The sequence below is a fragment of the Betaproteobacteria bacterium genome (assembly GCA_016194905.1).
Taxonomy (GTDB): domain Bacteria; phylum Pseudomonadota; class Gammaproteobacteria; order Burkholderiales; family JACQAP01; genus JACQAP01.
The window spans coordinates 114,926-160,294 of sequence record JACQAP010000012.1 but is presented as its reverse complement, the minus strand read 5'-3'; the positions used below and the strand labels follow the sequence as shown (position 1 = coordinate 160,294).

The window sequence follows — 45,369 nt, the reverse complement described above, 5'->3', positions numbered from 1 at the left end:
GTCCAAGCCGGTAAACATCACTATGTGGCCATCACTGCCTGCATGCGCAAAATGCTCGTCATCCTCAACGCCATGCTCAAGTTCAATCAACCTTGGAAGGCCCCTCACAATGCTTGACTTCTAACGCAGTTGCTCTGCGGTGAGCGCCTTTTTATCCGGATGAATCAATTAGGAGAAACGCCATGGGAATACTAAGCGGCAAACGCCCGACCGACCTGGGCGTCAAGAACGGAAATCTCAAAGCGCCGCCGTCTTCGCCGAACGCGGTCAGCAGCCAGGCGACCGGCGGTTACCATCAGATCGCTGCGCTTGCCTGCAAAGGCTCGCAGGAGCAGGCAATGAAAGCGCTCAAGGCGATCATCGAGAGCACGCCGAATATGCGCATTGTCGAGATGAAGCCGGACTATCTGTACGCCGAGTACACCAGCGCGCTGATCGGCTTTGTCGACGATGTCGAATTCTATTTTCCGCCGAATGGGAACATCATCCACGTGCGCTCGGCCTCGCGCCTGGGCTACAGCGATTTTGGTGTGAACCGCGAGCGCATCGAAGCCATCCGTGCAAAACTTGCCCAAGCCGGGGCCTGAACTGCCGGAGGAATCCGGCGCGACCATCGACCTGTCCGAAGAGATCCGGCCGTGGTGGCGGCGCTCGCCGCCGCTCGCGGCCGGCGCGGCACTGGCCATCGGTCTCGGTACGCTCTGGTTCGCCAACATGCTCGGCCGCGTGCCGCTCGACAGCCATGCGACATTCGGTTATCTGCTGATGCTGCCGCTGCTGCTGATTGTGCCGACCTTCTCCGCCGCGGGATTGCGGCTGTCGTGGCTGGCGCTGCGTGGCAGCCAGAACCTGTCGCGATGGATTATCGGAACGATCGTGCTGGCGGCAACGACGGCGAACATACTTGCGATTGCGGGCTTCGGAACCGCGTTGCTGCGCATCTTCGGCCATTGAAGCAACCGCTTCGACGCGCTGCCTGTGCAAATAAGAGGCAGCGCGTTATCGGAGAAACATTTTTACAAAGCCTAAGCGCCTGATCGCCACGTGCTTTTCCGGAGCGAACGGGGGTGTCAATAAACTGTCACATTCATGTAGAGACCGCGTGTTAGCGTGTTGCGGCCTTCATCACCCGGACCCTTCCACCCATGGACAAGATCGCACTCCCGCCGCCGATCGCCAACGCCGCCGACTACATCGACGCCCTGACCCGAGCGCGTACGCAGTCTGTGGTCAAGAAGAAAGTCATTCCAGGCCGCCGCATGCGGGATAAATTCCGCGAGGAAACGGTGGTCGTCGAGGTCGTCAAGAAACCGGGCTGAACCGGATACCCCTCCAATAAAAAAGACGCGGCTTGAGCCGCGTCTTTTTTTTGACACCGATCAGGGATTCTTGTCTACGCTGAGCGCCCCCGAGCCGTACACGACGAGGTAAAGCATGCCGCCCATGATCGCGAGATTCTTCATGAACTGGATCTGCTGCATCATCGCCTGCTCCGGCGGAGAAGCCCAGAACGCGTGAAAGAAAATCCCGGCCAAGAAAGCGAAGATGAACAAGGCCGCCGCAGCCCAGCGCGCCTTCCAGCCGATCACCAGCATAATGCCGCCGCCGAGTTCGACGATGATTGCGACGATCGCACCCAATTGCGCCGCGGGCAAGCCCGCGGACTGGATGTAGCCGACCGTCCCGTCGAAACCGACGATTTTCCCGAAACCGGAGATGATGAAAATCAGGGCTAACAGGATGCGCCCTACCAGCGGTCCGAACTTCTTCACAATATCCATGGCTTCTCCTCCGTTGTTGTTAAACGATAAGAACCACTTCAACTGCCACTGCTGCAATGCCGCCTGCGTAACAGGGCAAACGGCGACTGACGCATAATTCGGTTCGATAGTGTCTGCCAGTGCAGGCAAAGAATAAAGGCGTTCTTCGTATCAATCACCGTTCACCAAAGTTGTGCCGAGCGACGTTCTGATGCGCTGGTTTGGGCTGCGTCCGTCTCTCCCGGTCTTCGAATCGCCGCTCAACCCTACTGATTCTTCCGGCGGCACACGCTGTTCGGCCGTCGTAGCCAACCGGGCATGCTTCCTGCACTCGGTGAACACAGTTCAGCGATGAGCTCGGCCAAACCCGAATGACACGCAGACGGAGACAACAAGATGAACCTCACTCCCACCGAACTGGAAAGGTTGACCATCTTTACCGCAGCCGAACTGGCCCGCCGTTACCGCTCGCAGGGTATCCGGCTGAGCCATCCGGAAGCGGTGGCATTGATCTCCGACGAAGTCCTGACTGCGGCCCGCAAAGGCATGACGCACGCCGATCTCGTGGACTACGGCCGTTCGCTGCTCACGACCGACGATGTCGAACCCGGCGTCGAGCACATGATCCCCTTCCTGTGCGTGGAAGCCTGCATGGCGGAGGGCACCAAGCTGGTGACGGTATTCGATCCGATTAAACCCGGCCCGACTAAACCCGGCCGCACCGCGCAGGCCGCCGAACCGAGCCGCATTGAACCGATTCCTGGCGAAATTATCACGCAAGCGGGCGAGATCGAGATCAATGCGGGGCGTGAAAGCGTTTCCGTCGATGTGCTCAATACCGGGGATCGCGCGATCCAGGTGCGCAGCCATGCGCATTTCTTCGAGGTGAACCGTGCGCTCAAATTCGACCGCGCAGCATCCTTCGGCATGCGGCTCGATCGCCCTTCCGGAACCGGTATTCGTTTCGAACCCGGCGAAATTGTCCACGTGCACCTCGTGCGCATCGGCGGCACCGGCAACGTCCGCGGCTTCGGGCGGCTCACGGAAGGCTCGATCCATTCGGGCGAGGTGAAGCAGCGCGGCCTGAGGCTCGCAAAGGAACGCGGTTACCGGGGAGCCTGACCGTGGCAAAGCTCTCGCGTGCCGCTTACGCCAATCTGTACGGCCCGACCCGCGGCGACCTGGTGCGCCTCGCCGACACCTCGCTGCTCGCCGAGGTGGAGCACGACTTCGCGCACTACGGCGACGAACTGACCACCGGCGCGGGCAAGTGCATGCGCGACGGCGAAGGCTTCCAGCCCACGGGCACCTATGCCTCGGGCGCGCTGGACATGGTGGTGCAGAACGCCACGATCATCGACGCCGTGGCCGGAATCGTCAAAGGCGACATCGGCATCTGCGACGGCAAGATCGTCGGCATCGGCAAGGCCGGCAATCCCGACATGATGAACGGCGTGGACATGAGACTGCGCTGCGGGCCGAACACGACGGTCGTCCACGGCGACGGTTTCATCGTCACCGCCGGCGGCATCGAAGCCCACGCGCACTTCATCTCGCCGCAGCAATGCCATCACGCGCTGGCCGGCGGCACTACCACCATGATCGGCATGACGCCCGGGCCGCACTTCGACGTGAGCTGCTCGGGACCGAATGTGCTCGGGCAGTTGATCCGGGGCGCCGATGAGTTCCCGCTCAACTTCGGCTTCCTCGGACGCGGCTGCATGGATCCCGGCGCGGTGGAGGAATCGGTGGCGGGCGGCGCACTCGGCGTGAAGATCCACGAAGATTTCGGCGCGTCGCCGGCCATCCTCGACGGCTCGCTGGTCGCGGCCGATCGCAACGATTTCGCCGTGCACATCCACACCGACACCATCAACGAGTTCGGCTTCTGCGAAGACACGCTGGCGATGATCGGCGATCGCAGCGTGCACATGTATCACACGGAAGGCTCCGGCGGCGGCCACGCGCCCGACCTGATCCGGGTCAACGGCATGCCGAACGTGCTGCCCTCCTCCACCAACCCGACCAATCCTTTCACGCCGGCCGGGCTCGACGAGGGTGTGCCGATGACCATGCTCGCGCACTTCCTGAATTTCGGCGTGCCGGAAGACGTGGCCTTTGCGGAGATGCGCGTGCGGCCGCAAACCATGGCGGCGGAAGATGTGCTGCACGACATGGGCGCGATCTCGATGTTCGCCACCGATACGCAGGGCATGGGAAGGCTCGCCGAGAACATCGCGAAATGCTGGCAGCTCGCCAGCGTGATGAAGGATCGCCAGGGCCGCCTGCCGGAGGAAAAAACGGCGCGGGCGGACAACGAAAGGATCAAGCGTTACATCGCGAAGTACACGATCAATCCCGCGCGCGCCGCCGGCATCGACCGTTACGTCGGTTCGATCGAGCCGGGCAAGATGGCCGACCTCGTCATCTGGCCGCGCGCGAGCTTCGGCATCAAACCTTTCCTGGTGATCAAAGGCGGCTTCGTCACGTGGTCAGCGATGGGCGACGGCAACGGCAGCATCTTCATGACCGAACCGATGGTGCAGCGGCCGATGTGGGGCGCGCTGGGCCGCGCCAAGAATGCCCTGTCCGCCACATTCGTCAGCCAGCTCGCGATCGACAACGACGTGCAGCGCAAGCTCGACGTGCAGAAACCGATGCTGCCGATCACCAGCGTCCGCCGCCTCGGCAAGAAGGACATGCTGCATAACGACGCGCTGCCGGTCATCACGGTCGACGCGCAGACCTTCGACGTGCGTGCTGACGGCAAGCTGCTTCAGGTCGATCCGGTTACGCGCGTGCCTTTGTGCAGGAAATATTTGTTGCGCTGATCGCACATCGTAACGGTTGCGCCTTCACCAATTCGGTGCCGCGTGTTGCGGATTTGGTGCGAGCCCGGCTTCTTCACTGCCGGCAAAAAAGAACGGTTACATCCGCCATTCCCGCACCCGATTCATTGCTAATTCCGGACGTTAACGATTTCATCGTGGCGTGAATTCGAGCGGGCACGCTTCGTGCGAACGCGGATGCGGGCTTGGTTCGGTGGATCAATCTTGATGAGCAGTATTGTTGCTTTTTTCTTCGACGTGCTCGCCTACAGCTCGATATTCGTGCTGGTGGTGCTCGGCCTCGGCGTCATCGCCAGCATGATGGGCATCTTCAATTTCGCGCACGGCGAACTCGTGCTTCTCGGCGCCTACACCGTCTATGCATTCGAGAAGCTCGGCCTGCCCGCGTGGGCCGGCATGACCGCGGCTCCGTTTGTCGTCGCATTGATCGGCCTGATCCTGGAACGCGTTGCGATCCAGCGTTTTTACGCGACGCCGGTGATCGCCATGCTCGGCACCTACGCGATAGGAATGGCGTTGCGCGAAGCGGTGCGCGCCATGCTGGGCGGACAGTTCTATAGCGTAACGGCGCCGCTGGTCGGCTCATTCGCGTTCGGCGACATCTCGATATCGAAGTGGCGCACGGCGGTCATCATCATCACCGCGCTGGTGATGATCGGCTGCTGGTTCCTTCTCGCCCGTACCCGCTTCGGCCTGCGCGTGCGCGCCTCGCTGGAAAATCCGGCGCTTGCGCGCGCCTCCGGCATTTCCACGTCCCGCGTCTATGCGGCGACCTTCGCTTTCGGTTCGGCACTCGCCGGGCTGGCAGGCGGCCTCATGGTGCCGATCTATTCGGTCAGCGCCGACATGGGCGTGCCCTTTCTCATCAAGTCCTTCCTCGCCGTGATGCTGGGCGGGATGGGCAGCTTCGAAGGTTCGATTGCCGGTGCGGCGCTGGTGGGCGGCACGAGTGTGGCGCTGCCATGGGCGATCAAGCCGGTCGTCGCCGATGTTCTGGTTTTCATCATCGCCATCGCGATCGTGAAAGTTCGGCCGGGAGGCCTTTTATCTTCATGGGGGAAACGGTAATGACGCAGGACAAGCGAAATGGTCAGCTCGAATCCGAACAGCGCCGGCTGTTCCTGCAGCGCGCCAGTCTGCTGTCGGGAATGATCGCACTGGGTGGTGGAAGCTATCTTCTGAATCCCAGGGGCGCCTGGGCCGCCGATCCGATCAAGGTCGGCATCGCCACCGACCTGACCGGACCGATCGGCTACGCCGGCATTCCGAATTCGAACGTGGCGAAAATGGTGGTGGAAGACCTCAATGCGGCGGGCGGCCTGCTCGGGCGTCCCCTGCAGATGATCCTCGAGGATACGGCCAGCAATGAGGCGCTCGCCGTTACCAAGGTGCGCAAGCTGGTGCAGAAAGACAAAGTCGATGTCGTGCTCGGCGGCATCACGAGTTCGATGCGCAACGCCATCAAGGACACCATCGTCAACCGCGGCAAGACGCTCTACATCTATCCGCAGTTGTACGAAGGCAAGGAATGCACGCCTTATCTTTACTGCACCGGGCCGACACCGGCGCAGCAATGCGACACGTTCATTCCGTGGCTGATCAAGAATGGCGGCAAGAAATTCTATCTGCCTTCCGCCGACTATGTCTGGCCGCACGTGCTCAACGAGTACGCGAAGAAGACCATCATCAAGAACGGCGGTGAGGTGGTCGGCGAGGAATATTTCCCGGTCGACCACAACGAGTACAGCGCCACGGTCAACAAGATCATGTCGAGCGGCGTCAACGTCGTCTTCAACACGACGATTCCGCCCGGCGTCGCGGCTTTCTTCAAACAGTTGTACGAAGCCGGCTTCCAGAAGAAGGGCGGACGGCTCGCCTGCGTCTACTACGACGAGAACGCGCTCAACATCACGCCGGCCAACGAGATCGAGGGGCTGGCAACCTGCCTGGATTACTTCAAGGCGCTGAACGATCCGTTCGGCGACAAGCTGCAGGTGGAATACACGAAGCAGTTCGGCACCAAGAATCCGTTCACTGCGGGCAGCGCATCGACCGGCATGTATCGCGGCCTCAAGCTCTGGGAGATGGCCGTGAAGGAAGCCAAGAGCGTCAAGCGCGAGGACGTGGCCAAGGCGCTGGATCACGCCAAGGTGGCGGATGGCCCCGGCGGCGGCTTCGAGATCGTACCCGGCTCGCTGCACACCAAGATGAACATGTACATCGCGGTGGCAAAGAACGGGAAGTACGAAATCGTCGAGAAGAGCAACGGACCGGTCATGCCGGGCGAGTGCGGCTGATTTTTTCGACAAGCTGTTTCAGCGGAAGCGCCGGGCCTCGTGCCCGGCTTCCGTGAACCGATATCGACCGACATGTCTGCCCTGACTCCCGCTCCTGCAGCCGCCCTTCCGCGCCGCGTGATCCCTTACATCGAGGGCGTGCTGCTCATCTCGTTCCTGCTACTGCCGCTTGCAGTGGATGACTTCTGGGTGCTGTTCTTCACGCGCGTGTTCATCCTCGGGCTGCTGGCGTTGTCTTTCGATCTGGTGTGGGGTTACGCCGGCATTCTGTCGTTCGGCCAGGCGCTGTTCTTCGGCGTCGCCGGCTACAGTTGCGCGCTGCTCGCCACCAAGGCCGGCATCACTTCGATCCTGCTGTTGCTGCCGGTCGCAGCGCTGGTCGGACTGGCGGTGTCGGTGGCTCTCGCCTTCCTCGTCATCCTCGGCAAACGCGTGCCAACCAGCGTCTTCGTCGCGCTCGGCACTTTGACCGGCTCCTATGTGGTGGAACGCCTGGCACGCGGCTGGTCCTACGTCGGTGGACAGAACGGCATTCCGTCGCTGCCGCGACTCACCATGTTCGGTCACGAAATTGCGGAAGGACCGGTCTATTACTATTTCGCGCTGGCGATTCTCGCGCTGATCTATCTGGGTTTGCGCTGGCTGACCCGTTCCCAGTTCGGTCTGGTGCTCGCCGGCATTCGCGAACAGGAAACCCGCATCGCCTTCTTCGGCTATCACGTGCAGAACTACAAAGGCGTGGTATTCGCGATCGCCGGATTGATCGCGGGCTTGAGCGGCGGGCTGTACGCCTTCCACGAAGGCTACGTCGGCCCCGGCCAGCTCGGGCCCGTGCTGTCGACGCAAGTGGTGTTGTACGTGCTGTTCGGCGGCGTCGGCACGCTGATCGGCGGCATCATCGGCGTCGCCATGATCGACCTGTTCAGCTACTTCCTGTCGCAGCAATGGGAAACCGGCTGGCCGATCGTGCTCGGGCTCCTATTGCTGATCGTGGTGATGTTCAAGCCGACGGGATTGATCGGATTCCTGGTGACTGCGCGCGAACGCGTCGGGTCTTTCGGCAGGCGCGCGCCGAAGCCGAAGGGCAGAGAAAAACCTTCGACCGCGGCGGCAGAGGTCACATGAGTTCGCCCTCCGGATCCGCGAGCGTTCTCGAAGTGCGCGGCGTCAAAAAAATATACTCCACGCTCACCGCGCTCGGCGGGGTCGACCTCACCGTCACCGGGCGTTCGTTCCACGGACTGATCGGGCCGAACGGTTCGGGAAAAAGCACGTTGCTCAAATCGATCGCCGGCGCCGAAACGCCGACCGAGGGGTCGGTGAAATTCCTCGGCAACGACATCACCCATGCGACGCCGGCGGAGCGCTCGCGCGTAGGCATGAGCCTGAAATTCCAGATCACCAGCATCCTGCCGGCGCTCAGCGTCTACGACAATGTGCTGCTCGCGGTGCAGGCGCAGGATTCTATGCCGGCCCTGTTCCTGTCGCGCACGCGCGAGCCGCTGCATCGGCGCATCATGGACATGCTGGTGCAGTTCCGGCTCGACGGGCGTCCCGACGAACTCGCCGGCGCGCTGTCGCACGGCCAGCAACAATGGCTCGAGATTGCGATGGCGCTGGCACGCGAGCCGAAGCTGCTGCTGCTCGATGAGCCGACCGCCGGTATGAGCCCGCAGGAGCGGCGCGCCACCGGCGACCTGCTGGCTCCGATCAGGCAACGCTGCTCGCTGCTGATCGTCGAACACGACTTGGATTTCATACGCGACATCTGCGATACGCTGACGGTGCTCGACCAAGGGCACATCGTCGACAGCGGTCCCACGCAGGTCGTGCAGAACAGCGAAAAGGTCAAGGAGGCCTACCTCTCCCATGCCTGATATACCACTCGCCGCCGCTCCGCTGCTCGAAGCGGCGAGCCTGTGCACTTACTACGGCACCAGCCAGGCGCTGTTCGACGTTTCGCTCAGGGTCCCGTCGCGCGGCGGCGTGGCCATCCTCGGACGCAACGGCGCGGGCAAGACCACGCTGCTGAAGACGCTCTCGGGAGACCTGAAGCCGGCGCGCGGCACCATCCGCTTCGACAATGTCGACACCACCAGGTTGCGCACCGAGCAGCGCGTGCGCGCGGGAATAGGTTACGTTCCGCAGGAACACGGCGTGTTCGCGAAACTCACGGTGCGCGAGAACCTGCTTGTCGGCGCGATGGCGACCACCAACGGCGAACTGGGAATCGACGAAGTGGTGGCGCTGTTCCCCAAGCTCGGCCAGCGCATGTCGCAACAAGCCGGCACGCTATCCGGCGGAGAGCGCAAAATGCTGGCCATCAGCCGCGCGCTGCTGGCGCGCCCCTATCTGCTGATGCTGGACGAGCCGACGGAGGGCGTGTGGCACGGCGTCATCGACGAGATCGCCGAACGGCTCGAGCAACTGGCAAGGAAGATAGCCATTGTCATCGTCGAGCAGCACCTGAAGCTGGCGCTGGGAGTTTCGCAGTACTGTTATGTCATGGATCGCGGGCGCATTGCGCTTCGCGGCGAATCCGGGCAGGTTCGCGACGATCCGGAGCTAATCCGTCTGCTCGCACCCTGATTTCCAATCGGGGATTTTTCACAATAAACCAGAAGGAGGCCATCATGGTGCAGTATCCGACGCCGGAACAAATCTGGGACGCCGCTGAGGAAGTCGGCCTTGCCCTCACCGAGGACGATGTGAAGTCCTACCTCGGGCTGATCAAACCCAACATCGACGCCTACAATCTCGTCGATGCGATGCCGGACTATCTGCCGCCAGTGAAGTATCCGCGCACGCCGGGCTACTTCCCGGACCCTTCAGAGAATCCGCGCAATGCCTGGTACGTGAGGACCTCGATCAAGGGCGCGTCCTCGGGTCCGTTGAAGGGGAAAAAAGTCGCCGTGAAAGATAACGTCATGGTGGCCGGTGTGCCGATGATGAATGGCAATTCGATACTTGAAGGCTACGTGCCCGACATCGACGCGACCGTCGTCGCGCGCCTGCTCGACGCCGGCGCGGAAATTATCGGTAAGACACACTGCGAGTCCTATTGCATTTCCGGCGGCAGCCACACGGGCGCGAAGGGCCCGGTGCACAACCCGCACAAGATGGGCTACTCCGCCGGCGGTTCGTCGTCGGGCAGCGGTGTTGCGGTATCGCTCGGGGAAGCCGACCTCGCGCTCGGCGGCGACCAGGGCGGCTCCATCCGCATGCCGTCTTCCTGGTGCGGCATTTACGGCATGAAGCCCACGCACGGACTGGTGCCCTACACCGGCATCATGCCGATCGAGATCACCGTCGACCACACCGGGCCGATGACCGCGACGGTAGCCGACAATGCGTTGATGCTCGAAGTCATCGCCGGACCGGACGGCTACGATCCGCGCCAGTACGGCGGATCGAAGAAGGTCAAGTATTCGAAAATGCTCGACGGCGGTGTCAAGGACCTGAAGATCGGCGTGGTCAAGGAAGGTTTCGGCCGGCCGGAATCGGAAGCCGCTTCCGATGCCAAGGTCAGGAAAGCAACCGAGTTGTTCAAGAAGCTCGGCGCGAAAGTCGAGGAGATCTCCATCCCCGCGCATCTGATCGGGCCGGCGATCTGGACGCCCATCGGCGTGGAAGGCATCGCTCAGACCATGATGCTCGGCGACGGTTACGGACTTAGCCGCCAGGACTTGTACGTGACCAGCCTGATCGACAAGCTGCACGGCTGGCAGTTGCGCGCCAACGAATTGTCGGAAACGACCAAGGTACTGACGACGCTCGGCGTATACATCAAGAAGTATCACGGCAGCCACTACTACGGCAAGGCAATGAACGTCACGCGGCGGCTGATCGAAACCTACGAAGCCTCGCTGGCGCAGTACGACTTGCTGCTGATGCCAACCATGCCGATGAAGGCGCAGCCGCTGCCTGCGCCCGGATGTTCGCGCGAGGAATATTTCCAGCGCGCCCTGGAGATGATCGGCAACACCTGCCCCTTCGACATCACCCATCATCCGGCGTTGACCGTGCCCTGCGGCTTCGTGGACGGCCTGCCGATCGGGATGATGCTGATCGGCAAGCACTACGATGAAGCGACGATCTACCGAGCGGCTTACGCGTTCGAGCAGGCGGAGGATTGGAAGAAGATGTGACTGGTGACTGGTGACTGGTGCCCCGCAAGGGGGTACCGGCCTGCGGCCATAACTGGTGACTGCGATTAGATAGTTGCTTTTGAGTTGGTTCCCGGAAATTCTGCCTTTTCCAATTGCCAATCACTAATCACCAATCACCAATCACTGCGCAGCCGCGCCGCTTCGCGGCGCTACTGCGCCGTCCACCCTCCGTCGATCGAGTAGGCCGAGCCTGTGATCGACGCGGCGGCATCGCCGGCGAGAAACACCGCGAGTGCGGCGACTTCGTCGACCTTCACGAATTCCTTCGACGGCTGGCGCTCGAGGATGACTTTGTCGATCACTTCCTCGCGCGGAATCCTGTGCGCCTTGCTTTGATCGTCGATCTGCTTCTCGACCAGCGGCGTCAACGCATATCCGGGACAGATCGCATTGCAGGTGATTCCTTTGCCAGCGGTCTCGAGCGCCACGGACTTGGTCAGCCCGACCAGGCCGTGCTTGGCGGCGACATAAGCCGACTTGAACGGCGACGCCACCAGTCCATGTGCGGAGGCGATATTGATGATGCGACCCCAGTTGCGGGATTTCATGCCGGGCAGCGCGGTGCGGATGGCGTGAAATGCGGAGGACAGGTTGATCGCCAGGATCTGGTCCCATTTCTCCACCGGGAATTCCTCTACCGGCGCGACATGCTGGATGCCGGCGTTGTTGACCAGCACATCCACCGAGCCGAAACGCCTTGCCGTCTGATCCACCATCGCGGCAATTTCCGGCGATTTGGCCATGTCCGCGGACGAATACAGCACGGTGACCTTGTGCTCGGCGGCAATCGCGGCCCGCAGCTTCTCGATCTGCACCGCATCGCCGAAGCCGTTAAGCATGACGTTGCAGCCCTGCGCCGCGAACGCGCGCGCGATGCCAAGCCCGATGCCGCTGGTCGACCCGGTGACGATGACGGATTTACCTTTCAACATGTTCAACGAGATTCCTTCGAAGACAAAATTCAGTGTAGCAGACGTCTCAGTCCGGTTTGCCCAGCCTGCCGACAAAACCCGCGATCGCCGCGATGGTGGCGTCCTTCTGCGAGCTCTGGTGCGGCGAGTGGGCGCAGTCCGGCAGCATCAGCGTTTCGACCGGCCCCGAGACCTGGCGCGCAATTGCCTCGATCTGCGCCACGGTGCCATATTGATCGTCTTCGCCCTGGATCAGCAGCACCGGCACAGCGATCCCGGCCAGAACCTCCTCGATGTTCCAGCGCCGGAAGTCGGGATGCAGCCAGATGTCGTTCCAGCCGCGGAAGGTCGACACGGCATCATCGTGATAGCGTCCCAGCCTTTCGGCGAGATCAGTGTTCTGAAAAATCGTCTTCGCCTCGGCGATGCTCTGCACGGTGACGTCTTCCACGAAGACGTGCGGCGCCATCGCCACCACGCCGCTCACCGGACGCTTGCCGGAACCAGCATGAATCAACGCGATCGAAGCGCCGTCGCTGTGGCCGACGAGGATCGGTGTTTCGACGCCGAGCCGGTCCAGAAGTTCGGGCAACACATCGAGCGCTTCGCGATGCATGTAGTCCACGTTTCGCGCGGCGACGAGCCGGTCGGATTTTCCGTACCCGTAACGCGAATACACGATCGCCTGGCAGCCGGTCACCGCAACGACGCTCTGGGGAAAGCTTTTCCACATCCCCACCGATCCCAGTCCTTCGTGCAGAAAGACCAGTGCAGGTCGTCCAGCGGCTGCCGCTTCAGACGATCCGGCAGGACGGAGATGGTTGTATTCGAGGCGATGGCCGCCGGCAGAGACAAATTGCACGGATCAAGGGCGTGGGAACAGGACCCGCGATGTTAACCCAGCACGGCGGGGATGGCCTAGATGCCGAGGTGACGCTGCAACGCTTCCGGAACGCGCTTCAGATCGGCTGCACTGCCTTCGAGCACGACGCGGCCTTTGACCAGCACAATGTTCCGGTCGGTTATCGACGCGACCGCCGAGAAATTCTTGTCGACGATGATCGCCGACATGCCGCTCTCGCGCAGTTGCCTGAGAATGGCCCAGATTTCACGCGCGACCAGTGGCGCCAGTCCTTCCGTCGCTTCGTCCAGGATCAGCACGTCGGGATTGGTCATCAGCGCGCGGCCGATGGTCAGCATCTGCTGTTCGCCGCCGGACAGTTGCTGTCCGCCGTGCCGCAACCGCTCGGCAAGACGCGGGAATACGGACAACACCCGCTCGAAAGTCCAGTCGCGTTTGCCGCCGACTCCGGGCCGGGCCGCCATGACCAGATTCTCCTTGACGCTCAGGCCGGAGAAAATTCCGCGGCCCTCAGGAACGTAAGCGATGCCCGCGCGCGCGATGCGATGCGGCGCCGAGCGCATCATGTCCATGCCGCGCACTTTCACTTCGCCCGCGCGCGGCGGCAGCAATCCGAGGATGCTTCGCAGCAGCGTGGTCTTGCCCATGCCGTTGCGTCCCATCAATCCCACCGCCTCACCGCGATTGAGCACGAGATCGACGCCATGCAACACATGGCTCGCGCCGTAATACGCGTGAATGCCTCTGGCCTCTACTAGTACCTCAGGCACGGCAACACCCAACGCAGAGGCGCAGAGATCGCAGAGGACGCAGAGATAAAACGAAAATGAATTGGGGATGGGAGTTGATTTTCATTCTCGGGTCATTCGTGCCGTCCGGTGATGACCATTAACCCACAAGCGGTACGATGAAAAACCCATATCAAGATTTTCCTCCGCGCCCTCTGCGTTCTCTGCGCCTCTGCGTTGGGTGTAATCGTATGGGTGTAGGCACTAGTCAACCCCAAGATAAGCCTCCTGCACGGCGCGGCTGGAACGGATCTGTGAGGGTAGGCCGGATTCGAGAACGCGGCCGTTGACCATCACGGTGAGCGTGTTCGCGACGGCGAACACGACGTCCATGTCGTGCTCGACCAGCAGGATGGCGTGAGTTGCCGTCAGCTCGCGCAGCAAGGCGACAATGCGCACCGATTCCTCCGCGCCCATGCCGGCGAGCGGCTCGTCGAGCAGCAACACGCGCGGGCGCGTCGCCAGCGCCATCGCGATTTCGACCTGGCGTTGTTCGCCGTGCGACAGCGCCGACACCGCGACATCCCCGCGACCAGTGAGACCCGCCTGCACGAGCGCCCGACGCGCGGCCGCGTTGATGTCCTTCCGTGCGAGGGCCGGCCGGAAAAAATGCATCGAGCTCGGCAGGCGCGACTGCGCAGCAAGGCGGCAATTCTCGAACGCGGTGAACGGCAGGAAAAGATTGGTCTTCTGGTAGCTGCGTGCGACGCCCAGTTGCGAGATGCGGTCCGCGGCAAGCCCGGTGATGTCCCGGCCTTCGAACAGCACCTGGCCGGCGCTTGCGGGCAGATCGCCCGACAACAGATTGATGAGCGTGCTCTTGCCGGCGCCATTCGGACCGATGACAGCGTGCACCTGTCCCGTCTCGCAGGCCAGCGACACATCGCCGACGGCGGCCAGTCCGCCGAAATGGCGCGACAATCCACGCGTCTGCAGGATCGCCTCAGTCATCGGCCCTACCCCGTCGCAACAGGCGGGCGATGCCTTTCGGCAGATGCAACGCCACCAGCACGATGGCGATGCCCATCGGCAACTGCCAGTGCTTGCCAAGATTGACGTCGCCCGCCATCGGCAACGATTGCAAACCGAGTTCCAGCAGCAGCATCGCCGCCGCACCGATGACGGGGCCCGCCAGCGTGCCCATGCCGCCGAGGATCACCATCATCAACACGGCACCGGACAAATGCCAGCCGAGCATGTCGGGATTGACCACACCGAACTGCGCCGCCGCGAGATAACCCGCCAGGCCGGCCAGCATGCCGGCCAGGACAAAGCAGGCGAGCTTGTAGCGGAAGGTCGCGAACCCGAGCGAACGCATGCGCTGCTCGTTGACGCGAATGCCGGCGATGACGCGACCGAACAGCGACGCGCGCAACACGCCGATGAAGCCGAACACAATCAGGAAGAGCGCGAGCACGACAAAATAGAAATCGCCGAATTTCTCCAGGTCGAACGGACGCCAGCCGAAGAGGCCGGCATCGGGCCGGACATAGATATACATGCCGTCGGAACCGCCGGCGATGCCGGTGTCGTGCAACAGGAAATGGAGCATCTGCGCGAACGCCAGCGTGGCCATGATGAAATAGATACCGCCGGTGCGAAGTACCAGCACGCCGATGACCAGCGCCAGCGCACCGGCCGCCATCATCGCCAGCGGCAGGCTGGCCCAGAAATTTGCCGATTGATATTGCGGCGAGGACAGCGCCAGGCAATAGCCTGCGATGCCGAAGAATGCCGCATGGCCGAGGCTCACCAATCCGGCATGGCCGACCAGCAGATTGAGGCTCATGGCGAATATCGCCATGATCAGGATGCGGGTTGCGAACTGGACCGTGAACTTCTCCGCAACCAAAGGCAGCAAGGCGAGTGCTATGACAACGATGACGGTGGCCATTGCCAAAGAACGCGAGCGCGACATCACGATCTTTTTCCGAACAACCCGGCCGGGCGCCACAGCAATACGACCGCCATGAGCAGATAAACGCTCATGCCGGCCAGTTCCGGCAGCAATCGAAAGTCGCCGATCTTCAGCTCGACGACTTTGCCGAAGGTATCCACCAGGCCGATCAGCAACGCGCCGACCAGCGCGCCCTTTACCGATCCGATGCCGCCGATGACCACCACCACGAAGCAGACGATCAGAACCTGATTGCCCATTCCCGGAAATACCGAGGACACCGGTGCGGCAATCATGCCGGCCAATGCGGCCAGGGCCACGCCGAGCGCGAACACGAAGCGGTACAGCAGATCGATGTCGATGCCGAGCGATTGCACCATCTCGCGATTGGTTGCGCCGGCGCGGATCATCATCCCCAGGCGCGTACGCTGGATCAGAAAGTAGAGGAGCAACGAAAACACGACGCAGACGGCGGAGATCCACAAGCGGTAGACGGGATAGGAAAGCGTATCGGTCAACGGAATCGATGCGGAAAGCAGCTCCGGCATCGGCACGCCATGGACTTCGTCGCCCCAGACGATACTGCGCAATTCCTCGACGATGAGGATCAGTCCGTAGGTCAGCAGGACTTGCTGCAGGTGCCCGAGTCGATAAAGCCGCCGGATCAGCAACCATTCAAGCAACAATCCCAGAATCACCGACAGCACGATGCCGGCGGGAATGGCGAGCCAGAGGCTGCCGAAGTGCATGGACAGCGACCACGCCAGATACGCCCCGACCATGTAGAAGCTGCCATGGGCGAGATTGATGATGCCCATGATGCCGAAGATCAGCGTCAGGCCGCCCGCGATCAGGAACAGCAAAAGGCCGTACTGGACGGCATTGAGCAACTGAATCAGGAAAGTCGCGAAATCCATTTAAGGCGGTACACCCAACGCAGAGGCGCAGAGAGCGCAAAGGACGCAGAGAAAATCAAAAGAGAGTGTATGTCAGATTGGCTGGCCAGATTCTACCTGCATGGACGCATGCCAACGCCCCAATTCATGTTTCCTGCTCTTCCTCTGCGTTCTCCTTTTTCTCTGCGCCTCTGCGTTGGGTTTTCGCTGTTGACCTATCCCAGCTTGCAGCCGCGGGCGGGATCTTCTAGCGCTTTCCAGGCGACGCCGATGACCTTGTTGTCGCCCTTTTCCACGCGGCGCAGATAGATGTCCTGGATCGGATTGTGCGCCTTCGACATTTTCCACTGGCCGCGCGGACTGTCGATGACCGCGCCTTCCATCGCGGCGATTACCGCTTTCTGATTGCCGATGTCGCCTTTCACTTTCTCCAGCGCCTGCGCGAGCAAGAGGCCGGTATCGAAGCCCTGCACCGAATACACATCGGGTTCGGTCTTGTACACTTTGCCATAGGCGGCGCGAAACGCCTTGTTGCGCGAATTATCCAGCGAGTCGGCGTAGTGCAGCGTGGTGAGCAGGCCGTCGGCGGCCTCCCCCTGCGCGGCCAGCACGCCTTCGGTGAGGAAGCCCGAACCGTACAGCGGGATCTTGTCCTTCAGGCCCGCCGCCGCGTAGTCCTTCACGAACTTGACGGCACCGCCGCCGGCAAAGAAGCAGGCAACGGCATCGGGTTTGATCGCGGCGATCTCGGTCAACAGCGCCTGGAACTCGACGTTCGGAAACGGCACGAACAACTCTTTCACCACCGTTCCGCCCGCCGCAGTGAAGCCTTCCTTGAACGACGCCAGCGATTCCTCGCCCGCGGCGTATTTCCAGGTGATGAATACCGCTTTCCTGTGGCCTTTGTCGAACATGACCTTGCCGAGCGGATGCACCGGTTGCCAGTTCGAGAATGACGTACGGAACACATTCGGCGTGCAGAGCGCGCCGGTCGCGGCGTCGGCTCCCGCATTCGGAATGAGCATCAGGGTGCCGGTTTCCTTCGCTACCTTGAGCATGCCCATCGCGACACCCGAGTGCACCGAGCCGACGAGAACATCGACCTTGTCGCGAGTGATCAGCCGGTTGGCATTGTCCGTCGCCTTGGAAGGTTCCGACTCGTCGTCCACTTTGAAGAATTCGACTTCGCGGCCGCCGAACTTCCCGCCCGACTGCTCCAGCGATAGCTTCAACCCATTTTCGATGGCGGCGCCGAGCTGTGCATACGTGCCTGTGTAAGGCAGCATGAGCCCGAGGCGAAGCTTTGCCGATTGCGCAAGCGCGATCGACGGCAGCAGCGATGCACTCGCGAGGGCACCTGCACCGATCAGAAACTCACGCCTGCCCTGCTGGTAAGGTTTGTTGTCGTTCATAGCCGGTTTCCTCTGGAATCCCTTGTGGAACCGTGTGGGCACGCCTTCCCATACTTACCCCTGCCGGTTCCTCAACTTGAAGCGCTGGATCTTGCCGGTTGCCGTCTTTGGCAGTTCGGGAATGAACTCGACCCAGCGCGGATATTTGTAAGGCGCGAGCCGGTCCTTCACGTGGCTCTTGAGCGTGTCGGCCAGCGCCGGCGCCGCGGCGACGCCCACCTTGGTGACGACGAATGCTTTCGGTTTGATCAGATTCTGGTCGTCCGGCACGCCGATCACCGCGGCTTCGAGCACATCCGGATGCGTCATCAGCGCCGCTTCGACTTCGAACGGCGACACATACATGCCGCTGACCTTCAACATGTCGTCCGAGCGCCCGCAGTAGGTGTAATAACCTTCTGTATCCTGCGTGTACTTGTCGCCTGCGCGTGTCCATGGTCCGACGAATGTCGCCAGCGTCTTCGCGCGATTACCCCAGTACTGGATTGCGCTGGTCGGGCCGTTGATCTGCAGTTCGCCGATCTCGCCAATCGCAACGTCTCTTCCCTGTTCGTCCGCGAGTCGAATCCGGTAGCCGGGTACCGGCTTGCCGGTGGTGCCGTAGCGCACTTGGCCCGGCTGGTTGGAGAGGAATATGTGCAGCATCTCGGTGGAGCCGATGCCGTCGAGGATTTCCACACCGAAGTGTTCGGTCCAGCGACGGCCGAGATCTGCCGGCAGCGCCTCGCCTGCCGACGTACACACACGCAACGCAATTTCTTGCCTGCGCGGTAGATCCGGACTGGCGAGGAGCGCTCCGTAGAGCGTCGGCACGCCGTAGAAAATCGTCGGACGATGTTCCTTGAGGCGCTTGAATACCGCCGCGGGCGTCGGCCGCTCCGCCATTAATATCGCGGTGGCGCCGACGGCAAGCGGGAACGTCAGCGCATTGCCCAGTCCGTAGGCAAAGAACAGCTTGGCCGCAGAGAACACGATATCGCTTTCACGAATGCCGAGTATCGGTTTTGCATAGAGTTCTGCCGTCTGGATCAGGCTCGAATGAATGTGCACGGTGCCTTTCGGCGCTCCTGTGGAGCCCGAGGAATAAAGCCAGAAGCAGGCGTCGTCCGCGGCAGTAGGCGCCGGAGCGAATGTCGTTGCTGCACTTGCCATGAGTTGCTGCAGATGAGGGTGGCCGTGAGCATCTTTGCCCGAAACGATGACGTGCTTGAGGAAAGGCGGCTTTTCAAGCAACGGTGCGAACGCCGGCAGCAGCGCCTCCGAGACGATCAGTGCGCGAACGCGGCTGTCCTCGAGCATGAACTTGTAATCGGCGGTGGTCAGCAGCGTGTTGGCGCTCACCGGTACGATGCCGGCCTTGATCGCACCGAGGAATACGCTGGGGAAATCGATCGTGTCCAGGTGCGCCAGCATGACCCGGTTTTCCATCTCCAGGCCGAGTCCGGTCAACGCATTGGCGGCGCGATTGACGCGCTCGGCCAGCTCAGCGTACGTGTAGCGCCCCTGGTCGTCGACGTAAACCGTCTTGCCGCCTCGTCCGGCGACGAGATTACGCTCGACGAGATCGTGCGCCGCGTTGTAATCGCGTGGAACCTCGATCAACGGCGGGCTGACGCTGTGATCAGCCTGGCTCAATCCTGTCACGCCCCTCCTCCCTCTTTTGGTTCCCGTCAGGGCAGAGACCGCCCTCCGGTTCCTGGACGGAATATACCAGCCGCTCTGCTTCTAGAGCGAATTCAACTTCAAATTCTCAACGCAGAGGCGCAGAGGACGTAGAGATCGCAGAGAAATGCCAGAAAAGATGAGATTGCGTCGGTTCATGTTGAGCAACTAGATGCCTGGAAGGAACATGACCCACCATGAACGTGATTCCTGATGCGACATCGGGACCCGCGTCCACCCCGCAAAGAAACAGTTCTTGCCAAGTTTTCTTTTCCTCTGCGACCTTTGCGTCCTCTGCGCCTCTGCGTTGAAGATCTTGATCTTGTGTACTAAGCCGATGCGGCCACGCCGAACTCGTCGCGGCACAATGCGATCCAGCCCTCGATCCACTCCGCCGCCTCGTCTTCCGGTAGGGTGCCCGCGCTGGCGTCGTGCAGCATGATGTCGCCGATGCGCCGCGCGCCGAGTTCCGCAAGGATGCGGTCGAAGCGCCTGCCGCCATTGCAGAAAGTTTCGGCATAGGTCATGTCGCCCAGCGCGATGACGCCGTAGCAAACGCCGGCCAGGTCGGGGCGGACGGTCTGCAGGGACTCGTAGAGTTGTTTCGCGTTGTCCGGCACGTCTCCCTGGCCGTAAGTCGAGGTGCAGATCAGGAACAATCCGCCCGGCTCGAACACGCGGACGTCGAGTTCGTCCATGAGCTTCGTATCGATGCGCACCCCCTCGCCGTCCAACCGCAACTCGATCTCCTGCGCCACCAGATGGGCAATGCCGGTCATGGTGCCGACCAGGATCGTCAATTCAAGCGCCATCGCCTTGGTCCTGTTTCAGGTAATGGTTGAAATTCTACCAGTATGCATTATCATGCAATAAAGCAGTGTTGTCGGCAATATAATGCATATACGATAGAGGCTTCGGTTTGGGCGCACGCGATCCGGCGGCATCGGGCAGGGAATCAGCAAGTTCGGCGGCGAAAGAGGCCGCCTTTCTGAACCGGCTGGGCGAGCGCGTGCGCGATGCGCGCGCGCGGCGCGGACTGACGCGCAAGGATCTGGCGCGCGACTCCCGGGTATCGGAACGTTATCTGGCGCAACTGGAAGCGGGCCACGGCAATATTTCCATATTGCTGCTGCGCCAGATCGCCGCGGCGCTGGGCCTGGCGCTGAGCGATCTGCTCGAGGACGAAGAGCAATCGGTCGAACTGACGCTGATCCATCAACTCCTGCAGCGGCTTCCGAAACAACGCCTGGCGCGCATTCGCGCGCGCCTGCAAAGCGAATTCGGCAGCCCGGCAGCCGAGCGCAGCCGGCGCATCGCGCTGATCGGATTGCGCGGCGCCGGCAAGTCCACACTCGGCGCCGCGCTGGCACGCAAACTGGGCGCGGCCTTCATCGAACTCGACCGGGAAATCGAACGCGAAGCAGGGACGGGGCTTTCCGAGATTTTCCTGCTGTACGGCCAGCAGGGCTACCGCCGCTACGAGCGCCGTTGCCTGGAGAAAGCCCTGGAAGCCCACGAGCGTTGTGTCATCGCGACCGGCGGCAGCATCGTCTCCGAGCCGGGCACTTACGATCTGCTGTTGTCGACCTGCTTCACGGTCTGGCTCAAGGCCGAACCCGAAGAGCACATGGCCAGAGTCGTTGCGCAAGGCGACACGCGCCCGATGGCCGGCAACGCACAGGCAATGGAAGATCTGCGCCGCATCCTGCAGGGACGCGGCATGCTTTACGCACAAGCCGATGCCGTCGTGGACACGGCCGGGAGCACCGTCGAACAAAGTCTGCGGACGCTGAAAAAATCGCTGCCGTCCGCGGCGTGAGAGAGGAAGCCATCATGAGCGCAGTCATGGAAAGCGCGACGTCCGGCTCGCAGCCGCGCGTCGACTACGAAACGCGTCCCGGGCAGTATCGCCACTGGAAGCTGGGTTTCGACGGACATACCGCCACGCTGGCAATGGACGTAAGCGAAGACAAAGGCATCAAGCCCGGCTACAAGCTCAAGCTCAATTCCTACGACCTCGGCGTCGATATCGAGCTCTACGATGCGCTCAACCGCATCCGCTTCGAGCACCCCGAGGTGAAGTGCGTCGTAATTACCAGCGCCAAAGAGCGCATGTTCTGCTCCGGCGCGAACATCTACATGCTCGGACTGTCGACACATGCCTGGAAAGTCAATTTTTGTAAATTTACCAACGAAACGCGCAACGGCATCGAGGATTCCAGCCGCGCCGGCGGGCTGAAATTCCTCGCCGCGGTGAACGGCACGGTAGCCGGCGGTGGCTACGAGCTGGCGCTCGCCTGCGACGAGATCCTGATGATCGACGATCGTTCCTCGACTGTGAGCCTGCCGGAAGTGCCGCTGCTCGGCGTGCTGCCCGGAACCGGCGGACTGACGCGGCTGACCGACAAGAGAAAGGTGCGTCGCGACCTGGCCGACGTATTCTGCTCGACATCCGAGGGCGTACGCGCCGATCGCGCGAAACAATGGAAACTGGTGGATCACATCGCGCGACCGCAGCAATTCATCGATGCAGTAAAGGGACGTTCAACCGCACTGGCCGCGCAGAGCCGCCGGCCAGGCACCGGTCAGGGTATCGCGCTGGTGTCGCTGGCGCGCACCATCGACGACGCGGGATATCACTACGGCCATGTCGATGTCGCGATCGACCGCAAGGCGCGCACGGCAACCATCACCGTGTCGGCATCTGCACAACAGCAGCCGCGGGATCTTGCCGGCATCCATGCCGCCGGTGCGCGATGGTGGCCGCTGGAAATGGCTCGGGAACTGGACGATGCCATCCTGATGCTTCGCACCAACGATCTGGAAATCGGCACCTGGATACTGAAGACGCGCGGCTCCGCGGACGCGGTACTGGAATGCGATGCGGCGTTGATGAAGCTTCGGGACGACTGGTTCGTGAGCGAAACGTCCGCTTTCCTGCGCAGGACGCTCGCGCGTCTGGATGTGTCGTCGCGCACGCTGTTCGCCATCGTCGATCAGGGCTCCTGCTTCGCCGGCACGCTGGCCGAACTCGCCTTCGCCGCGGATCGCAGCTACATGCTTCAGCTATCCGAGGGGGGAGTCGACGCCCCGTCCATCGTTCTGTCGGAGATCAATTTCGGTCCGGTGCAGATGGTGAACGGACTCGGCCGCCTCGCCAATCGCTTCTGCGGCGACTCGCAGCCAGTCGATGCCGCGCGCGCGCAGATCGGCAGACGGCTGGATGCCGCCGCCGCAACGAGACTCGGCCTGGTCACCTATGCACCGGACGACATTGACTGGGACGAGGAAGTCCGCATTGCGATCGAAGAACGCACCAGCCTGTCGCCCGACGCGCTGACCGGCATGGAAGCGAATTTACGCTTCACCGGGGTGGAAACGATGGAGACACGCATTTTCGGGAGGCTGACCGCTTGGCAGAACTGGATTTTCAATCGCCCCAATGCGGTCGGCGAACAGGGTGCGCTGAAAGTGTTTGGAACCGGCAGCAAGGCGAAGTTCAACTGGGAACGTATTTAAGGCAACTTCTCAACGCAGAGGCGCAGAGAAAACCAGGAGGACGCAGAGGAAAGACAGAACGAAATTTTCGTTGAGGGGTGGCCACTAGGTTGCATTCAAGTGTGCGAACTGACTTGATCACCATCGACCAAATCTTCCTTTGCTTTTCTCTGCGTTCTCCGCGTCCTCTGCGCCTCTGCGTTGGGTGTAAATGAGGTGAAGCATGAGTGTTAATTATTCGGAACGGATTCCCAACAACGTCGACCTCGCGAACGACCGCACGCTGCAGCGCGCGCTCGAACACTGGCAGCCGAAATTCCTCGACTGGTGGCGGGAGATGGGGCCGCACGACTCCGCGTCGGTCGATGTGTATCTGCGTACGGCGATCGGCGTGGATGCACAAGGCTGGGCGAGTTACGGCTCGGTGAAAATGCCGGACTACCGCTGGGGAATTTTTCTCGCGGACCGGACGCCGGAGCGCACCATCGGATTCGGCGACCACTTCGGCGAACCCGTCTGGCAGCAAGTCCCGGGTGAACTGCGTTCGCAGTTTCGCCGCATCATCGTCACGCAGGGCGACACCGAACCGGCATCGGTGGAGCAGCAGCATCGGCTCGGTCTCACCTGCCCGTCGCTGTACGACCTGCGTAACTTGTTTCAGGTCAACGTCGAGGAAGGCCGGCATCTCTGGGCGATGGTCTATCTGCTGCACGCCCACTTCGGCCGCGACGGCCGCGAGGAGGCGGAAGAACTGCTGTCGCGGCATTCGGGCGACGTCGACAAACCGCGCATCCTCGGTACGTTCAACGAACCGATCAGCGACTGGCTGTCGTTCTTCATGTTCACCTACTTCACCGACCGCGACGGCAAGTTCCAGTTGAAGAGCCTGGCCGAGTCTGGGTTCGATCCGCTGGCACGCACCTGCCGCTTCATGCTCACCGAGGAAGCGCATCACATGTTCGTCGGCGAGTCCGGCGTGGGCCGCGTGGTGAAGCGCTCGCTGGAAGCGATGAAGGAGCTCGGCAGCGACGACCCGCAGGCAGTTCGCAATCACGGCGCGATCGATCTGCCGACCATCCAGCGCTACATGAATTTCTGGTTCACATCCTCGCTCGACTTGTTCGGCTCCGAAGTCTCATCCAACGCCGCGAGTTCGTTCGCCAGCGGCATCAAGGGCCGGCCGGATGAAACGCGATACGAGGACCACGTTTGCAGCGATTCGACGCTCACGCTGGAGACACCGCAAGGCCAGGAGGCTGTCAGCCTGCGCAACGCCATGAACGAAGTGATGCGCCAGTCCTACATCAAGGATTGCGAGATCGGCATCAAGCGCTGGAACATGCAGATCCAGCGCGCAGGCCACGATTTCCGCCTTTCGCTGCCGAGCCCGCGCTTTCGTCGTTCCATCGGTGCCTGGGCCAGTGTGCCGACCGACCCGCAAGGCAAACCGATCGGGCGCGAGGAATACGAGCAGCGCATGCTGGAATGGATTCCCGGGGAATCCGACCGCGCCTTCGTGCACAGCCTGATGAAGCGCGTCGTCGAACCGGGAAAAATGGCGCGCTGGATCGCGCCGCCGGATCGGGGCATCAACAATCTGGCGGTCGACTACGAGTACGTCAGACTGAACTGATCCTGCCCAAGGTCAGGCGGGACGATGAGTGCGCCGGTAATGGCCCTGCTCGATCTCCTGAAGGATAGTTGCGCCTTTCGGCTGCCAGCCGAGTTCGGCACGCGAGCGCTTCCCCCTCACGCGGCTGTTCGATCCGAAGGATGAATGCGCCTTCGGGCCGAGCCCGGTTTCTGCGTCCTGCGGAGACCATTCCCTGGTTTTTCCGCCAAAGCCGAGCATGCGGCTGATGGAGGCCGCCACGTTCTTCAGCGCTTCCTCGCCGTTCTCCGCGTAGTACAGCGCGCCTGCAGGCGCTTTCTGCAGCGCGAGCAGATAGAGTTCGACGACATCGTCGATGTGCACGTTGGCCCATATATTCTCGCCCTTGCCGATGTGCAGGCCGATGCCAGCCTTCTTCGCGTTCTCGATCAATGCCGGCACCTGTGCACTTTCCTTGCGCGCGCCGCGGCCTTCGCCATAGATCATGGTGGGACGTATCACCACCGAACGCACGCCCTGCTTCGCCGCATCGAACACGACCTGGTCGATCGCGGCCCGCTGCTGCATGCGCGGTATGGTCGGAGTAAAGCTGGAGTATTCGTCGTAGATCGAGTCGCTGCGCTCGCCGTTCGTCACGGTGGCAACGATTCCCGACCCGCTGGTATGTAGGAACGGTTTTCCGGAACCGCGCAGGGCTGAGGCGATGGCTTCGACAACCTCGGCGTGATTCGCTTCGGCCGTGTCGATGACGGCGTCCGCCTCCCGCGAGGCACGTGCAATCAGGTCGGCGTCATCAAGACTGCCGAGCACGGCGCGCATGCCACGGGCCTGGAGTTCCTTGGCGCCGGTTTCGGTGCGGACAAGGCCGCTGATGACGTGGCCCTCCCGCAGCAGGCACTCCGCGACCGATCCGCCGATGTAGCCCGTCGCACCCGTCATGAAAATCTTCATCGCCGTCCCTTCAAACAATCGACGCCGCGATTCTACAACTGGCTGAGAATCACGGCGCCGGAACAGCTGCTCATGTCAACCTGTCAGGAACGCTCTTCGAGTACGCCCATGCGGCCGGAGAGATAGTCGTCACGCGCCTGGATGATTTCCTCGCGGGTGCTCATCACGAACGGACCCCAGGATACCACCGGCTCGTCGATGGGCTCGCCGGCCAGCAGCAGGATGTCGAGGGCTTCCGTTGTCGTCACCTGCACACTGCCGCCGTCACCGCGATACTCGACCAACTGGTTGGTCGTGAAGTTCACGCCCGAGGAGCGGCCGCTGCCGCGAACGGCATAGACGTAGGCGTTGAAATTCGCAGGGATCGCCAGCTCCACGCTGGCGCCTGCCTCGAGCTTCACATGCGCCACGATGATCGGCGTGTAGGTGCGCGCCGGACCGCGGAGCAGGGGCCCCGCTTGCGGGGATGCGACCGGGGAGGCGCGCGTCGCCCGCACGTTCTGGCTCGACGACGAACCCCCTTCCTCTGCGTGCGGGCGCGCCGGACCGCGCACGCCGAGGAGTTCGCCCGCCACCACGCGCGCTTCGCCGCCGGCAAATTTCGCGACAGCGAACTTTTCCGCAGGCAGATCCTGGTAGTGCGGCGCTTCCATCTTGAACTTGAGCGGCAGGTTGACCCACAGCTGCACGCCCTCCAGCACACCGCCGGTTCGCGCGAATTCCTTTTCGCGATACTCCGCGTGGACGATGCCGGAACCGGCTGTCATCCACTGCACGCCGCCCGCGCGCAACAGGCCGTGCCCGCCGGACGAATCATGGTGCTCCATCGCGCCTTGGAACAGGAAAGTCACGGTTTCGAAACCACGGTGCGGGTGCGGATTCAACCCGCCTGCCTCGCCGGGGCGAATGCGATCGGGTCCGAAGTGGTCGAGCATCAGGAAAGGGCTCGCGTAGTCGAGCTGCGGGCCCGGAAAGGGACGCAGCACATCCAGACCCGGCGCCGGCTGCGCATGATGGCTGTCCACCACGCGCAGCGCTGTCCTGGGTCGGGTTCGCGTCCGGGTTGCAACCATCGTATCCATGATCTGTTCCTCTCGCTTTAATTCAGGTCGAACAACAACACTTCGGCCTTGTCACCGTTATCGATGACGATTTCGGATTCGCCCTCGATCTTGAGCGCATCTCCCGACCCGAGCGGCTGACCATTTACCTTCACACTGCCGCGTGCAACGTGCACGTAGGCTTTGCGATCCCGGGCAAGCCGATGCGTCACTTGCTCATCGCCGTCCACAAGCGTGGCATAAAGTTGCGCATCCTGATGAATCTTGACGGATCCGTCGCGGCCATCCGGCGAGGCGAGCAAACGCAACCTGCCGCGCTTTTCCTCGGGACCGAAGAATTTTTGCTCGTAGCCGGGCTTGATACCGAGCTCATCCGGTTCGATCCAGATCTGCAGGAAGTGCACGCTGTTCTTCGGCGAGGGGTTGTACTCGCTGTGGAATACGCCGGTACCCGCGCTCATGCGCTGCACGTCGCCGGGACGGATCACCGAGCCGGTGCCCATGCTGTCCTTGTGCTCCAACTCGCCGTCGAGCACGTAGCTGATGATCTCCATGTCGCGATGCGGATGCTTGCCAAAACCCTGGCCCGGCGCGACGCGATCTTCGTTGATCACGCGCAGTGGCCCGAACCCCATGTTCTTCGGGTCGTAGTAACCCGCGAAGGAAAACGTATGGAAGCTTTTCAGCCAACCGTGGTCGGCAAATCCGCGCTCGCTGCCTTTTCTCAAGGCGTTCATTTGAATCTCCCGTTGGGTCCATGCCACCACCGGCAAGGCCTTTTTCAGATGCAACCAATATAGGGGCGGCAGGGCGACATTGTTAGCGGGAGTATTCGAACCATTGTGTCGAAATTTTCGAATGGCCGGTCCGGCGCACTCCCTCGCAGCCGGAGATCGCCGCAGTTAACCGAAATTGAGCCAGCCTTCCGAAATCAACACGGAACTGCCGCCGACTCGCACGGCTGTGATCCGTCCGGCGGTAACGTCGGCCTCGAGTTCGAGCAGAGACGGCCGGCCCATCTCGAAGCCTTGTTCGACAAGCCAGCGACGGGAACCGTCGCGCGGTTCCTGGTCGTGCAGAAAACCGGCGAGTGCGGAGGCTGCGCTGCCGGTGGCGGGGTCTTCCGCGACGCCCATCGCCGGCGCGAACATGCGTGCATGGATCTGAGCGTCCTTCGATTTCGTATCGGTCGTAAACGGAAAAACGCTCCTGGCCCACCAGCCGGACAACAGTTTTTCCCAGAGGTCGGTGCGCAGCCTGGCGCGCGCGATGGCCTCACGATTGCGCACCGGCAGGAACAGGAACGGTACGCCACAGGACCAGGCGGCATGGCCCGGCAGCAGGTCCGCCTCGGGTAGCGACAGCATGGCCGCGAGATCTGCGCGCGACGGCGGCTCGGGACCGCGCTCCGGCATCTTCGGAACCGACATCTGCGTGGAACGCGGTCCGTCATTTCCGGACCGCACCTTGACCGGCACATCACCGACGCCTTCTTCCAGCACCATGACCATTTCCGCCGGATTCATTTCGACGAGATCCAGCCTGGCGAGCAGATAGCTGGTGCCCACAGTCGGATGCCCGGCAAAAGGCAATTCGACCTGAGGTGTGAAAATGCGCAGCTTCCTGCGATTGCCGCCGGCCTTCGCCGGCTTGAGAACGAACACGGTTTCGGACAGATTGAATTCGGCCGCGATGGTCTGCATGCGTTCGCCACTCAGCGTATCCGCATCGAGCACGACCGCGAGCGGATTGCCCCCGAAGGCGGTGTCTGTGAAGACGTCGAGGGTGTGGAAGTGGTAGCAAGACACGATGGTGAAGGCGTGAAGGGGGAAGGGTGAAGGATCAATAGCCAATAGCCAAGAGCCAAGAGCGTTTACCCTTCCCCCTTCACGCCTTCGGCCTTTACGACCTCACCCTTCACGCGCAGCAACCGCCTCGATCTCGACCAATATCTCCGGCTTCACGAGTCCGGGGACTACCAGCAGCATCGAGGCCGGACGCGCTTCGCCAAGGTAGCGTGCACGCACGGCAACGTAGTCCTTGATGTCTTCTTCGCGCACCAGATAGTGAGTGACCTTCACCAGGTCTTTCACGCCCATGCCCGCTTCCGCGAGAATCGCCAGCACGTTTTTCCACGCCTGTTCCGCCTGCGCGGTGATCCCTTGCGGATAGGTGCCATCCGGCATCAAGCCGGGTGTGCCCGCAGTGAAAACCCATTTCGCCGATGCAGGGGCTTCGACGCCGTCGCTGTAAGTACCGATCTTGTGCGCCACACCGATGTTGAGCAGCTTGTTCATTCGGCTTCCTCCCGGGTTTTGATTTGTCCGCGGACTATAGCTAAAAAAAACGGCAAGGGCCTTCGCACTTGCCGCCTTCAATCCGAACGCGATGATGCGGTGCTTACAGTTCCTTATGCGGCGCAGTGATCGGACCGCTGCCACCGGCTGTCAGAGGCACGCCTGTTTCATCCGCCTCGGCCATGTGCACCTTGCGCATCAAGACAGTGTAGACGGTCGGGATCACGAACAACGTCAGCAACGTACCGACGACCAGTCCGCCGACAATGACCCAGCCGATGGCCTGGCGGGATTCGGCACCGGCACCATGCGCCAGGGCGAGCGGAATAGCGCCGAGCACCATGGCGCCCGTGGTCATCAGAATCGGGCGCATACGTAAAGTCGCAGCTTCCACGACCGCCTCGAACTTCTCCATGCCTCTACTGCGCAGTTGGTTGGCGAACTCGACAATCAGAATGCCATGCTTGGTAATCAGGCCGACCAGCATCACCAGGCCGATCTCGCTGTACACGTTCAGCGTGCCGCCGTGACCCATCAGCGTATTGATCCACATTGCCAGCAGTGCACCGATTCCCGCCAGCGGCACCGTGAACATGATGACCAAGGGTCCGACGAAGCTTTCGAATTGCGCCGACAGCACCAGATAGATGAACACCAGCGCCAGCGCGAAGGTCAGCAGCAGCTGGCCGCCGGCTTCGCGGAATTCGCGGGCCTGCCCGTCGAGGTCGGTCAAGGTCCCCGCGGGCAATTCCTGCTTGACCGTCGCGTCGATGGTTTCGAGCGCCTGACCGAGGGTATAGCCCGAAGCCACGTTGCCGTTGATGACGGCGGCACGAAGCTTGTTGAAGTGGTTGAGTTCCTTCGGCGCAACGGCCTCACTGATCTTGACCAGGTTGGAAAGCTGCATGAGCTGGTCGTCGCGGCCGCGCACGTAGATGGAAGTCAGGTCGGTCGGCTGCATGCGCTTGCTGTCTTCCAGCTGGACCACGACGTCGTATTGCTTGCCCTCGTGCTTGTAACGGGTCACGTCGCGGCTGCCGAGCAGCGTCTGCAGCGTATGGCCGATGACGTCCATCGACACGCCCAGGTCCGACGCCTTGTCGCGGTCGATGTTCACCGCCAGCTGCGGCTTGTTGAGTTTCAGGTCGGTATCCAGCGCGGTGATGCCCGGATACTCGCGCAACTTGGCCATGACCAGGTTCACCTTCCCCTGCAATTCCTCGAAACTGTTGCCATAGATGACGTACTCGATCTGCTTGGTCAGCAGGCCTTGTCCCAGCGACGGCGGATTCAGGGCGAACGAGAGCGCGCCGGGCAAGCCACCGTAGAGCTTCGGCCCGAGTTCCTTCGTAATGTCCAACTGGCTGCGTGTGCGTTGGCTCCATGGCTTCAATACCGCAAAGGCGACGCCGAGATTGACCGGGTTCGGCCGATCCAGCCCGGGCGCAACCACGGCAAACATGGTGGTGATTTCCGGGATCTTGCTGGTGATGCCTTCGACGACGTGCATATAGCCGTCGGTGTAGGACATGGTCGAGCCTTCCGGAGCAACCACGAAGGCGAGGAACAGGCCGCGATCTTCCACCGGCGAAAGTTCTGATTTCAGTTGCATGAACAGAAACACGATGCCGCCGAGAACGGCGATGAACGCCACGCCGATCACCCAGCGATGCCGCAGCGTTGCGCGCAGGATCGCGCGGTAGCCGTTGTTCATGCCTTCGAAGAAGCCCTCGGTGTAGGTGTAGACCCTGCCATGTCCGGGCTTCAGCAGCTTCGAGCACATCATCGGCGTGAGCGTCAGTGCGACGAAGCCGGAAACGATCACCGACGTCGCCACCGTCAGCGCGAACTCGGTGAAGAGTTTCCCGGTATTGCCCGTCATCAACGAAAGCGGCGTGAACACCGCGGCCAGCGTGATGGTCATGGCAATGACGGCGAAGCCGATTTCCTTGCTGCCCTGGAAGGCCGCTTTCCTCGGTGCCATGCCTTCCTCGATGTGGCGGTGGATGTTCTCCAGTACCACGATGGCGTCGTCCACCACCAGGCCGATCGACAGCACCACGCCGAGCAGCGTCAGCGTGTTGATCGAAAAGCCCATCGCCTTGAGGAAGGTGAAGTGGCCGATCACGGAAACCGGGATGGCAACAGCGGGGATCAGGGTCGCGCGCGCGCTGCGCAGGAAGATGAAAATCACCAGCACCACCAGGATCAGCGCCTCGACCATGGTCTCGAAGACCGCCTTGATCGATTCTTCGATGAAGATCGAGGTATCCACCGCGATCCACGCCTTCATCCCGGGGGGCAGCGTGGCCTGCAGCCGCGGCAGCACCGCTTTGACCCCGCGCGCCACTTCCAGCGTGTTGGCGGTCGATTGCTTGACGACACCGAGGCCGATCGCTTCGTTGCCGCCGACGCGCACGATCTTGCGGTTCTCGTAAGGCCCCGGGACGGCGTGGCCGACGTCCTTCAGACGAATCGGGTAGCCGTTCGTCGAGATGATCATATTGTTGAAATCTTCCGGCGACCGCAGGTCGGTGCGCGGCTGGACGGTGAATTCGCGCTGCGTGCTCTCGATGCGCCCGCCAGGAGATTCGACGTTCTGGTTAATGAGCGCGTTCTCGACGTCCTGAACAGTCAATCCTTGCGCCGCGAGCCGCTCCCGGTCGAGCCAGACCCGCATCGAGTACTTGCGCTCGCCGCCGATGATGACCGACGACACGCCGGGCAGGGCCTTGAGCGGGTCCGTCAGGTAGCGGTCGGCGAAATCGGTGATCTCCATCGGCGACTGCCGATCACTGCTGACCGCAATCCAGATGATGGCTTGCGCGTCCGCTTCGATCTTGGAGACTACCGGTTCGTCGATGGTCGCCGGCAACTGCTTACGGATGCGGGAGACGCGGTCGCGAACGTCGGCTGCTGCAGCATCGACTTCGCGGCTGGTCAGGAAGGTGATCGTGATCTGGCTGACTTCCTCCCGGCTGTTGGACTTGATGGTCTTGATGCCTTCGATACCGGAGAGGGAATCTTCCAGCGGCTGCGTGACCGCGCTTTCGATCACCTGCGCCGTCGCCCCCTTGTACACTGTGCGCACCGAAACCACCGGTGGGTCGATGTTCGGATATTCGCGCACGGCCATGCGCGAATAGGACAGGAAGCCCATGAGCACGATGACCAGGCTCATCACCGTGGCCAGAACCGGCCGCTTGATCGAAATTTCGGAGAGAATCATCGTCCCGCCCCTGAATGGATTGACGTCGCGTTCAGCTCTTGGCCGCCGGAGCGGCCGGCACAGCCGGCGGTGCTTCTATCACGCTTACCGGCGCACCGTCCTTGAGCTTCATCTGTCCGTCGGTGATGACCATGTCGTTCGCCGCCAACCCTTTCAGTATTTCCACCGTGCCCGGCGCGCGGTTGCCGATATCGACTTTGGTCAGCGCAGCCTTGCCGTCCACCACGCGGAATACAAAACTATCCTTGCCCTGCGGCCAGATGGCCTGCTCGGGAATGACCACCGCATTGGGACGGCTCTCCAGCGTAATCACCACGCGAACGAACATTCCGGGCTTGAGCTTGAACCCCTTGTTCGGGATGCGGGCCCGCATCGCGATGGTACGGGTGCGCTCGTCGACCACCGGTTCCACGGCATAGACACGCCCTTTGAATTCTTCGCCGGGATAAGCATCCAGCCGCACCGAGATTTCCTGGCTGGGGCGGATCTTCGACAGATAATTTTCCGGGATGCGGAAGTCGACCTTGATGGAGCTGACATTTTCCAGCCGGACGATGTCGCTGCCGGCTTTGACATAGGCACCGGGACTGACCTGACGCAGGCCGAGGATGCCGGAGAAAGGCGCGCGGATCACCGTCTTCGCCACTCGGGATTCGGCTTCATCGACATGGGCCTTGAGGCGCGCTACGTTGCCCACTTGGACGTCCAGCGCATCCTTGCTGATGAAGTGCTGTTCGTACAGTTCCTTGGTACGGACCAGGCGTTGCTCTTCGGTCTTCAGATCCGCGCGCTGGGCTGCCGTTTGCGCTTCGTATTCGGTGCTGTCGATCGTCACCAGCCGCGTGCCGGCGCTGACCGCCTGGCCTTCCTGGAAATGCAGTCCGACGATGCGGCCATCGATTTCGGGACGGATGATCACCGACTCTTCGGCAAGCAAGGAGCCGACTGCGGAGACATCGTCAGATATCCGGGAAATCCTCACCGCCTCTGCCTTGACCGGCAATCCGGGTTTGGCCGCGGCGGCGGTCGCCGGTGTGGCAGGTTTGCCCGCATCGGCCGCTTTTGCCGCATCGGTCTTGGGCGCGTCGGTCTTCTGCGCGGCGGCAGTCGCGTCGCTCTTCGAGCCGCAGCCGGAGATCAATGCCGCGGTGACCAGCGCCGTCAGAATCGTTACATTACGAGTGGTCGGCGTATGCACAACGTATCCCTGAATGGTCCAGTCGATGGCCGGTTGCAGCCGCGTCGACCAGTTAAAAAATTATTGCCAGCGATAAAAAATCCTCGCTGGCAGCGGGCCGTCGGAGATGTTGTTGGATGCGAGACTATCCCGGCGGCGTTTTTTGCTGACTGATTAGTCAGTTATTTATGAATAATAGCCGAGTTTTTCGGTGGCCACCATGAGAATTTCGCTGGATGCACTGCTGGTTTTGGATTCCATCTCCCGTAACGGCAGCTTCGCTGCGGCAGGAGAGGAATTGCACCGCGTCCCCTCGGCCATCACCTACACCATCCAGAAGCTCGAGCAGGACCTCGATGTCAGGCTGTTCGACCGCAGCGGCCACCGTGCGCGCCTGACCGAAGCCGGCGAGGCGCTGCTGCGCGAAGGACGCCATCTGCTGCGTGCCGCGACCGACCTGGAATGTCGCGTCAAGCGCGTCGCGACCGGCTGGGAGAGCGAACTGCGCATCGCGATCGACGACCTGGTGCCGACGGAGCGCCTGTTTCCGCTGCTGAAGGATTTCTATCGCGAAGCGTCCGGCACGCGCCTGCGCTTGACGATGGAAGTGCTGGGCGGCTGCTGGGATGCCCTCATGAGCGGACGGGCCGACATGGTCATCGGGGCGCCTGGCGATGCGCCGCCGGAAGGACTGCTGGCCGTCGAAGCGATGGGAAGTTTCGAATTCGTCTTCGTCGTCTCGCCCGACCATCCGCTCGCCGCGCTGGACGAGCCGTTGTCTGCACAGGACATCCTGCAGCATCGCGCCGTGTCGGCTGCCGACACATCCCGCAATCTGCCGCCGCGCACGTCGGGATTGCTCGACGGACAGGACGCCCTGACCGTACCTACGATGCGTGCCAAGGTCGCCGCGCAGATCGCCGGGCTGGGCGCGGGTTACCTTCCTCTGCCTTGGGCGGCGCCCCACATCGCAGCGGGGCGGCTGGTGAAAAAAGAAGTCGAGGGATCGAAATCGATGACCAACGTCTACCTGGCGTGGCATCCGCGCCAGGCCGGCAAGGCACTCAAGTGGTTTCTCGATCGCTTGCGCGACAAGGCGATCCAGCAATACGTTCTCGGCGAATCGGGGACTTATCCCTCGGCCGACGGCTGACGTTTTATTCCAACTTGCCGCGCCTCGTCGCCGGACAGACGCGGTGCACGGCCAGCGATTCCCGCGCCGATCTTTCCTGTTCGATCTCCACCCGCACACGTTCCATGTTCAGCGCGGCGATGCCATCGAGCAACCGCGCCAACTGGTCGGCAGCCGGCAGGCCCGGCTCGAGATACATCCCGACGCGCCCGCGGAAGATCGCCGTGGCGGTCCCGCTCAGTCCGAACATGTCGAACAGCCCGCGGCTGTTGCCATGGACCCGCGCGATAGCAACGCCGGGATGCTTTTTAAGGACATCGCTGGCAAGCGCGGAAAATGTTGCCGCGTCGCCATCCCCTTCGACAAAGCCGATCACCGCCGTGTCGTTGTCGGACACGAAACGATCGAAACCAGTTTCGTCGAGGACGGTCGGCGCCATGAACGTCAGGAAGGCGCGCCGGCTTCCGCGGCTTCCTGCGCCGCGATATCGCGATGCACTTCCGCCATGTCGATCTCCTGCACTTTCTTGATCACGGCTTCCAGCCCCGACGCCGGCAATGCCCCCGGCTGGGAAAACAGGATCACTTTCTGGCGGAACACCATCAGGGTCGGGATCGAGCGGATCTCGAAGTGTCCGGCCAGCTCGGGCTCCTCCTCGGTGTTCACCTTGGCGAACACCACGCCCTCGTGCTTTTCGGAAGTCGCTTCGAATACCGGCGCGAAACTGCGGCAGGGGCCGCACCACGGCGCCCAGAAATCCACGATGACCGTATCGTTGCCGGTCACCACCTGCTCAAAGTTATCCTTGGTCAATGCAATCGTCGACATAACCGGGCTCTCCTTGGCAGCCCTTCGATTCTGTAGGTATTCACACTATGTAATGGCTTGGTCGTGAAGATCAACCCCGCCTTACATCGTCGGCGGGCGCGAACCGGCCGAAATGCAGCAGGATCGCCGGCAGCACCAGCAGATTGAGCAGGGTCGAGGTGGCCAGTCCCCCGACAATGATGGTGGCCATCGGCCCTTCGATCTCCCGTCCGGGCTCGCCGCTGCCGAGCGCGAGCGGCATCAGCCCCAGCGCGGTAACCAGTGCCGTCATCAATATCGATGGCAGGCGCTCGGCGGCGCCACGCAGTGCGGTATCCGCATTCCACGGCAGCCGCTCCACTTCCACCAGGTGCTGGTAGTGCGATACCAGCATGATCGAGTTGCGCAGCGTGATGCCGAACAGCGTGACGAAGCCGACCAGCGAGCCGAGCGACATCCACCCGCCGCTGGCGAATACCGCGATCACGCCGCCGATCAACGCGAACGGCAGGTTCACAAAGGTGATCAGCAGATTGCGCAGATTGTTGAAGGCGATATAGAGCAGCAGGAAGATGCCGATGCCCGCAAGCGCCGAATGCAGCAGCAGATCGGACCGCGCCTGCGCCTGGGCCTGCGCCGTGCCGGCATAGGCGACGTAATTGCCCTCCGACAGCTTCACTTGCGCGACGATACGGGCGCGGGCGGTGCGCTCGAATTGCTCGATGTCACGACCCTCCGCGCTGGCCGTCACGGTCTGGATGCGACGCCCGCCGGCATGCAATATCTTGTAGCGCCCGCCGGTCATCTCAATGTCCGCAATGTCGCCCAGCCTGATGAGCCGGCCGTCGGGATTGCGCAACGGCAGCGCGGACACTTCGTTGATGCGGTTGCGGTGCGACGGTTCCAGCACGACCACCAGATCGATGACCTGGTTGCCGCGGAAGATCTGCGCCGCCTGCACACCTTCATAAGCCGTCTGTACCGCTTCCAGCACGGCCAACGGTTGCAGGCCGAGTGCGGCGACGCGCTCATGGCGCAGGCGAATGGACAACTGCGGCGCGCCAGGCTGTGCCTGAATCTGTATGTCGCGCGCCCCCGGTACCTCGGCGAGTTCCGAGGCAATCGCCAACGCGTCGCGGTCCAGCAGGTCGAGCGATGATCCATAGAGATTCACCACGAACGGCGCGGCATAGCCGGTGATGGTTTCCTCGATGCGCTCGGTGAGGAAGGTGTTGACCGCGAAGGTCACGCCTGGAAAGGCGCCACCGCGTTGCCCCGAGAGCGTTTCCCGGATCTCCTGCAGGATGCGCGCCTGTTCGTTGCCCGGCAGCGCGCCAATCTCGACTTCGAATTCGCTGTAGTGCGTGCCAAACGTGTCGGCGCCGTTCTTCGAACGGCCGACCCATTGCGCCACCGACTGGACGCCTTTGATCGAACCGATTGCCTTTGACACTTTCTGGCCGATGCGCAGGGATTCCGCTTCCGACGTGCCCGGCACCGACGACATATGCATGATGTAGTGGCCCTCGCGCAGCGCCGGAATGAATTGCCCGGCGAACAGCGGCAACAAACCGATGCCGATCGCGATGACGATGCCAGTCACGCTGATCACGCGTCCCGGATAACGCTCGATGCGGCCGAGTACCGATAAATATTTCGGTTTCAGCCAGCGCACGAATGGCGGATCCTCGGTCTTGAGCTTCGCACGCGCCAGCAGCAGGTAACACAATGCAGGCGTCAGCGTCACCGCGATCAGCAGTGACGCGAGGATGGCGAAGATGTAGGCAAGCCCGAGCGGAGCAAACAGCTTGCCGGCAACGCCGCCCAGCGTCAGCAGCGGCACGAACACCAGCGCCACGATGAACGTGGCGTACACCACCGAGCTGCGTACTTCCACCGAGGCAGCCAGCACGACTTCCCAAACCGGTTGCGGCTGCAGCGAAGCGCGGTTCAGCCGCAGGCGCCGGAAAATGTTCTCGGTGTCGATGATCGCGTCGTCCACGACTTCACCCAGTGCGATCGCCAGCCCGCCCATCACCATGATGTTCAGCGTTACATTGAAATAATCCAGGACCAGAACCGCGGCCAAAAGCGAGACCGGTATCGCCGTGGCACAGATGAATGCAGTGCGTGTGTTGAACAGGAACAGGAACAGCACGACGACCACGAGCAGCGAACCGATGAGGATGTCGCGCTGGACATTACGCACGGCGGTTTCGATGAAATTCGCCGGACGGAACAGCTGCGGATGCAGTTTGACACCTTCCGTCTCCAGCAGCGGCTTGAGTTCGGCCGCGGCCTTTTCCAGATCCTGCGTGACCGCATGCGTATTCGACCCAAGCTGGCCCTGCACCATCATGAACACGCCGGGCGTGCCGTCGATGGCGGCGGCACCGATCGACGGCGCGGCGCCCTCGACGACTTTCGCAAGATCGCCGATGCGCACCGCACGGCCTTCCCGGTAGGCGAGCACGGAACGCGCGACGTCGGCGACCGCGTCCGGTTGCACATCGACCTGCAGCAGGATGTGCTGGTTCGGCGTTTTCACAAAACCGGCGCCGGCCACACCGGTCGCCCGACTTGCCGCGCCGACCACGTCCTCCAGCGCCATGCCGTAGCGATGCAGTTTTTCCGGGTCGACCTGGATCTGCCATTGGCGCACGTCTCCGCCGAACACGTTGACCTCCGCCACACCGCGCACCGCCAGCAGGTGCGGACGAATCACCCAGTCCACCAGCGTGCGCAATTCCATGAGGCTGCGATTCTCGGAAGTGATGCCGATACCGAGGACGGTGCTGGCCGATGAAGTGAGCGGAGTCATCGCAGGCACGATGCCCTTTGGCAGTTGCGTCGGCAGAGCGGCCAGACGCTCGCTCACCACTTGCCGGTTGCGGTAGCTGTCCGATCCATCCTGAAAGAACACGTGGACGACGGACAAACCGGGAATCGACTGCGAGCGCAGGCTCTCGAGTCCGGACACGCCGGACAGCGCGTTCTCGATCGGCTGGGAAACCTGGGTCTCGACCCGTTCCGCGGACAGTCCCGGCGCCTCGGTCTGAATCACGACCTGGCTGGGCGAAAACTCCGGGAACACGTCCAGGTGCGCCCGGGACAACGTGAACAGTCCGTAAACGACGATCGTGAGCGCCAGCGCGACGATCACACCGGGATAGCGGATGGACTGGCGGACTATGTACGAGATCAAGATTTAAGGAAATTCAAAGGCGTTGAGGTCCTCAATCTTCGTTTTCATTGCGTATCTGATACTTGAGTTCCTCGGAGAGCAGCAACTGCGCGCCGCTGACGACGACTTCGTCAGCTTCGTCGAAGCCCGTCGTGTTGAACCAGCCGCCTTCCATTTCGTCCGTGGTGGAAACCCCGAAGCGGGCAAAGGTCTGCTCGTCGTCCTTCACGTAGGCCCAGGCTTTGCCGGCATGCCAGACCACCGCAGCCGATGGCACGATCACGCCGCTCACCGGAGCGCCGCCCATCCTGATGCGCGCCGCGACCCGCATACCGGCGCGGAAGCCGCCGCCGTTCACCAGATAGAAATAGGTCTCGCCGGGAAACGCCGGATCGATCTGCGGCGAATCGGCGACAAAGCTGGCCGGATGCGGATTCTCGCGTGCCATCGCCGGCGCGACTGCAACCTTTGCGTGCGCGGTTGCGCGAGGAAGGTCGTACGGAAACACGAGTTGCACCAGAAATGCCGATTGTTGCAACAGCGACCGGATCGTCTGCGAATCGGGATTGGTGGCCCAGCCGGTTATGCTTGCACCCCACGAGCCGCGAATCGCATCGCGGATGCTTTCCGCAGCCTGGTCTGCAGCCGCCTGCCGCGCCAGCTCGGCACGATAGCGCCCTTCAGCAGACTTCAGCGCCTGCTCCGACACGTTGCGGTCGTCGCGAAACAGCGTTTCCATGCGCCGATACTCGGATTCTGCCGCGGCAAGCGTTGCTCGCGAGGCCTTCGACTCGGCAGTCGCGGCAAGGTAACGGCCGCGCAATTCCACGAGCGGCTGCAGGTTCGCCACGATGCCGTAAACCTCGAAGGCGGCTTCCCGCTTGGCGGACTTCAAGGCTTGCACGGCTATACCGGCGGCTTTCTGGCTTTGCGCCGGAATGCGCACGACCGAGCGCCCGTCTTCGACCCCCGCCGTCGAGATGGCCTTGATCTGGTCTTCGTGTTTTTCGGCCTGCATACCCAACTCGTCGCGCGAGTAGTAAATCAGAGCCCACGACAACAGCGTGATGACCACTGCCATCACCGCGATGGCGGCTTGAGCGGGGCGCAACTTCATGAATTCGACGCCCGGATCATGGTCTGGACACCTGCTTGGGCATAGTGGCGGAACGCGAACCCTCCACGTTCGGACCCACCTCGAAATCGCCAAGCAGCGGAAGCTGCACGGCATCTTCCAGATGCGCCACAGCCTGGCGCGCTTCGACGAGCGCCGCCTGAAGCATCGTTTCCGATGCGAGCGTGTCGATACGTGCGGCGACAAGCTGCATCCGGTCCGCGGCACCCGCATCGAACTGCCGGTTCATCCGGGATTCCTGCTCCTGCTGCACTTGCAACCTATGCTCGGCAGCCGCTATGCGATCGCGTGCCAGCCGGAATTGCGCGCCGGCGCGCTCGGCGAGCGTGATGACATCAGCCTGGGTAGCCGCGAATTGTTCCGCTGCCAGTTCGCGCCGCGCCTGTGCCTCCCGGATCGAAGCACGCGTCCGCGCTGCCGGCGGCAGCGACATGCCGACTGCAAGCGACCAGACGTTGTCGCCCTGATCCCAGGCGTAGCCCGGTCCCAGGGCAATGTCGGGATTCTGCGCGGCCACCGCTGCTTTGACCTCGGCATCGGCTGCGCCGAATTCCAGCAGCTTGCGATGAACGTCGAGACGATTGCGCAACGCCATGCGGCGCAGTGCGCCGACATCCATGTCGGTGCGTGGTGACACGCCCGCATCGAATCGCAGCCTCATGCGTTCGAGCACTTCCAGAGACAGGCCGAGTGCCGCAGCAAGTTCGCCCTGCGCACGCTGCTGCCTCGCCAGTTCCTGGCTGCGCAACAGTTCAAGCTGGGAATAGGCGACACGCTCGACCCCGAGATCGCGAGCCGACAACATGCCCGCTTCCACACGACGATTGACCAGGCCGAGCATGTCCTTGCGCGCCATAAGCTGTGCGTCCAGCGATTGCAGTGCGTCGCGGCTCGCTTGCAGTTCCAGGTAACGGTCGCGCACGCGACCGCGCACCATCCACGCTGCATTGGCGACGTCGAGATCGGCGGCATCGGCCAGGAATGCGCTGCGTTCGGCACGCGCGGCGCGCCTGCCTTGCGCAACCAGCGGGATTTCCAGTTCCAGCCCGAGAGTCCAGGGTCCGTTGTTATCGGGAAGGGTCCGGCTGTGATATTCGGGTTTCAACCTTCCTGACCAGGACTGCGGCTGCGCTGCGGAGCCCAACTCCGCGTGTGCGACTTCGGCGCGCGCACGTGCAGTGCGAATGTCCGCATGGAAATATAAGGCGACCAGGGTCAGTTCCTTCAGGCCCCATTGCTCCGGCGGCCAGGCGTTCGGCGCATAGCCGTTCGCCGTCACAAACTGTTTCAGACCATCGACATCGCCGGAGCGGGCGATGAATTCGGCAGCCGTCGCTTCCGCTTCGAGCGGTCTGGGTGAATAAGGAACGGTCGAACAGGCTGCAATCGCAATTGCTGCTGCCAGGCCGGGAAGAAATGTCAGGCAACCGCGCGACATCGCACCGCTCAGTGCAGTTTGATGTGAGGCCCGGTGCGCCGCGTGATGATGCGCGCCAGCGTATCGAGGAAGACTTTGGTGAAACCGTGCAGCGCGAGCTCGTGCATCTTGTACAGCGACAGATACATGATCTTCGCGAAAAAACCTTCGATCATGACGCTGCCGCGCGTGATGGCGCCCATCAGGCTGCCGATGGTGCTGAATTTTCCCAGCGAGATCAGCGATCCGAAATCGCGATACGCGTACGGGCGCAACGGTTCGCCGTGCAAGTGGCGCGGCAGCATCCTGGTCAGATGTGAAGCCTGCTGATGCGCGGACTGGGCACGCGGCGGCACCGCGATTTTCTTTTCCGGCCAGGGGCAGCTTGCGCAGTCGCCGAACGCAAAGATGTTTACGTCGCGCGTGGTCTGCAGGGCTTGCGTGACCACAAGCTGGTTGATGCGGTTGGTCTCCAGTGCGCCGATGTCCTTGAGGAAATCGGGCGCCTTGATGCCTGCCGCCCACACCACCAGTTCCGCCGGAATCTCCCGGCCGGTCGCGGTTTTCACGCCACGGGGCGACACCTCGGTGACGCGCTCGCCGGTGAGCACTTCGACGTTCAGTTTCTTCAGGAGGCCGAGTACCGCATTCGACAAACGCTCGGAAAGCGCCGGCAGGATTTTAGGCGCAGCTTCGACGATGGTGATCTTGATGTCCCGCTCGGGGTTGATACGGTCCAGTCCGAAGGACAGAAATTCGCGGATGGTATTGTGCAGTTCCGCCGCAAGTTCTACGCCGGTGGCCCCGGCGCCGATGATGGCGATATGCAGTTGCCCGGACTCGATCCGGCCCTGTTGCGCGTTCGCACGCAGGCAGGCATTGAGCAATCGCGAATGAAACAAGGCCGCCTGCTGCGGATTGTCCAGCGAGATCGCATGTTCCGTCGCGCCCGGCGTGCCGAAGTCGTTGGTGGTACTGCCAACGGCAAGGACCAGGGTGTCGTATGCAATCCCGCGGGCGGGCAGGACTTCACGACCGGCCTCGTCGAACGTTGGCGCAAGATGGATTTCTTTAGTGGCACGATCGAGCCCATCCATTCGGCCGAGGCGGAACTGGAAATGATGCCAGCGCGCCTGATACAGATAGTCGAGCTCGTGATCGTTCAGGTCCATGCTGCCGGCGGCCACCTGGTGCAGCAACGGTTTCCACAGATGGGTACGCGATCGATCGACCAGCGTGATCAACGCCCTCCTGCGCCTGCCCAGCGTTCTTCCGAGCTGCGTGGCCAGTTCGAGTCCACCGGCTCCGCCGCCGACGATGACGATCTTATGCAGTTCGCGGGTTGATTTTTGTTCGCTCGCCATCGGAATGGACGGCCAATGCGGCCGGAATATCGGGAATAAGCAACGGATGAAGCTGGGAGTTTATCTTGTTGCCGGAAACACTGCCCGTAGCAAAAAAGCCCGCTACGAGAGCGGGCTTCGTTGGCAAATGCCGTGTATCAACGCTGCGGTTTCAGTCGCTCGAAACCGAATACCGGCCGCTATTGCGAACCAATCAGGCGGCGGCAATGCGCTGTGCCGGCTCGCGCACTGTGATCAACCCTTTAAGGGCGGCGCGATTCACCGCCGAGAGCACCGCCCGCAGCGTCGCCGTAACGATGTTGCCGTGCATCCCGGCACCATACAGAGTCTGGTCGCGGCCGATGCGGATCTGCACATACGCCACCGCGGTCGCATCCTCGCCGCTGCCCACGGCATGCTCGTGGTAGTTCATGACGTGCACATCGACGCCGCAACCTTCGCATAACGCCCGCACGAAGGCGTCCACCGGGCCGTTGCCCTTGCCGGCGATGGCAATCTCGCGCCCGTTGAATTTCAGCCGCGCGGAAACATTTTCGACTTCGCCGTGGCCGGCTTCATGCGTGATGCGGTGTTCGATGTAGGCAAGAGGCCGCTCGTTCTCCAGATATTCGCGATCGAAGGCAGCCTTGATCGCGATCGACGAAAGCTCCTTGCCGCTCGCGTCCGTGATGACCTGGATCACCTGGCTGAACTCGATCTGCAGCAGGCGCGGCAGGGACAACCCGAAATCGCGTTCGAGCAGATAGGCGATACCGCCTTTGCCCGACTGGCTGTTGACGCGAATGACCGCGTCGTAGGCGCGACCGAGGTCGGCCGGATCGATCGGCAAATACGGCACTTCCCAGAGATCAGTCGCCTTGCGCGCGGCGAGACCCTTCTTGATCGCATCCTGATGCGAACCGGAAAAAGCCGTGAACACCAGTTCACCGCCGTAGGGATGGCGCGGGTGTACCGGCAACTGGTTGCTGTGCTCGACCGCGCGGATCACGGCATTGATGTCGGAGAAATCGAGTCCGGGATCGACGCCCTGCGTATAGAGATTGAGCGCCAGCGTAACGAGGTCCACGTTGCCGGTGCGCTCGCCGTTGCCGAACAGGCAGCCTTCGATGCGGTCGGCGCCGGCCATGACAGCGAGCTCTGCGGCGGCCACCGCGCAGCCGCGGTCGTTATGCGGATGCACCGACAACACGGCGCTGTCGCGATTGGCGATGTGGCGGCCGAACCACTCGATCTGGTCGGCGTAAACGTTGGGTGTGGCCATCTCCACCGTGGCCGGCAGATTCAGAATGGCCGGCCGACGCGGCGTCGGCTGCCAGACCGCGTTGACCGCGTCGCAGATCTCGACGGCGAAATCCAGTTCGGTTCCGGTAAAGCTTTCCGGAGAGTACTGGAATACCCAGTCGGTTTCCGGCTGCTCGCGGGCACAGTCGCGAACAACGCGCGCGCCATCGACGGCAATGGCGACGATGCCCGGCTTGTCCAGGCCGAACACCACGCGGCGCTGCACCGTCGAAGTGGAGTTGTACAAATGCATGATGGCGCGCTTCACGCCGCGCAGGGATTCGAAAGTGCGACGGATCAGCGGTTCGCGCGCCTGGGTCAGCACCTGCACCGTGACGTCGTCAGGGATCAGTTTTTCCTCGATCAGCTTGCGCACAAAATCGAAATCGGTCTGTGAAGCGGCAGGGAAACCGATCTCGATTTCCTTGAATCCGGTTTTCAGCAGCAGCATGAACATGCGCAATTTGCGCTCCGCATCCATCGGCTCGATCAGCGCCTGGTTGCCGTCGCGCAGGTCGACGCTGCACCAGACCGGCGGCCGGGTGATGACTTGATTCGGCCAGGTCCTGTCGGGCAAGGCGACCGGGGCAAACGGACGGTATTTCTGTGAAGGGTTTCGGTTCATGTCATGGTCTCGCATATTGTTGATAAGCCACCACCGCCGGGCTTTGCCTGGTTGGGCTTTGTCTGGCGGGCTTGGGTACTGCGAGGTTGGAGTTAGTTTATGTGCGCGCGGGGCGCAGCAGCAGGCCGGTCAGCAGATTGCTGACAAGGAAAAGACCGGATTGGCCGTGCTGTTGGGAAACCATGTGCCCGACTATAAGCAGATTTTTCGGGCTTCGCAAGCCCCAGTCTCTGCCCTATGGCCCGGAGGGCGGGGTAGGAGGCTTCCTGCGCAGCCGTTCCCAGGCCCACATTGCGTAGCCCGAAGCGGCATAAATCGCAAACAGGCTGAACAGGAGTTCCGGCAGATTGTTGGCGACCTGCATCAGCGCCACCACGCTGAGCGCAATCATCACCACCATGCGAAACGGCACGCTCTTGCGCAGGTTGATGTCCTTGCCGCTGTAGAAGCGCACACTGCTGACCATCGTGATGCCGGCGAACAGCGTCAGTCCCCAGGCCAGCAGGGGAACGTCGGCGCGGGCCACGTCGTAGGATTCCATGGCCCATACCAGCCCGGCGATCAGTCCGGCCGCGGCCGGGCTCGGCAGGCCCTGGAAGTAGCGCTTGTCGACCACGTCGATATTGGTGTTGAAGCGCGCCAGGCGCAATGCCGCGCAGGCGCAGTAGACGAAAGCGGCGAACCAGCCCAGCTTGTCCATGCCCTTCAGCGACCATTCGTAGATCACCAGCGCCGGTGCCGCGCCGAACGAAACCATGTCGGACAGGCTGTCGAATTCGGCGCCGAATTCGCTCTGCGTGCGGGTAAGCCGCGCCACTCTGCCATCGAGGCCGTCGAACACCATCGCCGCAAAAATGCCCTTCGCGGCCAGTTCGAACTGCAGGTTCATCGCCTGCACGATGGCATAGAAACCGGCGAACAACGCACAGGTGGTGATCGCATTGGGAAGCCAGTAGATACCGGTACGGCGAATACCGGTGCGGCTGAGCCAGCGGGCCTTGGGCGCGGGATGATTCATTCCAGGCTCATGATTTGGCCGGCAGCCGCGCCAGGATGGTCTCCCCGGCAAAAACCTTGTCGCCCACCGCGGCATGCG

General features: G+C 62.2%; 42 protein-coding genes (1 of these 42 running past the window's edge). 16 read left to right on the top strand and 26 right to left on the bottom strand.

The window, feature by feature from the left end:
* The 4 genes from HY067_07420 to HY067_07405 all read left to right on the top strand — a co-directional run.
* The coding region (locus tag HY067_07420; protein MBI3527783.1) for an IS110 family transposase at positions 1 to 117 on the top strand (117 nt) is incomplete at its 5' end.
* A gap of 65 nt (positions 118 to 182) precedes the next feature.
* Positions 183 to 587 (top strand): DUF1499 domain-containing protein, encoded by a 405-nt coding sequence (locus HY067_07415; GenBank protein MBI3527782.1) that lies wholly within the window; start codon positions 183 to 185, stop codon positions 585 to 587.
* Positions 559 to 954 (top strand): hypothetical protein, encoded by a 396-nt coding sequence (locus tag HY067_07410; GenBank protein MBI3527781.1) that lies wholly within the window; start codon positions 559 to 561, stop codon positions 952 to 954. The genes HY067_07415 and HY067_07410 overlap by 29 nt, the downstream gene beginning before the upstream one ends.
* Before the next feature lie 191 nt (positions 955 to 1,145).
* Positions 1,146 to 1,319: a hypothetical protein gene (locus tag HY067_07405; GenBank protein ID MBI3527780.1), complete on the top strand. Its 174-nt coding sequence runs from the start codon at positions 1,146 to 1,148 to the stop codon at positions 1,317 to 1,319.
* Positions 1,320 to 1,379: 60 nt separating this feature from the next.
* On the opposite strand, the gene HY067_07400 is transcribed toward HY067_07405, so the two are convergent.
* The gene (locus HY067_07400) at positions 1,380 to 1,781 is read right to left on the bottom strand and encodes a DoxX family protein (GenBank protein MBI3527779.1); all 402 of its coding nucleotides are present in this window, start codon (positions 1,779 to 1,781) and stop codon (positions 1,380 to 1,382) included.
* A gap of 375 nt (positions 1,782 to 2,156) precedes the next feature.
* Here HY067_07400 and ureB point away from each other — a divergent pair, with 375 nt between their 5' ends.
* From ureB to HY067_07360, 8 genes are all read left to right on the top strand, one after another.
* The gene (gene ureB / locus HY067_07395) at positions 2,157 to 2,882 is read left to right on the top strand and encodes an urease subunit beta (GenBank protein MBI3527778.1); all 726 of its coding nucleotides are present in this window, start codon (positions 2,157 to 2,159) and stop codon (positions 2,880 to 2,882) included.
* A 2-nt stretch (positions 2,883 to 2,884) separates the two neighbouring features.
* Complete coding sequence (gene ureC, locus HY067_07390; protein ID MBI3527777.1) at positions 2,885 to 4,591, top strand: urease subunit alpha; 1,707 nt, start codon at positions 2,885 to 2,887, stop codon at positions 4,589 to 4,591.
* Between the two features lie 225 nt (positions 4,592 to 4,816).
* Positions 4,817 to 5,677 (top strand): branched-chain amino acid ABC transporter permease, encoded by an 861-nt coding sequence (locus HY067_07385; GenBank protein ID MBI3527776.1) that lies wholly within the window; start codon positions 4,817 to 4,819, stop codon positions 5,675 to 5,677.
* Positions 5,677 to 6,906: a substrate-binding protein gene (locus HY067_07380; protein MBI3527775.1), complete on the top strand. Its 1,230-nt coding sequence runs from the start codon at positions 5,677 to 5,679 to the stop codon at positions 6,904 to 6,906. Before HY067_07385 ends, HY067_07380 begins: the two co-directional genes overlap by 1 nt.
* Before the next feature lie 72 nt (positions 6,907 to 6,978).
* Positions 6,979 to 8,031 (top strand): branched-chain amino acid ABC transporter permease, encoded by a 1,053-nt coding sequence (locus HY067_07375; protein ID MBI3527774.1) that lies wholly within the window; start codon positions 6,979 to 6,981, stop codon positions 8,029 to 8,031.
* Complete coding sequence (locus tag HY067_07370) at positions 8,028 to 8,783, top strand: ABC transporter ATP-binding protein (GenBank protein ID MBI3527773.1); 756 nt, start codon at positions 8,028 to 8,030, stop codon at positions 8,781 to 8,783. Before HY067_07375 ends, HY067_07370 begins: the two co-directional genes overlap by 4 nt.
* Positions 8,776 to 9,495, top strand: coding sequence for an ABC transporter ATP-binding protein (locus HY067_07365; GenBank protein ID MBI3527772.1), 720 nt, complete (start codon positions 8,776 to 8,778; stop codon positions 9,493 to 9,495). The genes HY067_07370 and HY067_07365 overlap by 8 nt, the downstream gene beginning before the upstream one ends.
* A gap of 41 nt (positions 9,496 to 9,536) precedes the next feature.
* A complete protein-coding gene (locus HY067_07360; GenBank protein ID MBI3527771.1) occupies positions 9,537 to 11,054 on the top strand; it encodes an amidase in 1,518 nt (505 codons plus the stop codon).
* Between the two features lie 170 nt (positions 11,055 to 11,224).
* Here the strand turns inward: HY067_07360 and HY067_07355 are convergent, their stop codons facing one another.
* The 9 genes from HY067_07355 to HY067_07315 all read right to left on the bottom strand — a co-directional run bounded on the left by HY067_07355 (position 11,225) and on the right by HY067_07315 (position 20,315).
* The gene (locus HY067_07355) at positions 11,225 to 12,007 is read right to left on the bottom strand and encodes a 3-hydroxybutyrate dehydrogenase (GenBank protein MBI3527770.1); all 783 of its coding nucleotides are present in this window, start codon (positions 12,005 to 12,007) and stop codon (positions 11,225 to 11,227) included.
* A gap of 46 nt (positions 12,008 to 12,053) precedes the next feature.
* Positions 12,054 to 12,719, bottom strand: a complete 666-nt coding sequence (locus tag HY067_07350; GenBank protein ID MBI3527769.1) for an alpha/beta hydrolase — start codon at positions 12,717 to 12,719, stop codon at positions 12,054 to 12,056.
* A gap of 185 nt (positions 12,720 to 12,904) precedes the next feature.
* Entirely contained in the window at positions 12,905 to 13,618 is a 714-nt protein-coding gene (locus HY067_07345) for an ABC transporter ATP-binding protein (GenBank protein ID MBI3527768.1), read from the bottom strand.
* 222 nt (positions 13,619 to 13,840) lie between these two features.
* On the bottom strand, positions 13,841 to 14,587 hold the full coding sequence (locus tag HY067_07340; protein ID MBI3527767.1) for an ABC transporter ATP-binding protein: 747 nt from the start codon (positions 14,585 to 14,587) through the stop codon (positions 13,841 to 13,843).
* A complete protein-coding gene (locus HY067_07335; GenBank protein MBI3527766.1) occupies positions 14,580 to 15,554 on the bottom strand; it encodes a branched-chain amino acid ABC transporter permease in 975 nt (324 codons plus the stop codon). The genes HY067_07340 and HY067_07335 overlap by 8 nt, the downstream gene beginning before the upstream one ends.
* Positions 15,554 to 16,450 carry a branched-chain amino acid ABC transporter permease gene (locus HY067_07330; GenBank protein MBI3527765.1) on the bottom strand — a complete coding sequence of 299 codons (897 nt, stop codon included), beginning with the start codon at positions 16,448 to 16,450 and terminating at the stop codon, positions 15,554 to 15,556. Before HY067_07330 ends, HY067_07335 begins: the two co-directional genes overlap by 1 nt.
* Before the next feature lie 194 nt (positions 16,451 to 16,644).
* Positions 16,645 to 17,841 carry an ABC transporter substrate-binding protein gene (locus HY067_07325; protein ID MBI3527764.1) on the bottom strand — a complete coding sequence of 399 codons (1,197 nt, stop codon included), beginning with the start codon at positions 17,839 to 17,841 and terminating at the stop codon, positions 16,645 to 16,647.
* Between the two features lie 54 nt (positions 17,842 to 17,895).
* Positions 17,896 to 19,485, bottom strand: a complete 1,590-nt coding sequence (locus HY067_07320) for a benzoate-CoA ligase family protein (GenBank protein MBI3527763.1) — start codon at positions 19,483 to 19,485, stop codon at positions 17,896 to 17,898.
* Positions 19,486 to 19,832: 347 nt separating this feature from the next.
* Positions 19,833 to 20,315: a flavodoxin domain-containing protein gene (locus tag HY067_07315; GenBank protein ID MBI3527762.1), complete on the bottom strand. Its 483-nt coding sequence runs from the start codon at positions 20,313 to 20,315 to the stop codon at positions 19,833 to 19,835.
* Between the two features lie 107 nt (positions 20,316 to 20,422).
* On the opposite strand from HY067_07315, the gene HY067_07310 reads away from it, so the two are divergent.
* The 3 genes from HY067_07310 to boxB all read left to right on the top strand — a co-directional run bounded on the left by HY067_07310 (position 20,423) and on the right by boxB (position 24,634).
* Positions 20,423 to 21,322 (top strand): helix-turn-helix transcriptional regulator, encoded by a 900-nt coding sequence (locus HY067_07310; GenBank protein ID MBI3527761.1) that lies wholly within the window; start codon positions 20,423 to 20,425, stop codon positions 21,320 to 21,322.
* Positions 21,323 to 21,336: 14 nt separating this feature from the next.
* On the top strand, positions 21,337 to 23,022 hold the full coding sequence (locus tag HY067_07305; protein MBI3527760.1) for a benzoyl-CoA-dihydrodiol lyase: 1,686 nt from the start codon (positions 21,337 to 21,339) through the stop codon (positions 23,020 to 23,022).
* 202 nt (positions 23,023 to 23,224) lie between these two features.
* Positions 23,225 to 24,634 (top strand): benzoyl-CoA 2,3-epoxidase subunit BoxB, encoded by a 1,410-nt coding sequence (boxB, locus tag HY067_07300; protein MBI3527759.1) that lies wholly within the window; start codon positions 23,225 to 23,227, stop codon positions 24,632 to 24,634.
* 12 nt (positions 24,635 to 24,646) lie between these two features.
* On the opposite strand, the gene HY067_07295 is transcribed toward boxB, so the two are convergent.
* The 7 genes from HY067_07295 to HY067_07265 form a co-directional block, all read right to left on the bottom strand.
* Positions 24,647 to 25,564: an NAD-dependent epimerase/dehydratase family protein gene (locus tag HY067_07295; protein ID MBI3527758.1), complete on the bottom strand. Its 918-nt coding sequence runs from the start codon at positions 25,562 to 25,564 to the stop codon at positions 24,647 to 24,649.
* Positions 25,565 to 25,647: 83 nt separating this feature from the next.
* Positions 25,648 to 26,646, bottom strand: coding sequence for a pirin family protein (locus HY067_07290; GenBank protein MBI3527757.1), 999 nt, complete (start codon positions 26,644 to 26,646; stop codon positions 25,648 to 25,650).
* 17 nt (positions 26,647 to 26,663) lie between these two features.
* Positions 26,664 to 27,362, bottom strand: a complete 699-nt coding sequence (locus HY067_07285) for a pirin family protein (GenBank protein MBI3527756.1) — start codon at positions 27,360 to 27,362, stop codon at positions 26,664 to 26,666.
* Positions 27,363 to 27,527: 165 nt separating this feature from the next.
* Entirely contained in the window at positions 27,528 to 28,433 is a 906-nt protein-coding gene (locus HY067_07280) for a PhzF family phenazine biosynthesis protein (GenBank protein ID MBI3527755.1), read from the bottom strand.
* A 102-nt stretch (positions 28,434 to 28,535) separates the two neighbouring features.
* Positions 28,536 to 28,922, bottom strand: a complete 387-nt coding sequence (locus HY067_07275) for a RidA family protein (GenBank protein ID MBI3527754.1) — start codon at positions 28,920 to 28,922, stop codon at positions 28,536 to 28,538.
* Positions 28,923 to 29,025: 103 nt separating this feature from the next.
* Positions 29,026 to 32,151 carry an efflux RND transporter permease subunit gene (locus HY067_07270; protein ID MBI3527753.1) on the bottom strand — a complete coding sequence of 1,042 codons (3,126 nt, stop codon included), beginning with the start codon at positions 32,149 to 32,151 and terminating at the stop codon, positions 29,026 to 29,028.
* 31 nt (positions 32,152 to 32,182) lie between these two features.
* Positions 32,183 to 33,349: an efflux RND transporter periplasmic adaptor subunit gene (locus HY067_07265; GenBank protein MBI3527752.1), complete on the bottom strand. Its 1,167-nt coding sequence runs from the start codon at positions 33,347 to 33,349 to the stop codon at positions 32,183 to 32,185.
* Between the two features lie 199 nt (positions 33,350 to 33,548).
* Between HY067_07265 and HY067_07260 the strand changes: the two genes are divergently transcribed.
* Positions 33,549 to 34,481 carry a LysR family transcriptional regulator gene (locus HY067_07260; GenBank protein MBI3527751.1) on the top strand — a complete coding sequence of 311 codons (933 nt, stop codon included), beginning with the start codon at positions 33,549 to 33,551 and terminating at the stop codon, positions 34,479 to 34,481.
* 4 nt (positions 34,482 to 34,485) lie between these two features.
* Here the strand turns inward: HY067_07260 and HY067_07255 are convergent, their stop codons facing one another.
* The 9 genes from HY067_07255 to HY067_07215 form a co-directional block, all read right to left on the bottom strand.
* Entirely contained in the window at positions 34,486 to 34,899 is a 414-nt protein-coding gene (locus tag HY067_07255; protein MBI3527750.1) for a hypothetical protein, read from the bottom strand.
* A gap of 5 nt (positions 34,900 to 34,904) precedes the next feature.
* Positions 34,905 to 35,288: a thioredoxin gene (gene trxA / locus HY067_07250; protein MBI3527749.1), complete on the bottom strand. Its 384-nt coding sequence runs from the start codon at positions 35,286 to 35,288 to the stop codon at positions 34,905 to 34,907.
* 70 nt (positions 35,289 to 35,358) lie between these two features.
* Complete coding sequence (locus tag HY067_07245; protein ID MBI3527748.1) at positions 35,359 to 38,472, bottom strand: efflux RND transporter permease subunit; 3,114 nt, start codon at positions 38,470 to 38,472, stop codon at positions 35,359 to 35,361.
* Between the two features lie 31 nt (positions 38,473 to 38,503).
* Positions 38,504 to 39,568 carry a hypothetical protein gene (locus HY067_07240; GenBank protein ID MBI3527747.1) on the bottom strand — a complete coding sequence of 355 codons (1,065 nt, stop codon included), beginning with the start codon at positions 39,566 to 39,568 and terminating at the stop codon, positions 38,504 to 38,506.
* Between the two features lie 16 nt (positions 39,569 to 39,584).
* Positions 39,585 to 41,024: a TolC family protein gene (locus HY067_07235; protein ID MBI3527746.1), complete on the bottom strand. Its 1,440-nt coding sequence runs from the start codon at positions 41,022 to 41,024 to the stop codon at positions 39,585 to 39,587.
* An 8-nt stretch (positions 41,025 to 41,032) separates the two neighbouring features.
* Entirely contained in the window at positions 41,033 to 42,367 is a 1,335-nt protein-coding gene (locus tag HY067_07230) for an NAD(P)/FAD-dependent oxidoreductase (protein ID MBI3527745.1), read from the bottom strand.
* A 193-nt stretch (positions 42,368 to 42,560) separates the two neighbouring features.
* Positions 42,561 to 44,273, bottom strand: coding sequence for a 2-isopropylmalate synthase (leuA, locus tag HY067_07225; GenBank protein MBI3527744.1), 1,713 nt, complete (start codon positions 44,271 to 44,273; stop codon positions 42,561 to 42,563).
* A 235-nt stretch (positions 44,274 to 44,508) separates the two neighbouring features.
* Positions 44,509 to 45,291: a CDP-diacylglycerol--serine O-phosphatidyltransferase gene (gene pssA / locus HY067_07220; GenBank protein ID MBI3527743.1), complete on the bottom strand. Its 783-nt coding sequence runs from the start codon at positions 45,289 to 45,291 to the stop codon at positions 44,509 to 44,511.
* A gap of 7 nt (positions 45,292 to 45,298) precedes the next feature.
* Positions 45,299 to 45,369: the final stretch of a phosphatidylserine decarboxylase gene (locus tag HY067_07215; GenBank protein MBI3527742.1), read on the bottom strand. 583 nt of this gene lie beyond the right edge of the window; 71 of the gene's 654 nt are visible here — the last part of the coding sequence; its start codon lies beyond the right edge, outside the window — the gene reads right to left on this strand; its stop codon occupies positions 45,299 to 45,301.

Coding starts and splice junctions, on each gene's coding strand:
- ureB (MBI3527778.1), top strand. CDS start 2,157: ATGAACCTCACTCCCACCGAACTGGAAAGGTTGACCATCTTTACCGCA.
- HY067_07385 (MBI3527776.1), top strand. CDS start 4,817: ATGAGCAGTATTGTTGCTTTTTTCTTCGACGTGCTCGCCTACAGCTCG.
- HY067_07235 (MBI3527746.1), bottom strand. CDS start 41,024: ATGTCGCGCGGTTGCCTGACATTTCTTCCCGGCCTGGCAGCAGCAATT.
- HY067_07375 (MBI3527774.1), top strand. CDS start 6,979: ATGTCTGCCCTGACTCCCGCTCCTGCAGCCGCCCTTCCGCGCCGCGTG.
- HY067_07230 (MBI3527745.1), bottom strand. CDS start 42,367: ATGGCGAGCGAACAAAAATCAACCCGCGAACTGCATAAGATCGTCATC.
- HY067_07400 (MBI3527779.1), bottom strand. CDS start 1,781: ATGGATATTGTGAAGAAGTTCGGACCGCTGGTAGGGCGCATCCTGTTA.
- HY067_07330 (MBI3527765.1), bottom strand. CDS start 16,450: ATGGATTTCGCGACTTTCCTGATTCAGTTGCTCAATGCCGTCCAGTAC.
- trxA (MBI3527749.1), bottom strand. CDS start 35,288: ATGTCGACGATTGCATTGACCAAGGATAACTTTGAGCAGGTGGTGACC.
- pssA (MBI3527743.1), bottom strand. CDS start 45,291: ATGAATCATCCCGCGCCCAAGGCCCGCTGGCTCAGCCGCACCGGTATT.
- boxB (MBI3527759.1), top strand. CDS start 23,225: ATGAGTGTTAATTATTCGGAACGGATTCCCAACAACGTCGACCTCGCG.
- HY067_07260 (MBI3527751.1), top strand. CDS start 33,549: ATGAGAATTTCGCTGGATGCACTGCTGGTTTTGGATTCCATCTCCCGT.
- HY067_07295 (MBI3527758.1), bottom strand. CDS start 25,564: ATGAAGATTTTCATGACGGGTGCGACGGGCTACATCGGCGGATCGGTC.
- HY067_07340 (MBI3527767.1), bottom strand. CDS start 14,587: ATGACTGAGGCGATCCTGCAGACGCGTGGATTGTCGCGCCATTTCGGC.
- HY067_07325 (MBI3527764.1), bottom strand. CDS start 17,841: ATGAACGACAACAAACCTTACCAGCAGGGCAGGCGTGAGTTTCTGATC.
- HY067_07270 (MBI3527753.1), bottom strand. CDS start 32,151: ATGATTCTCTCCGAAATTTCGATCAAGCGGCCGGTTCTGGCCACGGTG.
- HY067_07255 (MBI3527750.1), bottom strand. CDS start 34,899: ATGGCGCCGACCGTCCTCGACGAAACTGGTTTCGATCGTTTCGTGTCC.
- leuA (MBI3527744.1), bottom strand. CDS start 44,273: ATGAACCGAAACCCTTCACAGAAATACCGTCCGTTTGCCCCGGTCGCC.
- HY067_07405 (MBI3527780.1), top strand. CDS start 1,146: ATGGACAAGATCGCACTCCCGCCGCCGATCGCCAACGCCGCCGACTAC.
- HY067_07350 (MBI3527769.1), bottom strand. CDS start 12,719: ATGTGGAAAAGCTTTCCCCAGAGCGTCGTTGCGGTGACCGGCTGCCAG.
- HY067_07415 (MBI3527782.1), top strand. CDS start 183: ATGGGAATACTAAGCGGCAAACGCCCGACCGACCTGGGCGTCAAGAAC.
- HY067_07275 (MBI3527754.1), bottom strand. CDS start 28,922: ATGAACAAGCTGCTCAACATCGGTGTGGCGCACAAGATCGGTACTTAC.
- HY067_07365 (MBI3527772.1), top strand. CDS start 8,776: ATGCCTGATATACCACTCGCCGCCGCTCCGCTGCTCGAAGCGGCGAGC.
- HY067_07240 (MBI3527747.1), bottom strand. CDS start 39,568: ATGAAGTTGCGCCCCGCTCAAGCCGCCATCGCGGTGATGGCAGTGGTC.
- HY067_07285 (MBI3527756.1), bottom strand. CDS start 27,362: ATGAACGCCTTGAGAAAAGGCAGCGAGCGCGGATTTGCCGACCACGGT.
- HY067_07290 (MBI3527757.1), bottom strand. CDS start 26,646: ATGGATACGATGGTTGCAACCCGGACGCGAACCCGACCCAGGACAGCG.
- HY067_07370 (MBI3527773.1), top strand. CDS start 8,028: ATGAGTTCGCCCTCCGGATCCGCGAGCGTTCTCGAAGTGCGCGGCGTC.
- HY067_07305 (MBI3527760.1), top strand. CDS start 21,337: ATGAGCGCAGTCATGGAAAGCGCGACGTCCGGCTCGCAGCCGCGCGTC.
- HY067_07355 (MBI3527770.1), bottom strand. CDS start 12,007: ATGTTGAAAGGTAAATCCGTCATCGTCACCGGGTCGACCAGCGGCATC.
- HY067_07315 (MBI3527762.1), bottom strand. CDS start 20,315: ATGGCGCTTGAATTGACGATCCTGGTCGGCACCATGACCGGCATTGCC.
- HY067_07335 (MBI3527766.1), bottom strand. CDS start 15,554: ATGTCGCGCTCGCGTTCTTTGGCAATGGCCACCGTCATCGTTGTCATA.
- HY067_07380 (MBI3527775.1), top strand. CDS start 5,677: ATGACGCAGGACAAGCGAAATGGTCAGCTCGAATCCGAACAGCGCCGG.